This is a genomic window from Mesorhizobium sp. WSM4806 (assembly GCF_055811635.1).
In genome coordinates this window covers 1-41,702 of record NZ_JBVVQZ010000034.1, presented here as the reverse complement: position 1 = coordinate 41,702, position 41,702 = coordinate 1, and the positions used below count along the sequence as shown (strand labels likewise).

The window sequence follows — 41,702 nt, the reverse complement described above, 5'->3', positions numbered from 1 at the left end:
TCCCAGTCGACCCCGATCGCCACCAGCACCGCCTGGCTGGCGATCACGCCGGCTTCGCGCGCCCGCTCATAGCGCGCGTCCAGAATGAGGTACGGGTAAGGTTCGGGAAGCCGCTGCTCAAAGAACGCCTTCAGGGCTTCATCCAGCCGCGCCGTCGCCTGGCTTACCTTCGAGGCCGAGAAGGAATGGCCGCACAGCTCCTCGGTGATCGCCTTCACCTTGCGCGTCGACACGCCTTGCACGTACTTCTCGACCAGCGCCGATACCAGTGCCTTCTCCGAGCGCTGATAACGCTCAAACAACTCCGTCGAGAACCGGCCGGCCCGATCTTGCGGAACCCGAAGCTCCAGCACGCCAACCCGCGTCACAAGCTTGCGTTCGTAATAGCCGGACCGGTAACCAACCCGCTCCGTCGTCCGCTCGCCTTTCTCGGCCCCGATCGCCTCCGTCATCTCGGCTTCCAAAGCCTCCTGCACCACAGTCTGCAAAACTCTGCGGAAGCCGTCCTCATCCGACAACAGCAACGCTTTCAACTCACCTCTGCTCAGTCTAACGTCTCGCTTGGTCATGGCACTTACCCTTCCACGGGAATCGGTGATCGCAACGTCACCAGCGTGCCATAGCCGCCCCTCGCCTCAGAGTAAGGGCTGCACTCTCTCCAGAGCTTTTTGCAGAACCTTCAGGACACTATCGGGCATTGTTCGTTTCTCCATCGGCCAATCAAGGCCCAAGGAGAACGGAAATGGGTACTCTCAATACGATCCTGCAATTCAAGGACGCGCTGCTTGGAATGCCGGAAAGTCAGTAGGCACGAAGCGGCCTTTCACACAAAAGCAAATCTGGGCGATCCGCTTCTTCCTCGATCGCGAAGGACGCCTTCGTGACAGGCCGCTGCTGTCACGCGATCGAACTGAACGCAGCCTATGTCGATGTCGCGGGGCTGCGTTGGCAGGACTTCACCGGCCAGGCAGCAGTGCTGGAGGGCGACGAACCGACCTTCGCCGAGATCGCTGCGGCAGAGCTGGAGGAGTGGCATGACCAGGAGGGAGCTTGCCCGGGTTTGGCCACCGACTCGCGATGCTGCTGGCCTTGCCGGCCATAAGCCAATGAGCCCGGTCGAAGCGATTCGACGCGAGTGCCTGGACTGCTCAGGCCAGCATCTGGACGAGGTAAAGCTCTGCGAGACGGTGACCTGTCCGCTCTGGCCATTCAGAGCCGGCCGCCATCCCTACACCAGAAAGTGCCTCCTGGAGGTCAATTCTGAGCAACGGCCCTTTCACCGGCACTCCGGTGGCCCAAAATCGCTCTTCGTCGGGAATTGACCTCCAGCAGCATGATTGCCGGGAAGGCGAGGCCAAGGCAGGCTAGGCGGTGAGTGTGGTAACTGGTGAGGCAGGCTGATGGCCCACCCCAGCCATCAGCCCGATGCTTTTCATCGCCGTCAGGTAGAGGCGCTGGCAGGCTAGGGGCAAGGTTGCACGCCGGCTCAGCCGGTTGACCCAGGTCCGCAGATTGAACACGTCGACTGAACGGCATCAGCCGAACACCCCGACTACGAAGGTGATCGCGGATCCGCGGAGAAGGTTGGATTTCAGGTCCTCTCCCTCCGCCAACTCGTCACATTTCGCATTCCATCGACACCAAGTACCCGGAAAACCGCGCGTATCGGGAGCGAAGCGATCATGACAGCGTTGGTTGATGCGCCTGTTCAGGGGGAACTAATATTGCCTCGGGGCGCGGCGGATCCGCGCCGCGTTCCGGATCCCGGCCGGACAAGCAGGGTCGCGTCCAGATACTCAAGGTCCACATGAAGAAGGCTAAGCTGGCGGCCGATGTCGATGCCGAAAAAGTCGCCGCGCTGACGCCGGGTTTTACCGGCGCCGATCTCGCCAACCTGGTCAATGAGGCAACCCTGCTCGCCACGCGCCGGAGGGCGGATGTCGTCACGATGGACGATTTCAACAATGCGGTCGAGCGCATCGTGGCCGGACTCGAGAAGCGCAACCGGCTGTTGAACCCGAGGGAACGCGAGGTCGTCGCCTATCACGAAATGGGCCATGCGTTGGTAGCCATGGCGCTGCCCGGCGTCGACCCCGTGCACAAGGTATCGATCATCCCGCGCGGCGTAGGCGCCTTGGGCTACACGATCCAGCGGCCGACCGAGGACCGCTTCCTCATGACGCGCGAGGAAGTGGAGAACAAGATAGCGGTGCTGCTCGGCGGCAGGGCGGCCGAGTGGATTGTGTTCGGGCATCTGTCCACGGGGGCCGCCGATGACCTGGCCAAAGTGACCGATATCGCCCGCGCCATGGTCACGCGTTACGGCATGTCGGAAAAGCTCGGCCATGTGGCGCTGGAAAAGGACCAGCGCTCCTTCCAACCCACTTGCCGGCGGTCCGCGCGAGCACGATTACGGCGAGGCCACCGCCGAGGCTATCGACGAGGAGGTTCGCAGCATCGTCGACACAGCTTTCGCGCGAACGGTCGGGCTCCTCACTGAGCGACGGGACTTGCTGGAAAAGACGGCGCGCAAGCTGCTCGAAATCGAGACGCTCAGCGAGGCCGAGCTCGCATCGCTCGTCGGAAACGTCGCGGCACCAGATCGCACGGAGGCATCCGAACCGCAATCGGGGAAGCGACCGATACGACGAGGCAAGGCTGCGGCGACAAACGTCTCGCGCCGGGCCGAGTGACGGCCTTCCTGTCCCGACGTGGTCCGGAGTCGACTGCCGAAAGCCGCAGCCCCACATGAGAGATACGCACGTTGCAACAGGTAGGCCGATCAAAGTCGCCATCGGTCTTGTGGTTGAGCCGGCCGAAGGAGGACGCAATGACCGAAGAGAGCAACAACACGCAGCAAGTACCGCAATGCCTGACAACCGAGCACTTCGTGCTGCAGACCGCAGCGCAGCCGGCCCGCCCCTACGCCGGTTGCAGCTGCCTGCGGCGGGAAGGCGACCGCGGCAAGCAGAATCGCAATCCCTCATCAATCCATTGATTCATGCTGGTAAAGCTCATCCATGCTGAGCGTCGCCAGAGCGGCGAAAGGCGCCTGCTTTTTCACGCGACCGCCGCTGAGGATCACCACGTCGTCGCAGAATGAGATGGTGCTGTGATGATGACTGATCACTATGGTCGTGCGGCGGCCTGCCCTCGACTTCAAGGTCTCGACGATTGCCGCTTCCGACAGTCCGTCCACCGCATTGGTAGCTTCGTCCAGGATGAGGATATCGGGATCGCGCACCAATGCTCTCGCCAGTGCGATCCGCTGCCGCTGTCCCGCTGAAAGATTGACGCCCCTGTAGCCGACGACCGTCTGGTAGCCTTGCGGCAGATGTTCAATGAATTCATGCGCTTCGGCCAGCTTTGCAGCACGCTGAGCGTCGCCGGTCGAGGCTGCGTCCTGCCCGTAGATTATGTTCTCAAAAATGGTGCCATCCACCAGTTCCAAATCCTGGCTGGCAAGTGCGATATGCCTTCGCCATTGGCTGGGATCGATCTGGTCGAGGGGTGATCCATCGACGAGAATTCTACCGGCATCAGGCTCGACGAAGCGGCACAGGAGATTGACGATCGTCGTCTTGCCCGCGCCTGAGCGGCCGATGAGCGCCGTCGAGCGGCCGTTGCGGATCTCGAATGCCGCCGAATGCAGCACCACGGCACGCTGGTCCTTGCCGGAATAGGTAAAGGTCACGTCATCGAACTTGATCCCTTGCGCCAAGCCCTGGAACGGTCGGTGTCCTCGCGGAGGTTCGGGCTTGTCGCTCGGGTCCAGCATCCAGACCACCTCTTCAAGCGATCCGCTCAAGCCTTGCAGCTGGCTCCAGGCCATTTGCAAGGCCCGCATATACGGCTGCAGCCTGTAGAGCAGGATGACGAACGCGACGATCAGCGGGAAACTCACGCCCACGAACCAGGCTCCGATCACTACCGCCAGAAACAGCATCGCGTGGAGAATCTCGGTCAGCGGCGGCAACGCGCCCTGACGCGTAAGCAGGACGAAAGCAGCCCGGCGAACCGCGTCCGACGCCTGATCGAATGTCGCCTTCTCGCGGCTCTCCTGTCCGAAAATGCGGATCAGACGCCCGGCATGCACGAGGTGGAGCATCTGCGATGCAAGATCGCTGTTGCGCGAGGCGACGCTGCGGCTGGGCGCCTTCAAATTGGCTGACAGCACGGCGTGCGCGATCTGAACGACGACCAACCCCAGCGTGACCAACAGTGTCATCTGCCATGAAAGCAGCAGCAGAAAAGCCAGCAGAATGATTGCGGCCGATGCGCTGACGATGGCCGTCAGCATGATCTGGATCGCATCCGATGCCCGCCAGGATTCGTTGGAGATGATGTTGAGCAGCCGTCCGGGACTTTGCTGCAGGAAGAATGGATAACCGACTCGCAGCAACTGCTCCGACAGTGCGCTGCGGATCGAATGGCTGGCCTTGCCATAGATTAAGGTCGTCAGCAGCGTGTTTGCGAAGGCGAAGACGTTCTTCAGGACGATCGAGCCGAGAATGGCGGCCGAGATGACGATCAGCCGTTCGCGCTCGCTCAGGTCAGATCCGAAATGCTGGAGCACGGCAGAAAAGCCGGCCATTCCGGTTTGATCCCCCTGGCCCATGATGATGCCCAGCAAGGGGATGATCAGGCCTATGCCGAAGCCTTCAAGAGCCGCGCTGACAAGACCCAGCATCACCACGGCAGGAAGCAGCCGCAGTTGCTTCCTTCCAAGCGCGCGGCGCAGCATCGGCAGGCTCGGCGGTACCAGTCGCATTATGGCGTATTCACCCTCGCCTCGGCATTTGCCTGTTGATCCTGTGCTTGTTGATCCTGCCGCACTTGCGGCGCCTCTGGCCGTCTCGCCAACGAAAGAACCGCGAACTTGGCCGCGCCGAGCAGATTCATGACGACGATCGGCCAGTGCGACAGCTTGAGTTCGCAATCGAACCGAGGCCCCTTCACCAATTCCCGGAAAGCCGATCGCACGGCCCAGTAGAAATGGCGAAGCAGCCAAGGCGCATGGCGAACATGTTTCAGGCACAGCCCGCCATTGCCCAAGCAGTAGTCGCGGTGGAGCTTTTCGATGGCCTTGTGATCTCGCCGGCCGTGATGGTGGAAAATCGTCATGTCGGGCACATATTCGACTGGGATTCCGAGCAGCACCGCTCGCACAAGATAGTCCGTATCTTCCGCGGAGCGCAGCGGGCCGCCTGCGCCGAACCGCTCGTCGAAAAGGCCGATACGGGCAGCAGCATCGCGGTGCATCGTCATGTTGCAGCCGAGCACAAAGCCGCCGGGATGAACATCCGATGTAAGCCGCTCGCGGACCAGCGATCGCTTGATCGTGAACGGCAGATCCCTGGCATCGCCGATCTCGACGCGGCCTCCCCGGACGACCCGTTCCCCGGTCCCATAGTGTCGCTGCAAATCACTGAGGTAGTCGCCATGGACCTGGCAATCATCATCGACGAAGACCAGCACACGGCCCCGTGCGCGCGCCAGACCGGCGTTGCGGGCCGCCGCCAATCCGCGTCGTGGCTCGCAAACAGCCGTAAATGGCATGTCCGACAGTTCGGCGATGCTGGCCAGGCGTTCTGCCGTGCGGTCGGTCGAGCCGTTGTCGACAACCACGAGTTCGGCCGCGAAGGCAGGATGGGCACGGCACGCGGCCTGGATCGACTTGATGCAAGGCTCGAGCACCGCAACGCGGTTGCGCGTGCAGACGATGAAGCTGACCTCCGGCGCCGGGCCGTGCTGCGGCCGGGGATTGGCCGAAATGGGCGCAAGCATACTCGAGCGACTGTGCTCCAGAGGCTGGTGGGATTTGACTGTCATTCTAGCTCGACCCAAGGGAAGGCAGAACCGCCGCGGCCGGCACGGATTGCAAGTACCGCGACAAGGCGTCTACCTGCCTGGTCGCCGACATCGAGACGAGACTGAACCGCGGCGCGTAGGCGCCGGCACGCAATGCGTACCGCTCGCGACGCCGAATGCGGTCCCATTTGGCAGTCCGCGTCAGGAACTCATGCGTCAACAGCGGTTGCATCTCATCGCCTACGAGTTGGTAGAGGAAATAAAACAGGTTCAGCGTGCCGGCCTCATAGCTCGGCCTCGTTTCCGCCGGCAGTCCGGAAATCCTCTCCTGCAGCGCAAGCATCCAATCGGCGGCACGGCGGACCGTGTCCATTGAGGCAGTATCACCGATGTCGCGGAGGTCCCGCGCGTTTGGCGCGAGGCCTTCCCGCTCAAGGGTTTCGGCCACGATCTTCAAATGCGTCCTTCGCAGCTCCCGCTTGTGCCGGTTCGTCACGCTGTCGCCATGGATACGATAGGCGATCAGGTTTTCGGGGATCATAGCCGCCGGGTAACGGTCGGTGAGCCGTCTGAAGAGATCGAAATCTTCGGCATGGGTATAGCTCTCGTTGTAATATAGATCGCCGTCCTTTATGGCGTTCCTATTAAAAACTACCGTAGGATGCATGAATATCGTGAAGAACATTGATAATATGCCCAAGATATTTTCCTGAAGAACTGGATCAGGCAGGCCTTTGACGATGCGTTTGCCAAGCAGGAAATCGACACCTGCGCCGCACAGGGCGAGGTCGGGCCGCTGGTTGAAGAGTGCGACCTGACGCGATAGGCGCCAGGGATAGGCGATATCGTCGGCGTCCATCCTGGCGACCAGATCACCCCGAGCCACCGCCAGCCCTTCATTCAGGGTTGCGATGAGGCCCCGGTTTTCGCGTGAGACGATGGAGATGCGGTTGTCAGATCTGCGGAAATTCTGCAGGATCTGCAGGGAATTATCCGTCGATCCGTCATCGGTCGCGATGATCTCCAGGCGATCGTAATCCTGCCGCAGGATGCTGGCGAGCGCGGCAGCCAGATAAGGTCCGGCATTATAGATCGGCAGCAGAACGGACACCAAGGGAGCAGCCATGGTCAGCTCCGATCCGTTCGCGGGAGGTCGCGTGCCAGGGATGCTTTGCGGCCATCGAGCGGGCCGCTGAAATAAGCTCCTGTTGTCCTTCCAAGCCACCCGGCGTCATTCGTTTTGGCACCTGCCAGGATGACGGCGCCAGTTCCTGGAGCAACATAGGGGAAGTAGCGCTTGAGGCTGTTGAGCGGCTTTTCGAAAAGCAGCCATGAGACCGAAGCCACGATGATGGTCGCCGCTCCCGCAACCAGGAATCGCCCCGGCCCTTGCTCAGAGACGTTGAACGGGATCCAGGGCTGGGACATGACCGCGAGCGACAGGACGATGGGATGGTAGAGATAAACGCCGTAGCTGATGCGGCCGAGGGCCAGCAGCGGTGGCAGGTTGAGAAACTTCCCCCGATAACCGTCAATGCCGGAGGAACAGCTCGCAACGACCACGACCAGCGGCGCGAGAGGCAGGACTTCCAAGAGCAGCCAGCGGCCCCATTCCTGCACGGAATTTGCCGGCGTCGGAGCAAACCACTGCAGGACGAAAAAGGCGGCCGCGAGCGCCAGCCAGCCAAATCGCAGCCACTGAGGCAAGACAGCGGTTCTGGTTCGGTAGACTGCAAGCAGCGCACCTGACGCCAGCGCGTCCATCGATGCTGGCGGAAGCAGGTCGCGCGCGAGGTCGGGACTTCCGGTGATCGGCCAATAAAAGCGATACGACAACGACAGCAGGATGACGCCGATACAGATCGACTGAAGACGCCGGAGCGGCGCCAGCAAAACGATCAATGGCCAGACGATATAGAACTGCTCCTCGATGCTCAGGCTCCAAAGATGGGCGAGCACCCAAGGCGTCCATTCGTTGCGCAGCGCGAACCAGAAATTCGACAGATAAAGCGCATGCCAGACCAGCGATCCCCTCGACTGCTCCAGGTCGACCAGCCAAACGAGAGTCAACACGGCAAAGTAGGGAGGGAATATACGCAGCGCCCGCCTGATGTAGAAGGATTTGAGTGCGGGCGCGGTTTCGAATTCAGCGGACGCGCGCGCGTCCAGAAGAAGCCGCGTGATCAGAAAGCCGCTCAACACGAAGAACAATCGCACGCCGATGTGGCCCCAGAAGGAGGACCCTCCCGCCGCAAAGAAATGCGAATACATTACCATCGTCACCGCGATGGCCCTCAGCGCGTCCAATTGCGTGGCGCGTCTCATCGGCCGCTTCCGCCAGTTGGATGTCTCCGATGACATCGTTGCCGCGGGTCGCCGCTGCTCACTCTGCGGACATCGGCGCCAGCGCAATGCGGCTGATCGTTTTCGCTCAAAGCGCTGCGTCTCGCGCGGGCTGCGGAGGTTCGGGCGGAGCGACCAAATGGCTCTGCGCCATCCCCCGCCAGTGGGCCCACCAGATTGCAGATTGCCTAAACACCACGGAATCTCTTCACGCCATCGAATGCCCCAGCGCGACGATAGGAAAAAAATGCTGCGTCGCAACACAAAATGTTAACGCGTTTGAAATAGTCGCGTGAGGCACGGCCTGAGAAATGCGCGAAATCCGCCCGAATCTGGCTATTTTGACAGTTTTTGACCGAAGCTCGGACTTATTCACAGTTCATGTTGGCGCGGATGTGCTGCATTGCAGCATGATCGATCGATAATAGGGATGACGTAATACTCGCCTAGGGATATGAATACACCCGGTTTGATGCGCTCGCCTGGCTGGCGCGCCGTATGCACATTCCCCTCTATGCGACCTTCCAGGGCGGCGACCGCACATTGTCCTGGATCGAGGCGATCGCACGGCAGGCATCGCTTCGCGCTTGCAGCGGCCTGATCGTCGCATCGGCTGCTGAGCGCGAACGGCTCAGCAAAGCCTACCCGCGCATTGCACTCGACATGGCCAATATCGCCAACCCGATCGACGATGAGGAATGGAAAGCGATCGCGCGCCAGCAAGCGCGGAAGAGCCTCGGCTTGCGGAGCGAGACATTTGTCGTCGTCAATCACGGGCGCATCGACATTCGCCGGAAAGGACTCGATGTGCTGCTGAAAGCCTGGCCCTTGTTTTCCGCAGACGCATCATCGGAACTGGTGATCATCGGCTCAGGTCAGGATCGGAACGAATTTGCCGGGCCTTTGCGCGAAGCCGGACTGGCCAACGTGAAATGGCTTTCCGCCTATACCACGGATCGGTCGCTGATCCGGCGCTGGCTTTCGGCGGCAGATGCCTACGTCACCACGTCGCGCATCGAAGGCATGCCGGTAGCACCGCTGGAGGCGATGGCTTGCGGCCTGCCCGTCGTCGCTACCGACGCACAGGGGCTCCCCGACATTCTGGCAAACGGCGAAGCGTCGGGTGGGCTGATGGTGCGAAAGGACCAGCCGGAGGAAATCGCGCGCGCCCTGCAAAGACTGAAGGACAATCTGCACTTGCGGGAACGCCTCGGTCAGGCATCGCGAAAACGGATAGAGGAAAATTTCTCGCTTGCCGCAGTGGCCGCCGCTCTCGATTGTTTATTGACCAGGCGCTAGGGCTCTTCCGCAAAAAAAGATCGTCACAACCGGCGGCGATACCAGGCCAGCGCCGTTTCGACGATCCGGTCAATTCCGGATTGCTCAGGCATCCAGCCGAGTTCCCGGCTCGCCTTCCCGGCCGCGGCTACAAGCGCAGGCGGGTCACCCGCCCTGCGCGGACCGTAGGCTACGGGAAGGCGCGTTCCCGAAACCCGGCTCACCGCATCGACCAACTCGTTCACCGTCGTCCCGGTTCCGGTGCCGAGATTGTAGACGTGGACTCCCGGATCGCGCAGAAGCTTCTCCCCCGCCAGAACGTGCGCACGGGCGAGATCGCTGACGTGGACATAGTCCCGCACCGCGGTTCCGTCCCTTGTGTCGAAGTCGGTGCCATTAATGGTAAAAATCCGGCCCGACCTGACCGCCGCCTCGATGGCGAGCGGAATGACATGCGTTTCCGGTTCATGCCGCTCACCGACCTCGCCGTCCGGATCACATCCGGCCGCGTTGAAATACCGAAGCACAACCGCGTTGAGGCCATGGGCATCCGAAAGATTGTCCACCATTCGTTCTACAATGAATTTCGACCATCCATAGGGATTGATGGGCGACTGCGGATGCGTTTCGTCAATCGGGGAACGAATCGGAACGCCGTAAGACGCGCAGGTGCTCGACAAGATCAGCTTGTCGACGCCGATCTTCAGCATTTCCTCGAGCAAGACCAGCGTCCCAAAACTGTTGTTTCGGTAGTAGAGTTCCGGGCGCTCGACGGACTCGCCGACATAGGCGTAAGCGGCTAAATGCGCCACCACATCCGGCCGATACTGGTGCAGCGCTGCTGCCACCGCTACGCGATCGCAAATATCGCCCTCGACAAGCGGTCCCCATTTGACCGCATCGCGCCAGCCGCGCGAGAGGTTGTCATAGGCAATGACCGACCAACCGGATTCGGCGAATGCCTTGCAGCAGTGTGAGCCGATATAGCCCGCCCCGCCAGTGACCAAGACTGTTTTCATTCGGCTGCAGCGGACCGAGCATATCCCGACGAGACCAAGCCTTCGAAATAGGCAATAGTCGTGGCGAGACCGTCGCGCAATGCGATTTTTGGCTTCCAATTGAGCTCGCGCAAGGCGCACCCGATATCAGGCTGTCGCTGCCTTGGGTCATCGACGGGCAAAGGTAAAAACCTAATCTCGGATCGGCTTCCGGTAAGTTCGATCACGAGATTGGCGAGTTCGAGCATCGTGAATTCGACCGGGTTGCCGAGATTGATCGGGCCGGTAATATCGTCGGCCGTGTTCATCAGGCGAACCAGACCGTCGATGAGATCGTCGACGTAGCAAAATGAGCGTGTCTGCTCGCCGGTGCCGTACACGGTTATCGGCTTGTTTTGCAGTGCCTGCACGATGAAGTTGGAAATGACACGGCCGTCGTCCGGACGCATCCTCGGACCGTAAGTGTTGAAGATGCGCGCTACCTTGATCCGCAGCCTGTCTTGCCGCCAATAGTCGAAAAACAGGGTTTCGGCACACCGCTTGCCTTCGTCGTAACAGGAACGGGGACCTATCGGGTTTACCCTGCCCCAATAGTCCTCGGTCTGCGGGTGAATCTCGGGATTTCCGTAGACTTCAGACGTGGACGCCTGAAGGATCTTTGCGCGAACCCGCTTGGCGAGTCCCAGCATATTGATCGCCCCATGGACGTTGGTCTTTGTCGTCTGGACCGGATCGAACTGATAGTGGACCGGGCTTGCCGGGCAAGCAAGGTTGTATATTTCATCAACTTCTACGTAGAGCGGAAATGTCACGTCCTGGCGAATGATCTCAAAGGATCTGTTGTCGAGCAAATGCGAGACGTTTCTCCGACTTCCTGTGAAGAAATTGTCGACGCATACAAGCTCGTGGCCTTCAGCAAGCAACCGCTCGCATAAGAACGATCCCAGAAAACCTGCGCCCCCCGTCACCAAGACTCGCTTTGCCTGCGGCATTTTTGGGATCCTCACGCCAGTTCTTCACGCAATCGAATGCGCAAAGCCCTGGACGGAGGATAGGAAAAAAATGCTGCGCCGAAAACACAAAATGTTAACGGACCTGAAATAGTCGCGTGAGTGCGCGGCGCACGATCCATGAAAAAGCCCTTTTGCCATTCTTTGACGGTTTTCGTCCGAACCTCAGCCTAGCGGCAATCGACATTTGGACGTGAATGCGCTGCGTTGCATCATGATCGTAATAAAGGGAGATGGATCCTGCACAGTCTTGACCCGGCTCCTATCGCTGCCGATGAACGCCTCGCAGCTTGGGGGTCAAAAGCTGACATAGCCGATGTCCACGTTCGACCCCCTGCGTCCTCTCTTCACCAACCCTACGCCGGTTGCAATTCCCTGCGCGGCAGCCGCGGGAAGGCGACCGCCACCGCCACCGCGCCGAGCCCGACAAGGGCCGAGCCGATGAACAGCCAGGAATAGCTGGCATAGGCATCGAACACCATGCCGCCGGCGAGCGGGCCGAAGGCCATGCCGATGCTGGACAGCATGGTGACGGCACCAAACACCGTGCCGAGGATGCGCTGGCCGAAATATTCGCGCGCCAGCACCGCATAGAGCGGCATCACGCCGCCATAGGTGGCGCCGAAGATGACGGCGAGCGTGTAGAATTGACCAAGCTCGCTGACCGCAAGATAGGCTGCGATGACCACGGACTGTATCGCCAGACCGGTAATCAGCACCGGCTTGACCCCCAGCCGGTCGGCAAGCACGCCGTATAGAAGCCTGCCGCCTAAGCCCGCCAGGCCCTCGATGCTGTAGATGCTGACCGCCGCCATCGGCGCTATGCCGCACAGCATGGCATAGCTGACCATGTGAAAGATCGGTCCGGAATGCGCCGCGCAGCAGGCAAAGAAGGTCAGTGCCAGAACGATGAATTGCGGCGAGCGCAGCGCCTGTGGAACCGACATGCCGGTATCGTTGGCGGCAATATCGGCGGCGGCGTCTTCAGCGGCAGGCTTGGGCGGCTGGCGCACCAGCAATGCGGCCGGCACCAGCAGCGCCCATGCCGCGACGCCGATGACGAACATGGCGGTGCGCCAGTCATAGGCCGTGATCAGCCATTGCGCGAAGGGCGAGATCGTCATCGGCGCCACGCCCATGCCCGCCGAGACCAGGGAAACGGCCAAGCTGCGATTGGTGTCGAACCAAGCGGCGGTCAGCGCGATCATCGGCGCGAAGAAGGCGCTTGCCGCGAGGCCGACGAGCACGCCATAGGTGATCTGGAAGACAAGCAGCGAGCCGGTGCGGCTGGCCAGCACCAGCGCCAGCCCGAGCAGCAACGCACCTGTCATCACCACGATGCGGGCGCCGTAGCGATCGTAAATGGCGCCCCAGGCGAAGCCGCCAAGGCCCATTACCAGGAAGTTCAGCGTCATAGCGCTCGATATGCCGGCGCGCGACCAATCTGTGTCGAGCGCCATCGGTTCGAGGAAGATCGCCAGCGAGAACATCGCCCCGAGGGCGACACAGGTCATCACAGCACCTGCCGCGACGATGACCCAACGATAGGAAAGGCTCATACTTTTCTCCCGAGATCGTTTGGACACGGCGCGACTTCTTTCAAGCTTCGTCACACCGCTTGCGTCCGAAGGACGATGACGACATTTCGAATCCTACAATCCGGTTGCATTTTTTATCCAGTCAGGAAATCGCGCCATTCAATTGCTCCATTGCATTGACCGTGCACCGTCCTGAGCTAGATTTCCAACCTGGCGATCAGGAGCTGTCAGGCATGGAACTTCATCGCGGCCGTCTCATCGACCACGTCCAGCTGGTGGTCAGGGATCTCAAGGCCAGCCGCCGCTTCTACGAGGCGGTTTTCAAGGTGCTCGATATTCCGATCGGCGGCAGCGCCGAGGATTATTTCTGGGCCGACGAGCTGTTCGTCTCCAGCATCGACAGCCGGGCGGCCAGCGGGCAACTGACGGGGCGCCACCACCTTGCCTTCCAGGCAAAGGACCGCGCGATGGTCGACGCCTTCTACAAGGCCGGCCTCGATGGCGGCGGCACGGACAATGGCGCACCCGGCGAGCGGCAGCACTACCATCCCGGCTACTATGCCGCCTTCCTGCTCGATCCCGACGGCAACAACATCGAGGCCGTCTTTCACGGGCCGGCCAACCGCAGCGCCGCTTCGGTGGAGATTACGTTTTAGCTCGATGACAGGTATTCTCGTTACGTCGCGCCGCGCCAACGCTTAATATTCAACTTCAACGCAGCGACGCTCAAAGGCTACCACATGGCCATCGACGAAGCGCCGCTGTCTTTGCCACGGAGCTCCCGCCCTATCGCGTCAGCGCCGCCATCCGGCCCGCCAGGAACTCGACGATCAGCCGGGCGCGGACCGGTAGCTGTCGCCCATACGCATGGACGATGTGCACCGGCATAGTCGGCATCGCCACCTCGGGCAGAATGCGGACCAGACGGCCGGTGTCGAGATCGTCCTGCACGGCAAACTGCATCAGATGCGCGATGCCGGCTCCGGCCAGCGCCGCTTGCCGGATGGCGCCGCCGTCGTCCGTATCGAGCCGCCCGTTCGGCACGATCACCGCGCCGTCGGCGAAGGTGACCGGATAAGGCCGCCCGGCCATCTGATAGCGGACGGAGTCGTGGCTCTGCAACGCCTCGACCGATGCCGGCCGGCCGCGCCGTTCGACATAGGCCGGCGAGGCCACCAGCACGATCGGCAGATTGGCGACTTTGCGCGCGATGAGCCGGGTGTCCGACAGCGTCCCCATGCGCACCGCTACATCATAACCTTCGCGGATCAGGTCGGCGTGACGGTCGGTGACGCTGAGCTCGAGTTTCAGTTCGCCGTGCTGCGCCAGGAATGCTTGTGCCCATGAGGCAATCAGGCCGCGCCCGAGTTCGACGGATGCCGTGACGCGCAGCAGGCCGCGCGCGGTATCCGCCATCTGGACGATGTCCTCGGCATCGTCCAGCGCTCTGAGCAAAGGCGCGACCCGCTCGTAATAGGCGAGGCCTTCGCTGGTCAGTGCCAGCCGGCGCGTCGAGCGCTGGATCAGCCGCACGCCCAGCCGCCGCTCGAGCCGCGCCACGCTCTTCGACACCGCCGACGGGCTGGAGCCGACCAGCCGGCTGGCGGCATGGAACGAGCCGGCATCGACCGTGCGCACGAAGGCGACGAGACCGGCGGTCCTTTCGAGGATGGTGGTCATTCAAGAATTCCAGGCACGAAAGAACCGATCGAGGTGATCCTAAATACGCTATCCGATCACCATTAAATACCGCTCATCATCGATAAAGGAGAGATTTGATGAGCAAGCTGAACGGCAAGGTCGCCATCGTCACCGGCGCCTCCAAGGGTATCGGCGCCGGCATCGCCAAGGGTCTTGCGGCGGCCGGTGCCGCCGTGGTCGTCAACTATGCCTCGTCGAGGGAAGGTGCGGACCGCGTCGTTGCCGAGATCAAGGACGCAGGCGGCCGAGCCGTTGCCGTCCATGGCGACGTGTCGCAAGTGGCCGACGTGCGCCGCCTGTTCGAGGCCGCCAAATCGTCGTTCGGCGCGGTGGACATCCTGGTCAACAATGCCGGCGTCTTCGCATTCGAGCCGCTGGAAGCGGTGACCGAGGCCGAATTCCACCGTGAGTTCGACACCAATGTGCTGGGCACCATCCTGACCATCCGGGAAGCGGTGAACCATTTCGGCGCCGGAGGCGGCAGCGTCATCAACATAAGCTCGGTCGCCAGCCTCAACCCGCAGCCGAACTCGCTGGTCTACGCCGCCACCAAGGGCGCAGTGGATTCGATCACGCTCTCCATGTCGAGAGAGCTCGGCGCCCGCAACATCCGCGTCAACGCCATCGCGCCTGGCGGCGTCGACACCGAAGGCCTGCAGCGGATCGGCATCGTCGGCAGCGAGTTCGAGAAGCAGGTCATCGCCATGACCCCGCTCGGCCGCTTCGGCCAGCCCGACGACATCGCCCGCATCGCGGTGTTCCTCGCCTCCGACGACGCATCCTGGCTGACCGGCGAGCGCATCACCGCCTCGGGCGGTTGGAGATAGGCATAGAGCGCGCGGACCTGCCGTTTCACGGACCATCCCACGCAGCGTGACGTCGATAAAACCCTGCAATCGATGACGAGAGCGATCTGAGCCCTATGTTGCGGCGATGGAGGAGCGCCGTGCGGTATCGATGACGGCGAGAAGCCAGGGAGGCAACGGATGACGGACGACGAAAGAGCAATCCGAAAGCTGGTCGAGACGTGGATGGATGCGAGCAAGCGTGGAGACACCGCGACCGTCCTCAGCTTGATGACGGACGACGCGATCTTCATGGTTCCCGGCCGGGAGCCCTTCGACAAGGAGATCTTCGCGGCAGCCGCGCAGGAGATGGCCGGCGTTCATGTCGACGGCACGAACGAGATCGTTGAACTACAGCTTCTTGGCGACTGGGCCTTCATGCGCGGTCGTATCGATATGACCGCAACGCCGCCGAACGGGAAGCCGGTGCGTCAATCGGGATATACGCTGACGCTCCTGCGCAAGGAGGCTGATGGTGCGTGGCGGCTGGCCCGCGATGCGAACCTGCTGACCGCGCAAGGCTAGAGCCGGTCTCCGGCATCTCTGCACCGGAAGGCGCGCCAGGGAGCGACAGGATGGCGAAGATGCGTGCAGGTCGCCCTGAACAGCGTTCCCCTCCTCCACTGATCACACCGGCAAGAGGGCGTTCGGCTTGACATCGGCGATGGAGGCGAAGGTGTGCGTTTCGCGCACGCCGGGCAGTGGCAGGATGACCCGCTGCAGGAAATCCTTGAACACCGCCATATCGGCGATCCGCGCCTTCACCAGATAATCGAAACCGCCTACCACCATATGGCACTCCAGAACCTCCGGGGCCTTCGCCACGGCTTCGGCGAAACGGTCAAAGACATGCGGCGCCGTGTGGTCAAGCCGGACCTCGATGAACACCAGCGTTCCCCGGCCGACCTTGCGCGGATCGAGCACCGCCCTGACCGCGGTGATGAACCCGTCGCGGAACAGGCGCTTCACCCGCTGGCTGGCTCCGGTCGGCGACAGCCCGACACGCCCGGCAAGATCAAGCGTCGTCCGGCGCCCATCCTCCTGCAGCAGCCGGAGCAGGCTGCGGTCTATCTGGTCGAGGTCGTCCATTTTCACAATCCACTCTATCTCAGGGATTTGTGTGCTGATTTCACGCAGACATATCAAAATCAACGTATTTCATCAGATAAAACCTCGCAATAGCCTGCGCTTCCCTCACCCACTCAAAGCAAACGTGGTGAGCCGATTTCGACAAACAAAAGGAGTGCAAGATGACCAAGGAAGCGTTCAGCCCAGCCGGCAGGAGTGCGGCGGAAATCAGCAAGGGAGCGACCGAGATCCTGGTGCTGAGCGAAGTCGACGTGATGGCGTGCATCGATCTCAGCCAGCTTCTCGATGTTCTGGAAGACGGCTTCAAGGCGCTGTCACAAGGCAAGGTCGTCAATCCACCCCGACCACAGCTCAACATCCCAGGGGCCGGCTACAGCCTCGCCATGCCGGCCTGGATGGAGGGCATGAACCTGACCGTCAAGGTCGTCAACGTCTTCGAAGGCAATTTGGCCAAGAACCTGCCCAGCCACCTCGCCACCATCAGCCTGTTCGATCCGCTGTCCGGCCTGCCGGTCTGCATCATGGACGGCACCTTCATAACCGCGGTGCGAACCTCCGGCTCCGCCGTGCTGTCGGTGCGCGCGCTCGCGCGCCGGGACGCCAGGATAGCGACAGTGGTCGGCGCCGGCGTGCAGGCCAACCAGCACCTGCATCTGTTGCCGCTGGTGCGCGACTTTGCCGAAATCCGGGTCGCTTCGAAGAGCTTCGACGATGCGGCAGCGCTTGCCCGGCTGCATCCGTCGGTGGTGGCGGTCGCCGACCTCGAGGCGGCAGTGCGCAGTTCCGACGTGGTGTGCCTGGCGACGCATTCCTACGAGCCGGTGATCGAGGCAGACTGGGTTCGGCCGGGCACGCACGTCTCGTCGGTCGGGGTGGCACCACCCGGCGGTGAAATGCCGATCGAGCTCATCGGCAAATCCAGTCTTTTTGTCGAGACCAGGGATGCGTTCGAACCGACCCCGGTCGGTTCTTGCGAGCTTGCCGGCTTCGACCCGGATTTCGGCACTGAGCTTGGCGCCATGCTGCTCGACCGCGCGCCGGGCCGTGTTTCGGATCAACAGATCACCACCTACAAGGCGATGGGCATTGCCATGGAAGACATGGTCGCCGCCGATCTCGCCTATCGTTGCGCCAAGCGTCTGCGCAAGGGAAAGCTCATCGTGCTGTAGGCGTGCCGCGAGCCAGGCGGGATCGACGTTGCTGACAATGGCGCTTTCGCGGAAGCGGCCGGGCTAAAGGGCGGTCCCTCAGGCCGGCACACGCTTCAGCGCCTGCGCCATGCAGTGGATGCCGCCGCCGGTCTTCGAGACCTCGCTCATGTCGACCGCCGCCACTTCGAAGCCGCGCGCCTTGAGCTGGCCGATCAGCGTCTGGCTGGATGTCGGCGCGATCACCCGGTCCTTGCCCAGCGACATGAAGTTGCAGCCGAGCGCCATCGTGTCCTGGAACGGCACGTCGATGATCTCGTGGCCCTTGCCCTTCAGCCAGTCGACGATGCCCGGCTCGGTGCAGGCGAGGCAGACGGCGGTCAGTTTCTCGGCGATCGGCACCACCATCAGATCGATATGGACATAATATTCGTCGATGAAGGCGATGCGGGTTTCCCAGCCCTCCTTGTCGAACCAGGCCTGGACCTGGCGAGCGCCCTCCTCCTGGGTGCGTGCGCCGCCGCAGCCGATCAGCACCACGCCGTCCTCGATGACGTTGAAGTCGCCGCCCTCGAAAGTGCCCGCCGTGACCATGTCGTAGATCGGAATGCCGAGCTTCTCATAGGTGCGGATCGCCGCATAGTTCTCGCCACGCCGCCACCATTGGGACATCGCGGTGATGATGGCGCCATACGGCGTCATGACGCTGGAATCGCGTGAATAGACCTGCATCGGCAGTTCCGGCGTCGGCTCGTGCCAGTGGATGTTGACGCCGAAATGTTCGTAAGCAGCGACCAGATCCTTGTGCTGCGCCTGCGCGATCTGGACGTTGCACGGCGCCTCGCGCAGATGTTTGCGCGACAACGAGCTGGTCGAGAGGTGGCGCAGGAAATTCGGCGAGCCGAGCAGCACGTCGGTCAGGACATCGGTCTCGTTGGCAAAGCCCCAGGCGGTCAGCGGCTTGGTGCCGCCGGCCGGATTGCGGCGCTGCAGTGAAAACGGTTCTGCTACGATGCGGTCATGAACGGTCATGGGGTTCTCCTGGCTTGGGTGATCACGCGGCTTGCGGGTTACTTGGTATCCACCAGTCCCGTCCGCGCGGGGTGGTGACATATTCCGGCCAGCGGAAATGGATTGGCGGGTCATAGTCGCAAAGCGGCGCCAGCCAAGTGCTGCCACCAATGCCGCCGCCGGTGCGGGCGACGAATTCGTCCATCGCCGCGTCGCGGGCCGCCTTGTCTTCGAGCAGGCGAAGTGCTGCCAACGCGATCGTCTTCGCGGCGCAGGTAACCATCGGATCGATGGTGGCGGAAATGCCGCCCAGCGCGTTCATCGCCCAGGACGGATACGCCTGGCCGTTCTCGGACCGCAGCGCCGGCCGGGCGACATAGAACCGCGCCGTCGGCGTCTGCCACGACATGTCGGTGTAATCGTCGGAGGTGGAATTCAGCTGCGACGGCGGCAAGTCGCGGCGCAGCATCGCCTCCGCCTCCTCAGGCGCAATCAGCTGCTCCAACTCGGCGATAAACGGCTCGTCACTCGCCGCGCCGCCGGCATTGACCTGGATTTCGCGGGCAATCGCCTTGGCCGCCTCGTCCCAGCGCGGCGGCCCGACCGTCGACAGCGCATCGTAGGCAATACCCGCCATGGCATGGTTGGGAAGCCCCGGCCGCGACTTCGACACCCAGTGCCGCTCATGGCGGCAGCCGCTCATCTTCGCGGCGGCCTCCGCGTTGCGGTCGAGCATGGCGGTGACCTGCTCGGCCATGGCAAGCGTCGGCACGCGGATCATGTACTGGATCTCGGCCAGACCCGCCGGCAGATTGTCGGCGGTCGCCTGTCCCGCGGTCAGGATCGCCTCGCTGATCGACCAGCCGCCCTGATGCGGCAGCATGGAATCACGCAGCGCCTTGGACGCCATGTACATCATGACAAGCGCGTCGTTGGCGCCGGGCGCCCTGACCGCCGAATGCGCCTGCGGAATCGGCGCTCCATCGCTTGCGCGAACCCAATTTTCGGGTTCGTCGCACACAAAGCGATAGATCATCGCATAGGCCGCGCCGCAATGCGTGTCCCAGCGCGCCGTGTTGCAGAGCGGCAGCATGTAAAAGGGATGGAAGGAGATCATGCCGGCGAGGCCATCGTAGTAGCCTTTTCCGGCATGGATCGGCTTCGACCCCCGCACCTTCTCCGCCGGCTCGCCGGTGAAGCGCAGCGTGCCCGATATGCCGTGGCGCTGCATCGCCGCCTTGGTCGCCAAAAGCCCGCCCATGCTGGCAACGCCGAGACCGGAATGCGGATCGGTGTGGCCGCCGGCCTCAGCGCCGAGCCCCGGGCGCGGTCGCTTGACGGTCGCCGCATCCTGGCAATTGCCCGGCACCGCGTCATACTCGGCATACATGCCGATCGTCGGCCCGGCGCCGTTGGTCCAGTGGGCGCAAAAGGCGGTCGGCATCCCGCCGGAGCCTTCCTCGACCGAAAAACCCTCATGCTTGAGACGCTCGACATACCAGGCGGCCGACTGGTATTCGCGCCAGGCGGTCTCGCCGAAATCGAAGATCGTCCGCGTCCATGCCGACAGCGACGGCTGGATGTCGTCCAGACAGGCAAGCGCGGTCGCTTGAGCCGAGTTCGTCACCGGATCCTCCATCGGTCAAAGAAAGCAGTGAAGCGCCTCGCCAAAAAGTGATATGTTTTCCCGGCTCATGCAAATTCGGTTCACCTCTTGAGGATTCCCTCGACGCAGGCGCTGCGCGCCCTCGACAGTTTCGCCCGCCACGGCAGCGTCTGGCGCGCCGCCGACGAACTGCATCTGACCCGCAGCGCGGTCAGCCACCAATTGCGGCTACTCGAACGCGATCTCGGCTTCGACCTGCTCGAGCGCATCGGCAAGGGCGTGGCGCTGACGCCGCGCGGCCAGCGTTACGCCAGTGACGTGCGCAAGGCGCTGACGGTGCTCGGCGATGCGGTAACGCGCCATGCCGGCACCGGCGTCGGCGGCTCGTTCAGCGTCAGTTGCACGCCGGGCTTCGCCTCGCTGTTCCTGTGCACGCACATCGGCGAATTCCGGCAGATGTACCCCGATGTCGCGCTGCGCATCCTGACGCCGCGGCGGCTGGACGACGTCAGCAATGCCGAGGCCGACGCCTTCATCGCCTTCGGCGTCGGCAACTGGCCGAACCGCGCGGTCGAGCTGTTGTGCGAGATCTCGTTCACGCCGCTGTGCAGCCCGACGCTACTCAACAAGATCGGCGGGTTTTCCAAGCCGGCCGACGTGCTGCGCGCCAATCTCTTGCATCTCGGCGACACCGAGGACTGGGCGCGCTGGCTGGCGCTGTCGAAGGTCGAAAATCCCGACACCGAGGGCGGCATCTTCTTTTCCGACATGAACCTGGTTTTTTCGGCCGCCATCGCCGGCCAGGGCATCGCCATGGGCGACGAGTTGACCAGCCGCCGGGCGCTGAGCGAAGGCCGGCTGGTGCGCCCCTTCGACATCGCAATCAGTTCGCCACGGTCCTATTTTCTCGTTTCCGAGCATGCCAAGGCGGCGCATCCGGTGCTGGAGGCGTTCGGGAGGTGGCTGAGGTCGAAACTGTCGGAGATTAGCTAATCTCCCCCCTCGAGGGGGAGATTGGCGCCATAGATGAATCAAATTTGCCGATGCGGCGAAAACTATTCGGTTGCGGTGAGCCGCCGCCCTGCCTACGATTTCAATCAGCATTGAGGACAAGGCAGGATGCAGCAACCCGGCCGTGCCGCAGAGATCAAGGCAATCGGGATCGGCAAGAGCTTCGGCTCGTTCCGTGCGCTGGACGATCTGACGCTCGATATCGGCCGCGGTGAGTTCCTGACCCTGCTCGGGCCGTCGGGTTCGGGCAAGACCACTTTCCTGATGATCCTTGCCGGTTTCGTGCAGCCGACCGACGGCCGCCTTTACAGCGACGGCGTCGATATCACCGAGCGGCCGGCCGAGCAGCGCGCCGCCGGCATGGTGTTCCAGGGCTATGCCCTGTTCCCACATATGAGCGTCGAGGCCAACATCGCCTTCCCGCTCAAGGTGCGCAAGAAATCGGCGGCCGAGATCAAGCGTCGCGTCGGTGAGATGGTCGAGCGCGTCGGGCTGAAGGGCCACGAGAAGAAACTGCCGTCGCAATTGTCCGGCGGCCAGCAGCAGCGCGTGGCGCTGGCCCGCGCACTGGTGTTCGAGCCGGGTGTGCTTTTGCTCGACGAGCCGTTCTCGGCGCTCGACAAGGGCTTGCGCGGCCAGATGCAGGCCGAGATGAAGCGGCTGCACCAGGAAACCGGCACCACCTTCGTCTTCGTCACCCATGATCAGAGCGAGGCGCTGGCACTGTCGTCGCGCGTCGCCATCTTCAACCACGGCAAGTTGCTGCAGGTCGGCGCGCCTGACGAGGTCTACGACCGGCCGGCCAACCGCTTCGTCGCCGAGTTCCTCGGCGAGATCAACATGCTGCTGCTGAAGGGCGTGCGCAACGCCGACAACGGCGCCACCGGCCTGTGCGAAGACCGCACCATCACCCTGCGCGGCAATGCAAGCGCCGTCGGCAGCAACGCCATCCTGGCGATCCGGCCCGAATACATGTCGATCGCCCCCGAAGCGACAGCCGGCGAGAACGGCATCGCCGCGACTGCGGTCGCCTCGACCTATCTCGGCGCTGCGACGCGGCTCGATCTCACGACGCGCCAAGGTGCCAAGGTGACGGTCTCGGTGCCGAACGAGGTCGCCGCTTCGGCACTCAGCAAGGGCAATTCCGTATGGCTGACATGGCCTGCGGAAAAAGGTTTCCTCCTTCCGGACGGAGGACAATGACGATCGGCGTGGCGAAGCTGAAATTCGCCAGGCCGGCTTTCGGGAAATATCAACGACAAAAAGGGGAACTGACATGACAAACAATTCAGAGATGAGCGAAACCAGGAAACACGCCATCGAGACACTGTCTGCCAGGGCGGTGCGCGGCGAGATCTCGCGCCGGCAGTTCACGCAGCTGGCTGCGCTCGTGCTGGCCGGCACGCCGATGCTGCTGCGCTCGACCGGCGCCTTCGCGCAAGCCAAGGAACTGGTGCTGGTCAACTGGGGTGGTGACGCCATCACCGCCTATGACGCGGCCTATGGCCAGGCCTTCACCAAGGAGACCGGCATCACCGTCAAGATGGACGGCTCCGGTCCGACCGAGGGTGCGATCGCCGCACAATTCAAGAGCGGCGCCCCGACCTGGGACCTGGTCGACGTCGACCCGTTCTCGGCGATCACACTCGGCGCGCAGGGCATGCTCGAGCCGATCGACTATTCGATCGTCGACAAGAACAAGATGCGGCCTGGCTTCGGCTGGGAGCACGCCGCCTCGACCTATTTCTTCTCCTATGTCATCGCCTACGATTCCGAGAAATTCGGCAGCCAGGCACCGACCGGCATGGCCGACTTCTTCGACGTGACGAAATTCCCCGGCAAGCGCTCGCTCTACAAATGGGGCGTATCGAGCTGGGAAGCGGCACTGCTCGCCGACGGCATCGCGCCGGCCTCGCTCTACCCGCTCGATCTCAAGCGCGCGCACGACAAGATCGCCGCCTTCAAGGAGAATGTCGTTGCCTATTGGGGCGGCGGCGCCGAGAGCCAGAGCGTGCTGCTCGACGGCGAGGCTTCGATGGCGATCGTCTGGTCGACCCGAGCCTCGCTGATCGAGCAGGATTCCGGCGGCAAGATCAAGTTCATCTGGGACCAGGGCCTGATCTCGCCCGGCGCGCTCGCCGTGCTCAAGGGCAATCCCGGCGGCAAGGACGCAGCGATGAAGTTCATCGCCAGCGCCCAGGATCCGCAAAAGCAGCTGATCATGTTCGACAAGCTCGGCCAGGGCCCGGCCAATCCGGCCACCGACGCGCTGATCCCCGCCGACAAGAAGCGCATCAACCCGGTCGACCCCGAAAACATGAAGAAGCAGATCCCGCTCGACATGGAGTGGTACGCCAAGAACTACGGGGCCGCACTCGACGAATACACGAAGATCATCTCCGCCTGATAGACCGGGATAACCGGGCCGAGATGAAAGCATATCTCTCCGACAGGATGGGCGCGGCGCTGTTGATGGCGCCGCTGCTGCTGTTCCTTGGCGCCGCCTATGCCTGGCCATTCTTCGGCGTCGTCAATTGGAGCTTCACCCTGCCCAAGCCGGGGCTCGGGCAATATGGCACACTGCTTAGCGACCCGCTGGTGCAGTCGGTGTTTGTCCGCACGCTGCGCATCGCTGCGATCGTCACGATCGTTTCGGTTGCCGCCGCCTACGCCATCACCGTGGTGTGGGTGCGCGGCACGCCGGCGCAGCGGGTCATCGCCGAGTTCTGCATCCTGGTGCCGTTCTGGATCTCGGTGCTGACGCGCGCCTTCGGCTGGGTGGCGCTGCTTTCCAATCGCGGCCTGTTCAACACCTGGCTGCAAGCGATCGGCTTCATCTCGGAACCGCTGACGCTGGTGCGCAACGAATTCGGCGTCATCGTCGGCATGACGCATTTCCTCATTCCCTTCGCCGTGTTCCCGCTGGCGTCTTCGATGCGCAGCCTCGACGACCGCGTGCTGCTGGCGGCGCGCGGGCTCGGCTCCAGCCGCATGCGCACCTTCTGGTCGGTGTTCGTGCCGATGACCCGCTCCGGCATCATCGGCTCGGCGCTCATCGTCTTCGTGTTTTCGCTCGGCTTCTTCGTGACGCCGGCGATCCTTGGCGGCGGCCGCAGCGTGATGGTCGCCGAGCTGATCTATCTGCGCATCTTCCAGAGCCCGGATTGGGGGCTGGGGGCGGCGATCAGCGTCGTGCTGGTGCTGTTCGTCGGTACGCTGATGGCGCTGCTGTTCCGCTATGTCAGACCGAAGCAGCTGATCTGATGCCGACCTACCGCCCCGGCCCCGTCTCGCTGATCCTCGCTGCACTGGTGGCGCTGTTCCTGCTGTTGCCGCTGCTCGCCGTCATCCCGGTGTCGCTGACGCCGACCCGCATGCTGGCGATGCCGTCCGGCGAATTGTCGCTGCGCCACTACCGGGCGCTGATCGAGGATCCGCGCTGGATCAATTCGATCCTGCTCTCGATCAGGATCGGCGTCGTCAGCAGCGCCTTTTCCACCGTGCTGGCCCTGTGCTTCAGCCTCGGTGTGTGGATGTTCCAGCCGCGCTTCACCGCCGCGCTGGTCGGCTTCGTGCTGCTGCCGATGGTGGTGCCGCCGGTGGTCTCGGCGATCACGCTCTACTTCCTGCTGACCTCGATCTCCGGCGTCTCTTCGTTCTTCGGCTACGACACCTGGCTCGGTGTCGCCATGGCGCATGCGGTGATGACGGTGCCCTTCGCCACGGTGCTGATCCTGGTGTCGCTCAGCCAGCTCGACCGGCGCATCGACCTTGCCGCGCGCGGTCTCGGCGCCACCGTGTGGGAACGCGCCACCCGCATCATCATGCCCAACATCAAATTCGGCATCGTCACTGCCGCCCTGCTGTCCTTCGTGCTGTCCTGGGAAGAGATCGGCGTCACCCTGTTCATCACCTCGGTCAACGCGATCACGCTGCCCAGGCTGATGTGGATGGGCCTGCGCGACAACATCGACCCGGCGATCGCCGCCCTCTCGGTGATCCTGATCATCATCACGGTGCTGGTGCTGGCGGCGCGCAGTGCCGTGGTCAGGCTGCGCGCGGGGCAGTGAGGCGCGAAGCGGAAAACAGATCAAGTCAAAGGTGGGCAATCCTTCGCGCCCCCCTCTGTCCTACCGGACATCTCCCCCACTTGGGGAGAAATTGGCCGTCATCTCCGCTTTCGCCAATCACTACCGCCGAAGAAAGGAGCCGTCGCCGAAGCTGCCGATCTCCCCCCAAGTGGGGGAGATGGCCGGCAGGCCAGAGGGGGGCGCTGTCCCGCCAACTGTCGAGCGGATACGCGCTCCGCTTCGGGCGACGGTCTTCTACCCCATTGCGTGGCGAATGGTCTTGGACAGACGGCTCAGGAATGCCGGTCTAGACGATGCGTCGAGCTTCCACGACAGCACCGCCGTCGCCAGTTTCCGCGGCAGCACCCCGACCGACAGGAACCAGGCGGCAAGGACGGCGCGCCGGCGCAGCGACGCGGTCATTTCGAGGCTGGCGACGGCGCCCGCCGCCCCAAGCGCCAGCCGGGAATCATTGGCCACGGGGTGCCGGCGCCTGTCCGCGCACAGCGACGCCAGCCGCTCTTCCAGGTGGACCGGATCGTGGCGGACAGCCTCCGACGGGACGATGGTCAGGCCGATCCCGGAGGCTTGGTCCGACAGCGCCTGCATGCGGCGGAAGTCGTGGGTTACCCGCCAGCGTGCCCGCTCGGCGAGCTTTTCACCGAACACCGAATGGTTGGCGCCGTGGATCCGGTAGGCGCCGACGCATTCGTCGATGGACTGGACGTGTCCGTACATGGGCGCCAGCGTTACAAGGTAGCCATCGGCGCCCTGGCGGAACTCCGCCTCCGGTATAGGCATGATCGATTCGAGGGTTGTGCGATCAAAGGCCAGCCCGCTGGTCACAGTCGTCTGATAGCGGCCCTTGTGCAGGAGTTTCGGCATGACGTCACCGCTGTCAAAGGGCAGTTCGGGCGGCGGAAAGACGTCCTTGATGCGTTGTCGTTCGTCGACGATATGCAGCCTTGACTGCACCTGGGCAGTTGCCGCATCCCAGGTGTCGACGATCCTGGAAACGGCGGTCGGATAAAGAAAATCGTCGGCGTCGAGGAACAGGACGATCTTGCCCGAGCTTGCCGCGAACCCGGTGTTGAACGCCGCCGCATGCCCGCCATTTTGCGCGCGCGGGCAGGCGAGGATCCTGTCCCCATATGATTTCATGATTGTCGTGGAATTGTCCTGCGAGGCATCATCGACGACGATGACTTCGACATCCGCGTAGTCCTGCTCGAGGGCGCTATCGATGCTGCGTTTGAGGAAACGCGCGTAATTGTAGTTCGGGATGATGATGGATACCGGAATCCTCGGGACAGACTGCATCGCATTTGACCTCGCATCTTGCTTTGGTTTCAGCAAACCCGCGCGCGGGCCTGGTTCCTCCTCAAGCGCGTCCCACGAATTCCTGGGAGAAGGCTCGTGCCTTTCGTCAGGACGGGTCACGTCTCTTGCTTTTGCGACTTCATGCTGAGGCCGCCATTGCCTTCAAGAGCTGCCGCCGAGATCATGGTCGACGGCAGCAAGGGCTCCGACGGTTCGGCTCGGATGACACGACAACCGAGCCTGACGGAAAGGCTTGGGTCGCGATCAGGTCGGGACCGCAGCGGACAGGCACCTTGAAGGCATGGCGGATACTGGCCTTCAAATGCGGCTGGAGCAAGCCCCACGCCAAGACCAAAGGCTCACAAGCCTGTTACGTCTCAGGCGGCATGCAGCGTTGGAATGGCGCTGACATCCACTTCGCGCTCCGCGTGCCAGGCATCATACGCGGCCTGCATCCTGAGCCAGATCGCGGCGCCGTCGCCGAACATCTTCCCAAGGCGGGCGGCGACGGCCGGCGACACCGGCTTCTTCTCGCGGATGATGTCGTAAAGCTGCTGGCGCGAGATTCCGAGCAGATTGGCGATTTCCACCTTGGTCTTTCCGGTTGCCGGGATAATGTCGTCAAGCAGCGCTCCAGGGTGGGTTGGGCAGCGCTCCATCGGACGAATCGGCTCATACACGCTCATATCCGACTTCTCCAATCTGACCGCCTCAATGTATTGTTCGAAATCGACGCGGGCGACATCAGTGCCGTCGAACTCGAATGTGATGCACCACGGCCCGTTGACATGCACCGTGTAGCGGGTCGGGCTGAAACCTTTCAAAGCGTGGAAGTCGAAGCCCGGCATGTTCATGTCTTCCGGCCTTTCCGCGACTTCCAGACGGTCAAGCCGGACAAGGATGCGCTTGTGCATCTTGGCGTCGATCTTTCCGGTTCCTCCGGTTTGAAAGAGGTCCGCCAGCGCCTTGTGTTTGAACGATTTGATCATGCAAAACGTAAGCACATTGCTTACGCAAGTCAACTGAGTGTAAGCAAATGATTTACGGGATGGTCTGCTATCAGCCGCTATTGCGCGGCAACCGGCAGGATACGACCTGCGACCATCGGCTTACAAGGCCGGTGGTCTTTCCCGGAGCCGGCGAACCGGCTCCGGGCCGTATGGTGGCAGGCCTGAACAGTCACGCAGCCTGCAGCCCCGGTAGCGACAGATCGGCTTCCTCAGGCAAGTCGCCGGCCATCGCGGCAGCGAGCCTGGTCTGGTCGAGTTCCCCTTCCCAGCGCGCCACGACCACGGTCGCCACCGCATTGCCGATGAAGTTGGTCAGCGCCCGGCATTCCGACATGAAGCGGTCGACGCCGAGGATTAGCGCCATGCCGGCGACCGGCACTGCGGGCACGACCGAGAGCGTCGCGGCCAGCGTGATGAAGCCGGCGCCGGTGATGCCGGCGGCGCCCTTGGAGCTCAGCATGGCGACGGCGAGCAGCAGGATCTGGTCGCCGAGGGTGAGCGGCGTGTCGGTCGCCTGGGCGATGAACAGCGCGGCCAGCGTCATGTAGATGTTGGTGCCGTCGAGGTTGAAGGAATAGCCGGTTGGAACGACCAGCCCGACCACCGAGCGGTTGCAGCCGGCGCGCTCCATCTTGGCCATCAGGCCCGGCAGTGCCGCTTCCGAGGACGAGGTGCCGAGCACCAGCAGCAGCTCTTCCTTGACGTAGCGGATCAGCGCCAGGATCGAGAAGCCGTTGTAGCGGGCGACCGCGCCCAGCACCACCAGCACGAACAGCAGCGATGTCAGGTAGAATGTGCCGATCAGCATGGCGAGGTTGGCGATCGAGCCGATGCCGTATTTGCCGATGGTGAAGGCCATGGCGCCGAAAGCGCCGATCGGCGCGGCCTTCATCAGGATGGCGACGAGGCGGAAGATCGGCGTGGTCAATGCCTGCAGGAAATCGACGACCGGGCGGCCGCGATCGCCGACCGCGGCAAGAGCGAGCCCGAACAGCACCGAAAAGAACAGCACCTGCAGGATGTCGCCCTTTGCGAAAGCGCCGGTGATCGTGTCGGGGATGATGTTCATCAGGAAACCGACGATGCTGGTGTCGTGCGCTTTTTCGGTGTAGGTCGCCACCTTTGTGGCATCGAGCGTGGCCGGATCGATATGCATGCCGGCGCCCGGCTGGATGACGTTCGAGACGACGAGGCCGACGACAAGCGCCAGCGTCGAGAATGCCAGGAAGTAGATCATCGCCTTGCCGGCGACGCGGCCCACCTTCTGCAGGTCGGAAACGCCGGCGATGCCGGTCGCCACCGTCAGGAAGATCACCGGTGCGATCACCATCTTCACCAGCTTGATGAAGGCGTCGCCGAACGGCTTCATCGCTTCGCCGGTTTCGGGATAGAAGTGGCCGAGCAGCACGCCGGCGGCGATCGCCGCCAGCACCTGCACATAGAGATGCCGGTAGAACGGAAGTTTGCCGCGCGGCGCGGCGGCAGCGAATGCTGTCTGCATGACGTCCTCCATTGTGCTCCGATCGAAAGCTCGACCTCCCGGAGCGTTTGCATTTGACCCCCAGCAGCCTCGTGACCGCTGAAGTCGTGTTTGCAACTGCCGTGCCAGACTGCGCTTAAGAGGCTATCGATTTGATTTTGTTGAGTATCCTCGAACTAAAACTTTTGGCTTTGCCCTCACAAAGTGCGGATGTTCGCATGGCCGAATTGTGCTTTGTGCGAAATCATGCACAAATGGGCGATGCTGCAACGCCCCGCCGCTGCCTTGCCTTCGACGCCCGAGCAACTCGGCAGGCGAGCGCGCCGTGCCTGGCTGCTGTTTGCGGCCATCGCCCTTGCGACGGCAACGGCCGCACTTTACGGCGCCGGTCTCTATGGCCGTACCACGGAGCTCAGGGGACTGGCGGCGCAGGGCCGCACCGACGCCAATCTGAAGGTCGCGCTATTGCGCGCCGTTCTGGAAAGCCCGCGCGCCCTGCCCCTGCTTTTGTCGGAAGACCAGCAGGTGCGCGACGCGCTGGCGCAGAAAAGTGCTGCTGCAATCGATGTGCTGAATCGCAAGCTTGAAGGGCTGGTCTCCGGCACCAAGGCCTCAGTACTCTATGTCATCGGCACCGACGGGCTGGCGATCGCCTCCAGCAACTGGCGCGACCCGATCAGCTTTGTCGGCAACGACTACCGGTTCCGCGACTATTTCTCCGCGGCGATGCAATCCGGAACCGCCGAATATTTCGCGCTCGGCAATGTCAGCAAACGCCCAGGCCTCTACATCTCGCGCCGCGTCGGCGATGCTGCCGCAGCGCTGGGCGTCGTCGTCGTCAAGGCGGAGTTCGATCAGCTCGAGGCCGACTGGCACGAGGTGAACCGCCCGGCCTATGTCAGCGACGAGCGTGGTATCGTTCTGATCACCAGCGTGCGGTCCTGGCGCTTCATGACGACGGCGCCGCTTGCCGGGTCTGATCTTGCCGCCATCCAGAACAGCCAGCAGTTCGGTGATGCACCGCTGATGCCGTTGCCGATCACGCGCCCGCAGGCGCTCAGCCCGGACACATCCATCGTCCACGCGGTGACGCCCGGCGGCAGCGACGCGGAATATCTTCGGCTTTCAGCCCCGGTTGCTTCGACCCCCTGGCGGCTCGACTATCTCGTTCCGGCCGAGGCGCCGATCGCCGCCGCGGCCCGTGAAATGCGGCTCCTTACGCTTGGCGTCTTGGTCCCGTTGCTCGGCCTTGCTGCGTATCTGTTGTGGCGCCGGCAGTCGGGACAAATGCGGATCGCCGCCGAACAGGCGGCGCGCACCGAACTCGAGCGCCGCGTCGTCGAACGAACCGAGGATCTGAGCCGTGCCCGCGATCGGCTGCAGGCCGAGATATCAGACCATCGCAGCACGGAAGCCAAGCTGCAGGTGGTGCAGCAGGATCTGGTCCAGGCCAACCGCCTCGCCATCCTCGGCCAGGTCGCCGCCGGCGTCGCCCATGAGATCAACCAGCCGGTTGCCACCATACGCGCCTATGCCGACAACGCCCGCGTCTTCCTCGACAGGAAGCAGACCGCGCCCGCCGAGGAAAACCTCGGCGCCATCGCAGCATTGACCGAGCGCATCGGCACCATCACCGAAGAATTGAAAGCCTTTGCCCGCAAGGGCCGCACCGCCGCTGAGCCTGTCGCATTGCGCGGTGTCATCGAGGGCGCCGTCGTGCTGTTGAGAAGCCGCTTTGCCGGCCGGCTCGACGCACTGGCGATCGACCTGCCACCGCCGAGCCTCAAGGTCATGGGCAACCGGGTCCGGCTCGAACAGGTGCTGATCAACCTCTTCCAGAACGCGCTTGAAGCGCTGGACGGCCGCAACGACGCTCATGTTCGGGTTTCGGTCGAGGAGACCGCGGACGGCGTGACGGTCGGCGTGTCCGATAACGGACCTGGCATTCCGCCAGGGATTCTCAAATCGCTGTTCACGCCGTTCAATACATCCAAGGAAAAAGGCCTCGGTCTTGGCCTTGTCATCTCGAAGGATATCGTCGCCGACTACGGCGGACGCATCGAGGTTTCGAGCGACGGCAGCGGCACCCGCTTCGCCATCCATCTGTTGAAAGCAGCATAGTGGCCAAGGCAGCATGACGAACGACGACGCAGCGCCGGTCATCTTGGTCGATGACGACAGCGATCTCCTCAAGGCCACCGCGCAGACGCTGGAGCTTGCCGGCTTTTCGGTCTCGGCTTTTTCGGTGGCGGCCGAGGCGCTGGCCAGGCTCGACACCGGTTTTGCCGGCGTGGTGGTGTCGGATATCCGCATGCCTGAGATTGACGGCTTGCAGCTTTTCAACCGCATCCTGCGGCTGGACCCGGACATTCCGGTCATCCTCGTGACCGGGCATGGCGACATCGCGGTTGCCGTCAAGGCGATCAAGGACGGCGCCTACGACTTCATCACCAAACCCTTCGCCGCCGACCGGCTGGTGCAGAGCGTGCGCCGCGCCGCGGAAAAGCGCCGTCTGGTGATGGAGAACCGCGCCTTGCGCGAGGCGGCCGGAGAGGCGCAGGACGGCCTGCCGCTGATCGGCCAGACGCCGGCGATGGAAAGGCTGCGCCGCACGCTGCGCCAGATCGCCGACACCGATGTCGACGTGCTGGTGACAGGCGAAACCGGTTCCGGCAAGGAAGTGGTGGCCAGCCTTTTGCATCGCTGGAGTCGCCGCGCCAAGGGCAATTTCGTCGCGCTGAATTGCGGCACGCTGCCCGAGACGGTCATCGAGAGCGAATTGTTCGGCCACGAGGCCGGCGCCTTCACCGGGGCGCAGAAGAAGCGGATCGGCCGTATCGAGCATGCCAGCGGCGGCACGCTGTTCCTCGACGAGATCGAAAGCATGCCGGTCTCGACACAGGTGCAGATGCTGCGCGTGCTGGAAATGCGCGAGGTCACCCCGCTTGGCACCAACGAAATGCGGCCGGTCGACCTGCGCGTCGTTGCGGCCGCCAAGGTCGATCTCGGCGATCCGCGCCAGCGCGGCGCTTTCCGCGAGGATCTTTATTACCGGCTCAACGTGGTGACGATCTCCATTCCGCCGCTGCGCGAGCGCCGCGACGACGTCGCACTGCTGTTCTTCTACTTCGCCGAGCGCGCCGCCGCCCGCTTCCGGCGTCCGCTGCCGGCGGTGCCGGCCGCGGTGCACCGCCATCTCAGGGAGCATGACTGGCCTGGCAATGTACGCGAGCTCGCGCATTTCGCCGAACGCTTCGTGCTTGGACTGGAGGAAGACGCCGGAGTGGCATCCCCTGCCCCAGCCCAGCCGGATGCCGCCATGAAACTGCCGGAACGGCTGGAGCGCTACGAGGCCGACATCATCCGCGAGACGCTTAACCGCAACGAGGGCGACGTCAGGCGCACCATCGAAGCGCTGGGGATTCCGCGCAAGACCTTTTATGACAAGCTGCAGCGCCACGGCATCGTGCGCAGCGAGTTTTCGAGGTAGAGGGGCCAATGTCGGCGCTGCCCCTCATTGCCCTGCCAGGCATTTCTCCCCGTAGAACCGGGAGAAAGAAGCCTTCGCCGAGATTTCGCCAAAAACCAACGTTGCAGAAAGAGCGCCCGAGGTTGCAGCCAGCCCCTTCTCCCCGTTCTACGGGGAGAAGGTCCCGGCAGGGGGATGAGGGGCAGCGCCAACGTCTGCAAACGTCCCTCCCGCAGCAACTCTCCTGACGCGAACCGATTCCGGTTTTCGCCATCCTGCGCTACACTTGGTCCACTTCAACCGGACCACTCTCATGATTGTCCAGACCTGCATCAATGGCGCGCGCAGCGCCGATTTCCATCCGCAGCTGCCGCTTGATCCCGAAGCCATGGCGCGTGACGGCGCGTCCTGCGTGGCCGCCGGTGCGGCCGAGCTGCATGTCCATGCACGCGGGCTCGACGGCCGCGAAAGCCTTGCCCCGGCGACGATGGACCGGACCGTGTTGGCGCTGCGCCGCGCCTGCCCGGGAACGCTGATTGGCGTGTCGACCGGCGCGTGGATCGAGAACGACGACGAGCGCACACTTGACGCGATCGCCGGCTGGAGCGAATTGCCTGACTACGCCTCGGTCAATCTGAGCGAGAAGGCCGCGCCCGAGGTCATGCAAAGCCTGCGGCAGCGCGGCATCGGTATCGAGGCCGGGCTCGCCTCCGTCGCTGATGCCGAGCGCCTGGTCCGCCTCGACCATGGCAACCAGGTGCTGCGTATCCTGATCGAGATTTCCGAGCAGGCGCTGGACGCGGCGCTGGAAGCCTGCGACGGCATCGCCGCCGTGCTCGACCGCGCCGGACTGCGTCGCGCCATCCTGCTGCACGGTGCCGACGCCACGGTGTGGCCGTTCGTGCACCGGGCGGCGGAACGCAACTGGTCGACGCGCGTCGGGCTGGAAGACGGCAAGGCGCTTCCGGACGGCACTACGGCATCCGGCAATGCCGCACTGACGGCTGCTGCGGTTGCGATCTTCCGGGCCGGTCGTTGATTCATCCCGTAGGCTTCGGGCGCCTTGCCGATCTTCTCGGGATGCTGCGTCAGGCCACGTCCCGCAAAGTCGAACGCGGCGTAGCCGATTTCGCGGTTGCGCGATCCTGGTGAAGCGCGAACCCTGCGGCGCCCGGGTCGCCCAGTTCAGAGCGGAGCTGCATGCTCGGGATGTGGTAGTCGCCGCCATTCTGCTGCCGGTAAGGAATGGGCCGGGTTGTCTCGAGCGTCCGCATCCTTTCGCGCAGCCGCTCCGCGACAGGCTCGAAATCGGCCTCGCCAAAACGATCCACTCTGTAGACGACGAAAGGCGGAAGCACGTCGTAGCCCGGGTAGTAAAGGATCCCGTGATTGATCGGGAACAGCAGGTCGTCGATTGGGCCGTTGACGCCGCGGGCGGAATAATGCTCCTCCCAGCCGCCGGCGGTCACGATCAGCATCGCGCGCTTGCCGGCGAGCGTTCCCTCGCCAAAGCGGTCACCCCACCGCTTGTCGCTATGCTCGCCGACCCCATAGGCGAAGCCGTAGGCGTACACCCGATCGACCCAGCCCTTGAGGATCGCCGGCATGGCGTACCACCACAGCGGGAACTGGAGGATCAGCGTGTCGGCCCACAGCAGCTTGTCGATCTCTGCTCTAACATCTTCCGTTAACCTGTTGGTCGCAAAAGCTTTTTTGGATGCCACAGCTGGCAGGAAGCGTTGCTCGGGCGGCCACGACGGAAAGTCGGCACGGTCCACCTCAGCTTTCCAGTCATCGGCATAGAGGTCAGTCACCCGCACCTCATGGCCCTGGGCCTCGAGTTCCCTGATGGCGACGTCACGCAGTGCGCCGTTGAGCGAATGCAGTTCAGGATGAGCAAAAACAAGCAGGACTTTCATGGATCAACTCCGAAAAAGGACAGTGAACGCTGAAGGTAGCCAGCCCCGGGGTGATCCGCTATATCCAGGCAATGCATATGATTATGCCGAATAATGGATAGATCTGATGTGACCCTCGAGCGCATGCGCACCTTCGTTCGCGTCGCCGAGCGCGGCAGCCTGTCGGCGGTGGCGCGCGAGCTCGGGGTTGGACAGTCGACGGTCACACGGCATTTGCGCGAGCTCGAAGACGCCGTCGGCGTGCCCTTGCTCAGCAGGACCACCCGGCGTGTCACGATGACCGATGAAGGCAGCCGTTACTATGCCGACAGCGTCCAGATCCTGCGCCTCGTCGAGCAGGCCGGCGAGGAGGCACGGGGCACGCGCGGCGCGTCGGCCGGCACGATCCGGATATCCTGCACGGCGGCGCTCGGGGTCTTGCACGTTAGCCGGCTGATCTTCGCCTTTCAGGACCGCTACCCCGACATCGGGGTCGATCTCAGCCTCACCGACGACCGCATTGACCTTGTGCGGGAGGGCGTCGACATCGCGCTTCGCCTCGGTCCGCTCACCGACAGCTCGATGAAACTGCGGGCGCTCGGCCAGTCCCGGCGCTTGCTGGTGGCAGCGCCCGCCTATCTGGCGGCGCGGGGCAGACCGGCCGTTCCACAGGATCTGCCTGGCCATGAAGGCATCCGGATGTCGAACATCGCGGGAAGCGACACGCTCGCCCTGCAGGGGCCGGGCGGCGAACGCGATGCGGTACCCTTTGGCGGCCGACTTCGTGTCGACCATGGGCTGGCCGCGCGCGAAGCCCTCGTCGCCGGGCGCGGCATCGCACCTGCCCATCACTGGCTTGTCGATGATCTCCTCGCCGCCGGCCGGCTGGAAGTGATCCTGCCGGACTACGCCCCGCCTCCCATTCCGCTGAGCATGCTGATCGTCCCGGAACGCGCGGGGATTGCCAGGGTCCGGCTGCTGGTCGATTTTCTTGCCGAGCGGATTCGCGGCATTCCGGGGATCGAGAAGCCGCGTTAGTCGGCATGCCCTCGGCCCGAACGCTCTTGCGATTTAAAAAGATACACCCTAAGCTGTTTTCATATCAGAAAGAAAACTCGATAAATTCTTTCCATTTATGAAAGCCTGAGTGTTTGCGGGAACATCTCGATCAGACCGACCGGCGACTGGTCAAGCTGCTGTCGCAGGATGCGCAGCTTGGCGTCAATCGCCTCGCCGAGAAGATGGCCGTCTCCATGCCGACGGTGCGCATGCGGCTGCGCAACCTGCTTGACCGCAACCTGCTCAAGATCGTCGGGCTGCTCAACCTGACCGAGCGCCCAGAATTGATCTCGGCGATCGTCGGCATCAATGCGCAGGGGCGCGGCCGCGCCCGGGAACTGGCGCAGCGCATCGCCGAACTGCCTTTCGTGAACTCGGCCTCGGTGGTCACCGGACGTTTCGACATCATCGTCGACGTCACGGTGGCCGGCGATGTCGCCGATCTCTATCGCGTCACCAGCGAACTGATCCCCGGCGCCGGCGAGCCAGGCGAAGTCGTGCGCAGCGAGACGTTCGTCGTCATGGCCTCCTGCAACAAATGGGTCAGCCTGCCCGAAGGCTGCTGGTCGGACGAGACCAAGCGCGACGAAACTGGGCGCGACGATACTGGGCGAAAGGAAATACCATGAAGATCGCGGTTCTCGGCGGCCTCGGCCTGCAAGGCCGGGCGGCGATCGCCGATCTCGTCGCCAGCGCCGATGTCGAAGAGGTCGTCTGCGTCGATACTGCGCCGAATGGGGCAGCCCGGCTTGGCGGCCTGACCGACCTTGCCCGCGTGCGTTTCGTCGTGCCCGAAGGCGCGATCGCCCCTGTGTTGGCGAGCGTGCTGGCGGGTGTCGACGCCGCCATCGATCTGTTGCCGCAGCCGCTGATGCGCGAGGCGGTGCAGGCCGCGATCACGACGCGCACGCCGCTGGTCACCACCAATTACGGCAAGACGATCGCCGACCTCGACCCGGCGGCGGAAGCGGCCGGCGTTTCGATCATGACCGAATGCGGGCTCGACCCCGGCATCGACCTTGTGCTCTACGCGCGCGCCGCAAGGCAATTCGACGCCATCACCGCGATCGATTCCTATTGCGGCGGTATCCCCGAGCCGAAGGCAATGGCGAAGCCGCTATGCTACAAGGTGAGCTGGAATTTTGACATGGTTCTGATGAGCCAGAACCGCGACAGCGTGCTGGTCGAGAACGGCCAACGGGTCGAGGTGCCGGCTGGCTGCCAGCACGATAATCCGTTCATCCATCAGATCGAGATCGCCGGGCTCGGCAGGCTGGAAGCCTTCCCCAATGGCGATGCGCCGCATTATGCCGGCATGCTTGCTGCCGCCAAGGGGCTGCAGCGCTCCGGCCGCTATTCGTTGCGCTGGCCGGGTTGGTCGGCGTTCTGGGCGCCGCTGAAGGAGCTTGGCTTCCTCTCCGAAGACAAGGTGCCCGGCGTTGGCGCCAGCCCACGTGAATTTCTCGGCCGGCTGCTCGGCCCGCAACTGCAATACGGCGCCGACGAAAAGGACCTTTGCGTGATGCGCAATGTCTTTACCGGCACCCAACATGGCCGCCGCAAGACGGTGATGTCGGACCTGGTCATCGAACGCGACCTCGCCTCCGGCCTGTTCGGCATGAGCCTCGGCGTCGGCTATCCCGCCAGCATCGTGGCGCAGATGCTGGCGCGGGGCGAAATTACCGAGCCCGGCCTGCTCAACCCGCTGTTGCATGTGCCCGACGGCCGCTTTCTCGATGAACTGGCCAGACGCGATATACGCGTATCCGAAACGATCGACTGGGACTGAAGGATTTTCGAACGGTGGCCGCCGCCGGCAACGGCGCTGCCGCTCAAAAAGCACCCCCAAAGGGGTGGAACAACAAAGTGAAAATAACAAACGACAACAAGGAGGAATGCCCAATGATTATTGCCAAGCTTTTCATCGCAGGCCTTGCGCTCGCCGGCCTCACTGCCGCGGCCAGTGCCGGAACGCTCGACGAGATCACCAAGCGCGGCGAATTGCGCGTTGCCGTGCAGACGCAGGGACCGCCCTTCTCGCTGGTCGGCGCTGCAGGCGAGCGCACCGGCAGTTCGGTCGAGCTTGCCGAACTGATGGCCAAGGAAATGGGCGTCAAGATCACCTTTTTGGATTTCGATTGGGACGGCCTGATCCCGGCGCTGCTGTCGGGCAAGGCCGATCTTCTGGTCGCCGACATGACGCCGACGCTGGCGCGGGCGATGAAGGTCGCCTTCACCAAGCCTTACATGTACACCGGCAGCACCGTCTTCACCAAGGCCGACGGCAAGTTCAAATCCACCGAGGATTGCAAGGCCAAGGGCACCAAGATCGCCGTGCTGCTCGGCGCCACCGGCGAGAAGGAGGCCAAGAACGCGTTCCCCGACGCCGACATCAAGAGCTACAAGGGCGGCGGCCCACTGCTGCTCGACGCCGTCAACAACGGCCAGGCCGATTGCGGCGTCAACGACGTCTCGGCGGTCAAGGGCCAGTCGACCGCCTATCCTGCCGGCAGCTTTACCATCATGCCGGAGATGCTATCGAAGGAGCCGCTGGCCTTCGCCACGCGCTATGACGAGCAGGACCTGCTGACCTGGATGAACCTGTTCCTCGATCAGGTCAGCCTCGACGGACGCCTGCAGAAGAACCTCGACTACTGGGTTAATTCCGACGACTGGAAGAAGGATCACTGAGTAGAGTGAATAGACAGTAGTGAATAGTGAATAGTAAATCGCTACTCACTACTCACTACTCACTACTCGCTATTCGCTAATCCCTATTAGCTATTCACTACTCACTATTCACTATTCACCGCCCCGCCCATGCTCGAAAATTTCAGCTTCCGCACCATCGTCGAATATCTGCCCCTGTTCGGGCAGGGCCTCGTCACGACCGTGTGGCTGTCTGTCCTCGCCTTTGCCGGCGCGCTCGCCGTCGGCATCGTGCTCGCCGCCATGAACCTGCAGCGCGGCCGGCTGTTCCGCATGCCGGCCAAGGCCTATATCGACGCGGTGCGCGCCACGCCCTTGCTGGCGCAGCTGTATTTCCTCTATTTCGGCCTGCCGCGGCTCGGCATCATCCTGCCTGAGCTCGTCGTCGGCATCCTCGCTCTGTCGCTGAACAGCGGCGCCTATGTCGCCGAGATCATCCGCGCCGGCATCCTGTCGATCCCGCGCGGCCAGGTCGAGGCCGGCGTCGCTTCGGGGATGACCTATGTCCAGCGCATGCGACTGGTCATCCTGCCGCAGGCGTTCAAGGTGACGATCCCGCCGCTGCTCGGCCAGGCGATTGTGCTGGTCAAGGATTCCGCCCTGCTGTCGCTGATCGCGGTCGCCGAACTGACGCGCGCCGGGCAATTGCTCGCCTCCGACCGCTTCATGCCGGCGGAAGGTTTCATCACCATCGCCGCCTTCTACCTGCTGCTCTATTACGGGCTGAAGGGACTGGCGGCGCTGTCCGGGCGCTGGCTCGGCCTCGCGGGGGCACGGACATGATCTGGCAGCAGCTGCAAAGCATAGCCGGCAGCTATCCCCTCGCCCTGCGCGGCCTCGGCATGACCGTGATGCTGTCGCTGGTCAGCCTGGTGCTGGGCACGCTGATCGGCTTTGGCCTCGGCATCCTGCGGACCGGCGGCAACCGGCTGATCAGCGGCGTGATCGGCGCCTGGGTCGATCTGATCCGCGGCACGCCGTTCCTGGTGCAGATCTTCCTGATCTTCTTCATCCTGCCGGAACTCGGCATCGAGCTCGACGCCTTCACTGCCGGCATCATCGCGCTGACCAATCTGGCCGCCTGCTTCATCTGCGAGATCGTCGTCGCCGGCATCCGCTCGGTGCCGACCGGCCAGGTCGAGGCGGCGCTGGCGTCCGGTCTGTCGCGCTGGCAGCGCATGCGCCAGGTGGTGCTGCCGCAGGCGATGCGCATCGTGCTGCCGCCGCTGGTCGGGCAATATGTGCTGTTGATCAAGGATTCCTCTGTCGTTTCGGCTATCGGGCTCACCGACCTCACCCGCGTCGGCTGGCTGCTTGTGCAACGCGTGCCGAACGGCCTGCTGGTCTTCTTCCTCGTCGGCCTCGGCTATTTCATCGTCTGTTATCCGCTGATCCTGCTGGCGCGCCGGCTTGAGCAGCGCATGGGTGCGGCCCATGGCGAGGTGCAGTTGTGACGTTGAACCTCAGCAAAAATGGTACCGGTATGATCGAGTTTCGCGGCGTCAACAAATGGTTCGGCGCGCTCAATGTGCTCAAGGACGTCACGCTCAGCGTCGAGCCGCGCGAAGTGGTCGTCGTCTGCGGGCCGAGCGGTTCGGGCAAGAGCACGCTGATCCGCTGCATCAACGGGCTGGAGACGATCCGCGACGGCGACCTGGTGGTCGACGGCCAGCGCCTCGGCGACCCCGCCACCAACATGACGCGGCTGCGCACCGAGATCGGCTTCGTCTTCCAGTCCTTCAACCTCTACCCGCACAAGACAGCGCTCGAGAACGTGACGCTGGCGCCGATCCATGTCCGCAAGATCCCGCGCGCCGAGGCCGAGAAGGCCGGGCGCGAGCTGCTTGCCAAGGTCGGCCTTGCCGACAAGGTCAATGCCTATCCCGCACAACTCTCCGGCGGCCAGCAGCAGCGCGTCGCGATCGCCCGCTGCCTCGGTATGCGCCCCAAGATCATGCTATTCGACGAGCCGACCTCGGCGCTCGACCCTGAGATGATCTCGGAAGTGCTCGATGTCATGGTCGCAGTCGCCGAGGAGGGCATGACCATGATGGTGGTGACCCACGAAATGGGCTTTGCCCGCAAGGTCGCCCAGCGCGTGGTGTTCATGGATGCCGGCGCCATCGTCGAGAGCGGCACGCCGGATGAATTCTTCTCGCACCCCAAGACCGACCGCAGCCGCGCCTTCCTGAGCAAGATTCTGCGGCATTAGAGTCAAAACTCAACCAGCTGGCTGTCGCCAATGGCCGAGACGGGTGGAATGCTGCCATTCGTCTCGTCGATGGGAACGAGCAATTAGCGCCATTTCGCGACATTCGTGGCCCGTCTCAAAAGCTGCCGTTCGCGAAACGGCTCGAGTCGACCCTTTAAGACCTTCCCGCGTAAGAGTTGACTGGAAGTTCCGACCCCCCATTGCGGCTGTTCGGCCGGTCGCATTACGATGCCGGACTGATGGTGCAACGGGTGCCGTTCATCGTTGCCGAACTCGGCGCCGACGCTGATCCATTCATGCTGCACCTCTACGCCGCGTTGGCAGAAGAAGAACGGCGGCTGATCTCGGAACGGACCAAGGCCGCCCTCGCCTCTCGCAAGACCACTGGCATAAGACTCGGTAGTCCGACCAACACCGCCGAAGCTGCGGCGAAGGGTCGGAAGATGTCGATCGAAGAAGCCAACCGGTTTGCCCAGACCGTGCTCCCGATCATCGCCTCCATCCAGCGGTCCGGCATCACCGGCCTGCGTGGCCTGCAATCGCCCTGAACAATCGAGGCGTTCGAACCGCGCGCAACGGCCAATGGCAAGTCTCGAATTTGCGCAACATTTTGGCGCGGCAATCTGCTGCCCAGCTTTAATAGGCGGGAGTAACTAGCAGTTGCCGTACTTTCGACAATCTCTATTGGGGATTAGCCAAGCTCACTGCCGCGTGCCGACGGAAATCGGCATCACAAATGTGAACACCGTCTGGTCAACATCAGAGATCACGGACAGTGTGCCGCGATGTGCCTGAGCGATCTGCGAAGCAATGTAGAGTCCCAGCCCGAGACCTTGAGGGCTAGATCGGGGCCCCTCGCTAGAACGGCTGGAACAGGCGCTGCTTTGTCTCGTGCGGAATGGGCTCTCCGGCATTAGACACGGATATCCGGAGTTCGCCGTCTCGGGTGGTGGCTTCGACCTTAATGGGCATGCCCGCGGCACGAAGTTACAGGTTCGAATCCTGTCGCGTGCAGCATTGCCGCAGTTCGCTTGCCGACAACTATTCCTGCTGGAATTGACAGGGCCAATCTTCAGGCCTCGTCAA

39 protein-coding genes and 2 pseudogenes are annotated in these 41,702 nt (G+C 63.1%); 24 read left to right on the top strand and 17 right to left on the bottom strand.

What is annotated here, in order from left to right; translation table 11 throughout:
• The coding region (locus tag AC0L2M_RS33190; protein WP_473537054.1) for an IS256 family transposase at window positions 1-569 on the bottom strand (569 nt) is incomplete at its 3' end.
• A 311-nt stretch (window positions 570-880) separates the two neighbouring features.
• Between AC0L2M_RS33190 and AC0L2M_RS33185 the strand changes: the two genes are divergently transcribed.
• From AC0L2M_RS33185 to AC0L2M_RS33175, 3 genes and pseudogenes are all read left to right on the top strand, one after another.
• Window positions 881-1,102, top strand: coding sequence for a hypothetical protein (locus tag AC0L2M_RS33185; protein ID WP_287238574.1), 222 nt, complete (start codon window positions 881-883; stop codon window positions 1,100-1,102).
• 663 nt (window positions 1,103-1,765) lie between these two features.
• A pseudogene (locus AC0L2M_RS33180) lies at window positions 1,766-2,693 on the top strand (ATP-dependent metallopeptidase FtsH/Yme1/Tma family protein); the annotation flags it as partial.
• A gap of 137 nt (window positions 2,694-2,830) precedes the next feature.
• Window positions 2,831-2,998, top strand: a complete 168-nt coding sequence (locus AC0L2M_RS33175; protein WP_287238575.1) for a hypothetical protein — start codon at window positions 2,831-2,833, stop codon at window positions 2,996-2,998.
• Here the strand turns inward: AC0L2M_RS33175 and AC0L2M_RS33170 are convergent.
• The 4 genes from AC0L2M_RS33170 to AC0L2M_RS33155 are packed head-to-tail and all read right to left on the bottom strand — an operon-like array spanning window position 2,987 to window position 8,136.
• A complete protein-coding gene (locus tag AC0L2M_RS33170; RefSeq protein WP_473537053.1) occupies window positions 2,987-4,771 on the bottom strand; it encodes an ABC transporter ATP-binding protein in 1,785 nt (594 codons plus the stop codon). The genes AC0L2M_RS33175 and AC0L2M_RS33170 overlap by 12 nt on opposite strands.
• Window positions 4,771-5,832, bottom strand: a complete 1,062-nt coding sequence (locus AC0L2M_RS33165) for a glycosyltransferase family 2 protein (protein WP_473537052.1) — start codon at window positions 5,830-5,832, stop codon at window positions 4,771-4,773. The genes AC0L2M_RS33170 and AC0L2M_RS33165 overlap by 1 nt, the downstream gene beginning before the upstream one ends.
• A 1-nt stretch (window position 5,833) precedes the next feature.
• Window positions 5,834-6,937, bottom strand: a complete 1,104-nt coding sequence (locus tag AC0L2M_RS33160) for a glycosyltransferase family 2 protein (RefSeq protein ID WP_287238576.1) — start codon at window positions 6,935-6,937, stop codon at window positions 5,834-5,836.
• 2 nt (window positions 6,938-6,939) lie between these two features.
• Window positions 6,940-8,136, bottom strand: a complete 1,197-nt coding sequence (locus tag AC0L2M_RS33155) for an acyltransferase family protein (protein WP_473537050.1) — start codon at window positions 8,134-8,136, stop codon at window positions 6,940-6,942.
• A gap of 516 nt (window positions 8,137-8,652) precedes the next feature.
• Between AC0L2M_RS33155 and AC0L2M_RS33150 the strand changes: the two genes are divergently transcribed.
• Window positions 8,653-9,453 carry a glycosyltransferase family 4 protein gene (locus tag AC0L2M_RS33150; protein WP_287321690.1) on the top strand — a complete coding sequence of 267 codons (801 nt, stop codon included), beginning with the start codon at window positions 8,653-8,655 and terminating at the stop codon, window positions 9,451-9,453.
• A 23-nt stretch (window positions 9,454-9,476) separates the two neighbouring features.
• Here the strand turns inward: AC0L2M_RS33150 and galE are convergent, their stop codons facing one another.
• The 3 genes from galE to AC0L2M_RS33135 all read right to left on the bottom strand — a co-directional run bounded on the left by galE (window position 9,477) and on the right by AC0L2M_RS33135 (window position 12,999).
• Entirely contained in the window at window positions 9,477-10,451 is a 975-nt protein-coding gene (gene galE, locus AC0L2M_RS33145) for a UDP-glucose 4-epimerase GalE (RefSeq protein ID WP_473524778.1), read from the bottom strand.
• Window positions 10,448-11,422 carry a UDP-glucuronic acid decarboxylase family protein gene (locus tag AC0L2M_RS33140; RefSeq protein ID WP_473537048.1) on the bottom strand — a complete coding sequence of 325 codons (975 nt, stop codon included), beginning with the start codon at window positions 11,420-11,422 and terminating at the stop codon, window positions 10,448-10,450. Before AC0L2M_RS33140 ends, galE begins: the two co-directional genes overlap by 4 nt.
• Before the next feature lie 374 nt (window positions 11,423-11,796).
• Window positions 11,797-12,999: an MFS transporter gene (locus AC0L2M_RS33135; protein ID WP_287238587.1), complete on the bottom strand. Its 1,203-nt coding sequence runs from the start codon at window positions 12,997-12,999 to the stop codon at window positions 11,797-11,799.
• Window positions 13,000-13,202: 203 nt separating this feature from the next.
• Between AC0L2M_RS33135 and AC0L2M_RS33130 the strand changes: the two genes are divergently transcribed.
• Entirely contained in the window at window positions 13,203-13,634 is a 432-nt protein-coding gene (locus AC0L2M_RS33130; protein WP_128173130.1) for a VOC family protein, read from the top strand.
• Between the two features lie 130 nt (window positions 13,635-13,764).
• Here the strand turns inward: AC0L2M_RS33130 and AC0L2M_RS33125 are convergent, their stop codons facing one another.
• Entirely contained in the window at window positions 13,765-14,658 is an 894-nt protein-coding gene (locus AC0L2M_RS33125; RefSeq protein WP_473537047.1) for a LysR family transcriptional regulator, read from the bottom strand.
• Between the two features lie 98 nt (window positions 14,659-14,756).
• Here AC0L2M_RS33125 and AC0L2M_RS33120 point away from each other — a divergent pair, with 98 nt between their 5' ends.
• Together AC0L2M_RS33120 and AC0L2M_RS33115 are read left to right on the top strand one after the other, a co-directional pair.
• The gene (locus AC0L2M_RS33120) at window positions 14,757-15,506 is read left to right on the top strand and encodes an SDR family NAD(P)-dependent oxidoreductase (protein ID WP_128170483.1); all 750 of its coding nucleotides are present in this window, start codon (window positions 14,757-14,759) and stop codon (window positions 15,504-15,506) included.
• Window positions 15,507-15,665: 159 nt separating this feature from the next.
• Window positions 15,666-16,049, top strand: coding sequence for a YybH family protein (locus AC0L2M_RS33115; protein WP_091599348.1), 384 nt, complete (start codon window positions 15,666-15,668; stop codon window positions 16,047-16,049).
• A 102-nt stretch (window positions 16,050-16,151) separates the two neighbouring features.
• Here AC0L2M_RS33115 and AC0L2M_RS33110 read toward each other — a convergent pair whose 3' ends face one another.
• A complete protein-coding gene (locus AC0L2M_RS33110) occupies window positions 16,152-16,613 on the bottom strand; it encodes an Lrp/AsnC family transcriptional regulator (protein ID WP_128187514.1) in 462 nt (153 codons plus the stop codon).
• A 161-nt stretch (window positions 16,614-16,774) separates the two neighbouring features.
• Between AC0L2M_RS33110 and AC0L2M_RS33105 the strand changes: the two genes are divergently transcribed.
• Window positions 16,775-17,782, top strand: a complete 1,008-nt coding sequence (locus AC0L2M_RS33105; protein ID WP_287065370.1) for an ornithine cyclodeaminase family protein — start codon at window positions 16,775-16,777, stop codon at window positions 17,780-17,782.
• A 78-nt stretch (window positions 17,783-17,860) separates the two neighbouring features.
• Here AC0L2M_RS33105 and AC0L2M_RS33100 read toward each other — a convergent pair whose 3' ends face one another.
• A complete protein-coding gene (locus AC0L2M_RS33100; RefSeq protein ID WP_128246919.1) occupies window positions 17,861-18,793 on the bottom strand; it encodes a dimethylarginine dimethylaminohydrolase family protein in 933 nt (310 codons plus the stop codon).
• 22 nt (window positions 18,794-18,815) lie between these two features.
• On the bottom strand, window positions 18,816-20,411 hold the full coding sequence (locus tag AC0L2M_RS33095; RefSeq protein ID WP_473537045.1) for a zinc-binding metallopeptidase family protein: 1,596 nt from the start codon (window positions 20,409-20,411) through the stop codon (window positions 18,816-18,818).
• Window positions 20,412-20,486: 75 nt separating this feature from the next.
• Between AC0L2M_RS33095 and AC0L2M_RS33090 the strand changes: the two genes are divergently transcribed.
• From AC0L2M_RS33090 to AC0L2M_RS33070, 5 genes are all read left to right on the top strand, one after another.
• Complete coding sequence (locus AC0L2M_RS33090) at window positions 20,487-21,371, top strand: LysR substrate-binding domain-containing protein (RefSeq protein ID WP_287260558.1); 885 nt, start codon at window positions 20,487-20,489, stop codon at window positions 21,369-21,371.
• A gap of 126 nt (window positions 21,372-21,497) precedes the next feature.
• Entirely contained in the window at window positions 21,498-22,592 is a 1,095-nt protein-coding gene (locus AC0L2M_RS33085) for an ABC transporter ATP-binding protein (RefSeq protein WP_473537043.1), read from the top strand.
• 91 nt (window positions 22,593-22,683) lie between these two features.
• On the top strand, window positions 22,684-23,796 hold the full coding sequence (locus AC0L2M_RS33080) for an ABC transporter substrate-binding protein (RefSeq protein WP_128170923.1): 1,113 nt from the start codon (window positions 22,684-22,686) through the stop codon (window positions 23,794-23,796).
• Window positions 23,797-23,819: 23 nt separating this feature from the next.
• A complete protein-coding gene (locus AC0L2M_RS33075; protein ID WP_473537042.1) occupies window positions 23,820-24,653 on the top strand; it encodes an ABC transporter permease in 834 nt (277 codons plus the stop codon).
• Window positions 24,653-25,459 (top strand): ABC transporter permease, encoded by an 807-nt coding sequence (locus AC0L2M_RS33070; RefSeq protein ID WP_023799169.1) that lies wholly within the window; start codon window positions 24,653-24,655, stop codon window positions 25,457-25,459. Before AC0L2M_RS33075 ends, AC0L2M_RS33070 begins: the two co-directional genes overlap by 1 nt.
• A gap of 255 nt (window positions 25,460-25,714) precedes the next feature.
• On the opposite strand, the gene AC0L2M_RS33065 is transcribed toward AC0L2M_RS33070, so the two are convergent.
• The 4 genes and pseudogenes from AC0L2M_RS33065 to AC0L2M_RS33050 all read right to left on the bottom strand — a co-directional run bounded on the left by AC0L2M_RS33065 (window position 25,715) and on the right by AC0L2M_RS33050 (window position 29,290).
• Window positions 25,715-26,779: a glycosyltransferase family 2 protein gene (locus AC0L2M_RS33065; protein ID WP_091599366.1), complete on the bottom strand. Its 1,065-nt coding sequence runs from the start codon at window positions 26,777-26,779 to the stop codon at window positions 25,715-25,717.
• A gap of 377 nt (window positions 26,780-27,156) precedes the next feature.
• Complete coding sequence (locus AC0L2M_RS33060) at window positions 27,157-27,465, bottom strand: HigA family addiction module antitoxin (RefSeq protein WP_023799171.1); 309 nt, start codon at window positions 27,463-27,465, stop codon at window positions 27,157-27,159.
• A gap of 30 nt (window positions 27,466-27,495) precedes the next feature.
• A pseudogene (locus tag AC0L2M_RS33055) lies at window positions 27,496-27,768 on the bottom strand (type II toxin-antitoxin system RelE/ParE family toxin); the annotation flags it as partial.
• Window positions 27,769-27,958: 190 nt separating this feature from the next.
• Window positions 27,959-29,290: a dicarboxylate/amino acid:cation symporter gene (locus tag AC0L2M_RS33050; RefSeq protein ID WP_473537041.1), complete on the bottom strand. Its 1,332-nt coding sequence runs from the start codon at window positions 29,288-29,290 to the stop codon at window positions 27,959-27,961.
• A 225-nt stretch (window positions 29,291-29,515) separates the two neighbouring features.
• Between AC0L2M_RS33050 and AC0L2M_RS33045 the strand changes: the two genes are divergently transcribed.
• The 3 genes from AC0L2M_RS33045 to AC0L2M_RS33035 all read left to right on the top strand — a co-directional run bounded on the left by AC0L2M_RS33045 (window position 29,516) and on the right by AC0L2M_RS33035 (window position 33,777).
• Complete coding sequence (locus tag AC0L2M_RS33045) at window positions 29,516-31,390, top strand: sensor histidine kinase (RefSeq protein WP_287280188.1); 1,875 nt, start codon at window positions 29,516-29,518, stop codon at window positions 31,388-31,390.
• Window positions 31,391-31,403: 13 nt separating this feature from the next.
• Window positions 31,404-32,759: a sigma-54-dependent transcriptional regulator gene (locus AC0L2M_RS33040; RefSeq protein ID WP_091599375.1), complete on the top strand. Its 1,356-nt coding sequence runs from the start codon at window positions 31,404-31,406 to the stop codon at window positions 32,757-32,759.
• A gap of 292 nt (window positions 32,760-33,051) precedes the next feature.
• Window positions 33,052-33,777 carry a 3-keto-5-aminohexanoate cleavage protein gene (locus AC0L2M_RS33035; protein WP_287260553.1) on the top strand — a complete coding sequence of 242 codons (726 nt, stop codon included), beginning with the start codon at window positions 33,052-33,054 and terminating at the stop codon, window positions 33,775-33,777.
• A gap of 49 nt (window positions 33,778-33,826) precedes the next feature.
• Here AC0L2M_RS33035 and AC0L2M_RS33030 read toward each other — a convergent pair whose 3' ends face one another.
• Complete coding sequence (locus AC0L2M_RS33030) at window positions 33,827-34,657, bottom strand: NAD(P)H-dependent oxidoreductase (RefSeq protein WP_473537040.1); 831 nt, start codon at window positions 34,655-34,657, stop codon at window positions 33,827-33,829.
• Between the two features lie 93 nt (window positions 34,658-34,750).
• Between AC0L2M_RS33030 and AC0L2M_RS33025 the strand changes: the two genes are divergently transcribed.
• From AC0L2M_RS33025 to AC0L2M_RS32990, 8 genes are all read left to right on the top strand, one after another.
• Window positions 34,751-35,674, top strand: coding sequence for a LysR family transcriptional regulator (locus AC0L2M_RS33025; protein WP_473537039.1), 924 nt, complete (start codon window positions 34,751-34,753; stop codon window positions 35,672-35,674).
• 113 nt (window positions 35,675-35,787) lie between these two features.
• Complete coding sequence (locus tag AC0L2M_RS33020) at window positions 35,788-36,324, top strand: Lrp/AsnC family transcriptional regulator (RefSeq protein ID WP_473537038.1); 537 nt, start codon at window positions 35,788-35,790, stop codon at window positions 36,322-36,324.
• The gene (locus AC0L2M_RS33015; protein ID WP_473537037.1) at window positions 36,321-37,484 is read left to right on the top strand and encodes a saccharopine dehydrogenase family protein; all 1,164 of its coding nucleotides are present in this window, start codon (window positions 36,321-36,323) and stop codon (window positions 37,482-37,484) included. The genes AC0L2M_RS33020 and AC0L2M_RS33015 overlap by 4 nt, the downstream gene beginning before the upstream one ends.
• 113 nt (window positions 37,485-37,597) lie before the next feature.
• Window positions 37,598-38,386, top strand: a complete 789-nt coding sequence (locus AC0L2M_RS33010) for an ABC transporter substrate-binding protein (RefSeq protein WP_473537035.1) — start codon at window positions 37,598-37,600, stop codon at window positions 38,384-38,386.
• Window positions 38,387-38,515: 129 nt separating this feature from the next.
• Complete coding sequence (locus AC0L2M_RS33005) at window positions 38,516-39,187, top strand: amino acid ABC transporter permease (protein ID WP_236391119.1); 672 nt, start codon at window positions 38,516-38,518, stop codon at window positions 39,185-39,187.
• Window positions 39,184-39,858 carry an amino acid ABC transporter permease gene (locus AC0L2M_RS33000; protein WP_473537034.1) on the top strand — a complete coding sequence of 225 codons (675 nt, stop codon included), beginning with the start codon at window positions 39,184-39,186 and terminating at the stop codon, window positions 39,856-39,858. The genes AC0L2M_RS33005 and AC0L2M_RS33000 overlap by 4 nt, the downstream gene beginning before the upstream one ends.
• A 29-nt stretch (window positions 39,859-39,887) precedes the next feature.
• Window positions 39,888-40,616: an amino acid ABC transporter ATP-binding protein gene (locus AC0L2M_RS32995; protein WP_128247033.1), complete on the top strand. Its 729-nt coding sequence runs from the start codon at window positions 39,888-39,890 to the stop codon at window positions 40,614-40,616.
• 200 nt (window positions 40,617-40,816) lie between these two features.
• Entirely contained in the window at window positions 40,817-41,164 is a 348-nt protein-coding gene (locus AC0L2M_RS32990) for a recombinase family protein (protein ID WP_473537033.1), read from the top strand.
• Window positions 41,165-41,702 lie beyond the last annotated feature (538 nt).

Excerpts from the sequence above, each read along its gene's own strand:
- AC0L2M_RS33175 (WP_287238575.1), top strand. The coding sequence starts at position 2,831 with ATGACCGAAGAGAGCAACAACACGCAGCAAGTACCGCAATGCCTGACA.
- AC0L2M_RS33170 (WP_473537053.1), bottom strand. The coding sequence starts at position 4,771 with ATGCGACTGGTACCGCCGAGCCTGCCGATGCTGCGCCGCGCGCTTGGA.
- AC0L2M_RS33165 (WP_473537052.1), bottom strand. The coding sequence starts at position 5,832 with ATGACAGTCAAATCCCACCAGCCTCTGGAGCACAGTCGCTCGAGTATG.
- AC0L2M_RS33160 (WP_287238576.1), bottom strand. The coding sequence starts at position 6,937 with ATGGCTGCTCCCTTGGTGTCCGTTCTGCTGCCGATCTATAATGCCGGA.
- AC0L2M_RS33155 (WP_473537050.1), bottom strand. The coding sequence starts at position 8,136 with ATGAGACGCGCCACGCAATTGGACGCGCTGAGGGCCATCGCGGTGACG.
- AC0L2M_RS33150 (WP_287321690.1), top strand. The coding sequence starts at position 8,653 with ATGCACATTCCCCTCTATGCGACCTTCCAGGGCGGCGACCGCACATTG.
- galE (WP_473524778.1), bottom strand. The coding sequence starts at position 10,451 with ATGAAAACAGTCTTGGTCACTGGCGGGGCGGGCTATATCGGCTCACAC.
- AC0L2M_RS33140 (WP_473537048.1), bottom strand. The coding sequence starts at position 11,422 with ATGCCGCAGGCAAAGCGAGTCTTGGTGACGGGGGGCGCAGGTTTTCTG.
- AC0L2M_RS33135 (WP_287238587.1), bottom strand. The coding sequence starts at position 12,999 with ATGAGCCTTTCCTATCGTTGGGTCATCGTCGCGGCAGGTGCTGTGATG.
- AC0L2M_RS33125 (WP_473537047.1), bottom strand. The coding sequence starts at position 14,658 with ATGACCACCATCCTCGAAAGGACCGCCGGTCTCGTCGCCTTCGTGCGC.
- AC0L2M_RS33120 (WP_128170483.1), top strand. The coding sequence starts at position 14,757 with ATGAGCAAGCTGAACGGCAAGGTCGCCATCGTCACCGGCGCCTCCAAG.
- AC0L2M_RS33115 (WP_091599348.1), top strand. The coding sequence starts at position 15,666 with ATGACGGACGACGAAAGAGCAATCCGAAAGCTGGTCGAGACGTGGATG.
- AC0L2M_RS33110 (WP_128187514.1), bottom strand. The coding sequence starts at position 16,613 with ATGGACGACCTCGACCAGATAGACCGCAGCCTGCTCCGGCTGCTGCAG.
- AC0L2M_RS33105 (WP_287065370.1), top strand. The coding sequence starts at position 16,775 with ATGACCAAGGAAGCGTTCAGCCCAGCCGGCAGGAGTGCGGCGGAAATC.
- AC0L2M_RS33100 (WP_128246919.1), bottom strand. The coding sequence starts at position 18,793 with ATGACCGTTCATGACCGCATCGTAGCAGAACCGTTTTCACTGCAGCGC.
- AC0L2M_RS33095 (WP_473537045.1), bottom strand. The coding sequence starts at position 20,411 with ATGGAGGATCCGGTGACGAACTCGGCTCAAGCGACCGCGCTTGCCTGT.
- AC0L2M_RS33085 (WP_473537043.1), top strand. The coding sequence starts at position 21,498 with ATGCAGCAACCCGGCCGTGCCGCAGAGATCAAGGCAATCGGGATCGGC.
- AC0L2M_RS33080 (WP_128170923.1), top strand. The coding sequence starts at position 22,684 with ATGAGCGAAACCAGGAAACACGCCATCGAGACACTGTCTGCCAGGGCG.
- AC0L2M_RS33075 (WP_473537042.1), top strand. The coding sequence starts at position 23,820 with ATGAAAGCATATCTCTCCGACAGGATGGGCGCGGCGCTGTTGATGGCG.
- AC0L2M_RS33070 (WP_023799169.1), top strand. The coding sequence starts at position 24,653 with ATGCCGACCTACCGCCCCGGCCCCGTCTCGCTGATCCTCGCTGCACTG.
- AC0L2M_RS33065 (WP_091599366.1), bottom strand. The coding sequence starts at position 26,779 with ATGCAGTCTGTCCCGAGGATTCCGGTATCCATCATCATCCCGAACTAC.
- AC0L2M_RS33060 (WP_023799171.1), bottom strand. The coding sequence starts at position 27,465 with ATGAGCGTGTATGAGCCGATTCGTCCGATGGAGCGCTGCCCAACCCAC.
- AC0L2M_RS33050 (WP_473537041.1), bottom strand. The coding sequence starts at position 29,290 with ATGCAGACAGCATTCGCTGCCGCCGCGCCGCGCGGCAAACTTCCGTTC.
- AC0L2M_RS33045 (WP_287280188.1), top strand. The coding sequence starts at position 29,516 with ATGCACAAATGGGCGATGCTGCAACGCCCCGCCGCTGCCTTGCCTTCG.
- AC0L2M_RS33040 (WP_091599375.1), top strand. The coding sequence starts at position 31,404 with ATGACGAACGACGACGCAGCGCCGGTCATCTTGGTCGATGACGACAGC.
- AC0L2M_RS33035 (WP_287260553.1), top strand. The coding sequence starts at position 33,052 with ATGATTGTCCAGACCTGCATCAATGGCGCGCGCAGCGCCGATTTCCAT.
- AC0L2M_RS33030 (WP_473537040.1), bottom strand. The coding sequence starts at position 34,657 with ATGAAAGTCCTGCTTGTTTTTGCTCATCCTGAACTGCATTCGCTCAAC.
- AC0L2M_RS33025 (WP_473537039.1), top strand. The coding sequence starts at position 34,751 with ATGGATAGATCTGATGTGACCCTCGAGCGCATGCGCACCTTCGTTCGC.
- AC0L2M_RS33015 (WP_473537037.1), top strand. The coding sequence starts at position 36,321 with ATGAAGATCGCGGTTCTCGGCGGCCTCGGCCTGCAAGGCCGGGCGGCG.
- AC0L2M_RS33010 (WP_473537035.1), top strand. The coding sequence starts at position 37,598 with ATGATTATTGCCAAGCTTTTCATCGCAGGCCTTGCGCTCGCCGGCCTC.
- AC0L2M_RS33005 (WP_236391119.1), top strand. The coding sequence starts at position 38,516 with ATGCTCGAAAATTTCAGCTTCCGCACCATCGTCGAATATCTGCCCCTG.
- AC0L2M_RS33000 (WP_473537034.1), top strand. The coding sequence starts at position 39,184 with ATGATCTGGCAGCAGCTGCAAAGCATAGCCGGCAGCTATCCCCTCGCC.
- AC0L2M_RS32995 (WP_128247033.1), top strand. The coding sequence starts at position 39,888 with ATGATCGAGTTTCGCGGCGTCAACAAATGGTTCGGCGCGCTCAATGTG.